Annotated in this window: 65 protein-coding genes and 3 pseudogenes (2 of these 68 running past the window's edge); 34 read left to right on the top strand and 34 right to left on the bottom strand. The window is 72.8% G+C overall.

What is annotated here, in order from left to right; genetic code table 11:
* Positions 1-661: the 3' portion of a LysR family transcriptional regulator gene (locus tag ACH54P_RS08890; protein ID WP_489911858.1), read on the top strand. It extends 203 nt beyond the left edge of the window; only the last 661 of its 864 coding nucleotides appear in the window; the start codon falls outside the window, past its left edge; the stop codon is at positions 659-661.
* Between the two features lie 7 nt (positions 662-668).
* Here ACH54P_RS08890 and ACH54P_RS08885 read toward each other — a convergent pair whose 3' ends face one another.
* Entirely contained in the window at positions 669-833 is a 165-nt protein-coding gene (locus ACH54P_RS08885) for a hypothetical protein (RefSeq protein WP_489911857.1), read from the bottom strand.
* A gap of 151 nt (positions 834-984) precedes the next feature.
* Between ACH54P_RS08885 and ACH54P_RS08880 the strand changes: the two genes are divergently transcribed.
* Positions 985-1,824: an LLM class F420-dependent oxidoreductase gene (locus tag ACH54P_RS08880; protein ID WP_489911856.1), complete on the top strand. Its 840-nt coding sequence runs from the start codon at positions 985-987 to the stop codon at positions 1,822-1,824.
* A 7-nt stretch (positions 1,825-1,831) separates the two neighbouring features.
* On the opposite strand, the gene ACH54P_RS08875 is transcribed toward ACH54P_RS08880, so the two are convergent.
* From ACH54P_RS08875 to ACH54P_RS08865, 3 genes are read right to left on the bottom strand one after another with little or no spacing between them, the layout of a single operon-like run.
* Positions 1,832-2,299 (bottom strand): peroxiredoxin family protein, encoded by a 468-nt coding sequence (locus ACH54P_RS08875; RefSeq protein ID WP_489911855.1) that lies wholly within the window; start codon positions 2,297-2,299, stop codon positions 1,832-1,834.
* 24 nt (positions 2,300-2,323) lie between these two features.
* A complete protein-coding gene (locus ACH54P_RS08870; protein ID WP_489911854.1) occupies positions 2,324-2,863 on the bottom strand; it encodes an RNA polymerase sigma factor in 540 nt (179 codons plus the stop codon).
* 60 nt (positions 2,864-2,923) lie between these two features.
* Positions 2,924-3,829 carry an MBL fold metallo-hydrolase gene (locus ACH54P_RS08865; RefSeq protein WP_489911853.1) on the bottom strand — a complete coding sequence of 302 codons (906 nt, stop codon included), beginning with the start codon at positions 3,827-3,829 and terminating at the stop codon, positions 2,924-2,926.
* An 87-nt stretch (positions 3,830-3,916) separates the two neighbouring features.
* Between ACH54P_RS08865 and ACH54P_RS08860 the strand changes: the two genes are divergently transcribed.
* Positions 3,917-4,786, top strand: a complete 870-nt coding sequence (locus tag ACH54P_RS08860; protein WP_489911852.1) for an AraC family transcriptional regulator — start codon at positions 3,917-3,919, stop codon at positions 4,784-4,786.
* 4 nt (positions 4,787-4,790) lie between these two features.
* Here ACH54P_RS08860 and ACH54P_RS08855 read toward each other — a convergent pair whose 3' ends face one another.
* Entirely contained in the window at positions 4,791-5,753 is a 963-nt protein-coding gene (locus ACH54P_RS08855) for a helix-turn-helix transcriptional regulator (RefSeq protein WP_489911851.1), read from the bottom strand.
* A 62-nt stretch (positions 5,754-5,815) separates the two neighbouring features.
* Here ACH54P_RS08855 and ACH54P_RS08850 point away from each other — a divergent pair, with 62 nt between their 5' ends.
* Positions 5,816-6,253 carry a VOC family protein gene (locus tag ACH54P_RS08850; RefSeq protein WP_489911850.1) on the top strand — a complete coding sequence of 146 codons (438 nt, stop codon included), beginning with the start codon at positions 5,816-5,818 and terminating at the stop codon, positions 6,251-6,253.
* Here the strand turns inward: ACH54P_RS08850 and ACH54P_RS08845 are convergent.
* The 6 genes from ACH54P_RS08845 to ACH54P_RS08820 form a co-directional block, all read right to left on the bottom strand.
* Positions 6,227-7,159, bottom strand: a complete 933-nt coding sequence (locus ACH54P_RS08845; RefSeq protein WP_489911849.1) for a PDR/VanB family oxidoreductase — start codon at positions 7,157-7,159, stop codon at positions 6,227-6,229. The two genes, ACH54P_RS08850 and ACH54P_RS08845, sit on opposite strands and share 27 nt — an antisense overlap.
* Positions 7,156-7,317 (bottom strand): hypothetical protein, encoded by a 162-nt coding sequence (locus ACH54P_RS08840; protein ID WP_489911848.1) that lies wholly within the window; start codon positions 7,315-7,317, stop codon positions 7,156-7,158. The genes ACH54P_RS08845 and ACH54P_RS08840 overlap by 4 nt, the downstream gene beginning before the upstream one ends.
* Complete coding sequence (locus tag ACH54P_RS08835; RefSeq protein ID WP_489911847.1) at positions 7,314-8,345, bottom strand: Rieske 2Fe-2S domain-containing protein; 1,032 nt, start codon at positions 8,343-8,345, stop codon at positions 7,314-7,316. The genes ACH54P_RS08840 and ACH54P_RS08835 overlap by 4 nt, the downstream gene beginning before the upstream one ends.
* Before the next feature lie 76 nt (positions 8,346-8,421).
* Entirely contained in the window at positions 8,422-9,186 is a 765-nt protein-coding gene (locus ACH54P_RS08830; protein WP_489911846.1) for an IclR family transcriptional regulator, read from the bottom strand.
* A gap of 268 nt (positions 9,187-9,454) precedes the next feature.
* Positions 9,455-10,396 (bottom strand): acyl-ACP desaturase, encoded by a 942-nt coding sequence (locus tag ACH54P_RS08825; protein WP_489911845.1) that lies wholly within the window; start codon positions 10,394-10,396, stop codon positions 9,455-9,457.
* A gap of 134 nt (positions 10,397-10,530) precedes the next feature.
* Entirely contained in the window at positions 10,531-10,689 is a 159-nt protein-coding gene (locus tag ACH54P_RS08820; RefSeq protein ID WP_489911844.1) for a hypothetical protein, read from the bottom strand.
* A 173-nt stretch (positions 10,690-10,862) separates the two neighbouring features.
* Between ACH54P_RS08820 and ACH54P_RS08815 the strand changes: the two genes are divergently transcribed.
* Positions 10,863-11,714 (top strand): alpha/beta hydrolase, encoded by an 852-nt coding sequence (locus tag ACH54P_RS08815; protein ID WP_489911843.1) that lies wholly within the window; start codon positions 10,863-10,865, stop codon positions 11,712-11,714.
* Here ACH54P_RS08815 and ACH54P_RS08810 read toward each other — a convergent pair.
* The 3 genes and pseudogenes from ACH54P_RS08810 to ACH54P_RS08800 form a co-directional block, all read right to left on the bottom strand.
* Positions 11,626-11,955, bottom strand: coding sequence for a hypothetical protein (locus ACH54P_RS08810; RefSeq protein ID WP_489917155.1), 330 nt, complete (start codon positions 11,953-11,955; stop codon positions 11,626-11,628). The two genes, ACH54P_RS08815 and ACH54P_RS08810, sit on opposite strands and share 89 nt — an antisense overlap.
* A 123-nt stretch (positions 11,956-12,078) precedes the next feature.
* Positions 12,079-12,138: pseudogene (locus ACH54P_RS08805) on the bottom strand (hypothetical protein); the annotation flags it as partial.
* A 97-nt stretch (positions 12,139-12,235) separates the two neighbouring features.
* A pseudogene (locus tag ACH54P_RS08800) lies at positions 12,236-12,589 on the bottom strand (SDR family NAD(P)-dependent oxidoreductase); the annotation flags it as partial.
* Positions 12,590-12,743: 154 nt separating this feature from the next.
* Here ACH54P_RS08800 and ACH54P_RS08795 point away from each other — a divergent pair.
* The 5 genes and pseudogenes from ACH54P_RS08795 to ACH54P_RS08775 all read left to right on the top strand — a co-directional run.
* Positions 12,744-13,019, top strand: a pseudogene (locus tag ACH54P_RS08795) (mycothiol transferase); the annotation flags it as partial.
* A 43-nt stretch (positions 13,020-13,062) separates the two neighbouring features.
* Entirely contained in the window at positions 13,063-13,329 is a 267-nt protein-coding gene (locus ACH54P_RS08790; RefSeq protein ID WP_489911842.1) for a mycothiol transferase, read from the top strand.
* A 46-nt stretch (positions 13,330-13,375) separates the two neighbouring features.
* Complete coding sequence (locus ACH54P_RS08785) at positions 13,376-14,176, top strand: FkbM family methyltransferase (RefSeq protein WP_489916369.1); 801 nt, start codon at positions 13,376-13,378, stop codon at positions 14,174-14,176.
* 44 nt (positions 14,177-14,220) lie between these two features.
* The gene (sigJ, locus tag ACH54P_RS08780) at positions 14,221-15,165 is read left to right on the top strand and encodes an RNA polymerase sigma factor SigJ (protein ID WP_489911841.1); all 945 of its coding nucleotides are present in this window, start codon (positions 14,221-14,223) and stop codon (positions 15,163-15,165) included.
* A gap of 86 nt (positions 15,166-15,251) precedes the next feature.
* Positions 15,252-16,436: an NAD(P)/FAD-dependent oxidoreductase gene (locus ACH54P_RS08775; protein ID WP_489911840.1), complete on the top strand. Its 1,185-nt coding sequence runs from the start codon at positions 15,252-15,254 to the stop codon at positions 16,434-16,436.
* A 19-nt stretch (positions 16,437-16,455) separates the two neighbouring features.
* Here the strand turns inward: ACH54P_RS08775 and ACH54P_RS08770 are convergent, their stop codons facing one another.
* Entirely contained in the window at positions 16,456-18,477 is a 2,022-nt protein-coding gene (locus ACH54P_RS08770; RefSeq protein WP_489911839.1) for an MGH1-like glycoside hydrolase domain-containing protein, read from the bottom strand.
* A gap of 187 nt (positions 18,478-18,664) precedes the next feature.
* Here ACH54P_RS08770 and ACH54P_RS08765 point away from each other — a divergent pair, with 187 nt between their 5' ends.
* Both ACH54P_RS08765 and ACH54P_RS08760 read left to right on the top strand, forming a co-directional pair.
* Complete coding sequence (locus tag ACH54P_RS08765) at positions 18,665-19,687, top strand: potassium channel family protein (protein ID WP_489911838.1); 1,023 nt, start codon at positions 18,665-18,667, stop codon at positions 19,685-19,687.
* A 91-nt stretch (positions 19,688-19,778) separates the two neighbouring features.
* Positions 19,779-20,138 carry a hypothetical protein gene (locus ACH54P_RS08760; RefSeq protein WP_489911837.1) on the top strand — a complete coding sequence of 120 codons (360 nt, stop codon included), beginning with the start codon at positions 19,779-19,781 and terminating at the stop codon, positions 20,136-20,138.
* Positions 20,139-20,156: 18 nt separating this feature from the next.
* Here the strand turns inward: ACH54P_RS08760 and ACH54P_RS08755 are convergent, their stop codons facing one another.
* The 3 genes from ACH54P_RS08755 to ACH54P_RS08745 are packed head-to-tail and all read right to left on the bottom strand — an operon-like array spanning position 20,157 to position 21,498.
* Positions 20,157-20,543: a VOC family protein gene (locus tag ACH54P_RS08755; RefSeq protein ID WP_489911836.1), complete on the bottom strand. Its 387-nt coding sequence runs from the start codon at positions 20,541-20,543 to the stop codon at positions 20,157-20,159.
* Positions 20,540-20,911, bottom strand: coding sequence for an SgcJ/EcaC family oxidoreductase (locus ACH54P_RS08750; protein WP_489911835.1), 372 nt, complete (start codon positions 20,909-20,911; stop codon positions 20,540-20,542). The genes ACH54P_RS08755 and ACH54P_RS08750 overlap by 4 nt, the downstream gene beginning before the upstream one ends.
* Positions 20,908-21,498 (bottom strand): hypothetical protein, encoded by a 591-nt coding sequence (locus ACH54P_RS08745; protein WP_489911834.1) that lies wholly within the window; start codon positions 21,496-21,498, stop codon positions 20,908-20,910. Before ACH54P_RS08745 ends, ACH54P_RS08750 begins: the two co-directional genes overlap by 4 nt.
* 86 nt (positions 21,499-21,584) lie before the next feature.
* On the opposite strand from ACH54P_RS08745, the gene ACH54P_RS08740 reads away from it, so the two are divergent.
* The 5 genes from ACH54P_RS08740 (at position 21,585) to ACH54P_RS08720 (ending at position 25,220) form a co-directional block, all read left to right on the top strand.
* The gene (locus tag ACH54P_RS08740) at positions 21,585-22,547 is read left to right on the top strand and encodes a LysR family transcriptional regulator (protein ID WP_489911833.1); all 963 of its coding nucleotides are present in this window, start codon (positions 21,585-21,587) and stop codon (positions 22,545-22,547) included.
* A 20-nt stretch (positions 22,548-22,567) separates the two neighbouring features.
* Positions 22,568-22,996, top strand: coding sequence for a pyridoxamine 5'-phosphate oxidase family protein (locus ACH54P_RS08735; protein WP_489911832.1), 429 nt, complete (start codon positions 22,568-22,570; stop codon positions 22,994-22,996).
* Between the two features lie 78 nt (positions 22,997-23,074).
* A complete protein-coding gene (locus ACH54P_RS08730) occupies positions 23,075-23,908 on the top strand; it encodes a hypothetical protein (protein ID WP_489911831.1) in 834 nt (277 codons plus the stop codon).
* Complete coding sequence (locus ACH54P_RS08725; RefSeq protein ID WP_489911830.1) at positions 23,905-24,237, top strand: transcriptional regulator; 333 nt, start codon at positions 23,905-23,907, stop codon at positions 24,235-24,237. Before ACH54P_RS08730 ends, ACH54P_RS08725 begins: the two co-directional genes overlap by 4 nt.
* Before the next feature lie 122 nt (positions 24,238-24,359).
* Complete coding sequence (locus ACH54P_RS08720) at positions 24,360-25,220, top strand: SAM-dependent methyltransferase (RefSeq protein WP_489911829.1); 861 nt, start codon at positions 24,360-24,362, stop codon at positions 25,218-25,220.
* Positions 25,221-25,230: 10 nt separating this feature from the next.
* On the opposite strand, the gene ACH54P_RS08715 is transcribed toward ACH54P_RS08720, so the two are convergent.
* Together ACH54P_RS08715 and ACH54P_RS08710 are read right to left on the bottom strand one after the other, a co-directional pair.
* On the bottom strand, positions 25,231-26,694 hold the full coding sequence (locus ACH54P_RS08715; RefSeq protein WP_489911828.1) for a fluoroquinolone export ABC transporter permease subunit: 1,464 nt from the start codon (positions 26,692-26,694) through the stop codon (positions 25,231-25,233).
* Entirely contained in the window at positions 26,691-27,572 is an 882-nt protein-coding gene (locus ACH54P_RS08710) for an ABC transporter ATP-binding protein (protein WP_489911827.1), read from the bottom strand. Before ACH54P_RS08710 ends, ACH54P_RS08715 begins: the two co-directional genes overlap by 4 nt.
* Positions 27,573-27,722: 150 nt before the next feature.
* Here ACH54P_RS08710 and ACH54P_RS08705 point away from each other — a divergent pair, with 150 nt between their 5' ends.
* The 5 genes from ACH54P_RS08705 to ACH54P_RS08685 all read left to right on the top strand — a co-directional run bounded on the left by ACH54P_RS08705 (position 27,723) and on the right by ACH54P_RS08685 (position 30,559).
* Entirely contained in the window at positions 27,723-28,127 is a 405-nt protein-coding gene (locus ACH54P_RS08705; RefSeq protein ID WP_489911826.1) for a ChaB family protein, read from the top strand.
* 11 nt (positions 28,128-28,138) lie between these two features.
* Complete coding sequence (locus tag ACH54P_RS08700; RefSeq protein ID WP_489911825.1) at positions 28,139-28,336, top strand: KTSC domain-containing protein; 198 nt, start codon at positions 28,139-28,141, stop codon at positions 28,334-28,336.
* Positions 28,337-28,589: 253 nt separating this feature from the next.
* Positions 28,590-28,964, top strand: a complete 375-nt coding sequence (locus ACH54P_RS08695; protein WP_489911824.1) for a hypothetical protein — start codon at positions 28,590-28,592, stop codon at positions 28,962-28,964.
* Entirely contained in the window at positions 28,961-29,725 is a 765-nt protein-coding gene (locus ACH54P_RS08690) for an STAS domain-containing protein (RefSeq protein ID WP_489911823.1), read from the top strand. The genes ACH54P_RS08695 and ACH54P_RS08690 overlap by 4 nt, the downstream gene beginning before the upstream one ends.
* A gap of 423 nt (positions 29,726-30,148) precedes the next feature.
* The gene (locus tag ACH54P_RS08685) at positions 30,149-30,559 is read left to right on the top strand and encodes an STAS domain-containing protein (RefSeq protein WP_489911822.1); all 411 of its coding nucleotides are present in this window, start codon (positions 30,149-30,151) and stop codon (positions 30,557-30,559) included.
* Between the two features lie 257 nt (positions 30,560-30,816).
* Here the strand turns inward: ACH54P_RS08685 and ACH54P_RS08680 are convergent, their stop codons facing one another.
* Positions 30,817-32,469, bottom strand: a complete 1,653-nt coding sequence (locus tag ACH54P_RS08680; RefSeq protein WP_489911821.1) for a glutamate--tRNA ligase — start codon at positions 32,467-32,469, stop codon at positions 30,817-30,819.
* A gap of 156 nt (positions 32,470-32,625) precedes the next feature.
* On the opposite strand from ACH54P_RS08680, the gene ACH54P_RS08675 reads away from it, so the two are divergent.
* The 4 genes from ACH54P_RS08675 to ACH54P_RS08660 all read left to right on the top strand — a co-directional run bounded on the left by ACH54P_RS08675 (position 32,626) and on the right by ACH54P_RS08660 (position 35,877).
* Complete coding sequence (locus ACH54P_RS08675; protein WP_489911820.1) at positions 32,626-33,837, top strand: sensor histidine kinase; 1,212 nt, start codon at positions 32,626-32,628, stop codon at positions 33,835-33,837.
* Complete coding sequence (locus tag ACH54P_RS08670; RefSeq protein ID WP_489911819.1) at positions 33,834-34,499, top strand: response regulator transcription factor; 666 nt, start codon at positions 33,834-33,836, stop codon at positions 34,497-34,499. The genes ACH54P_RS08675 and ACH54P_RS08670 overlap by 4 nt, the downstream gene beginning before the upstream one ends.
* A gap of 101 nt (positions 34,500-34,600) precedes the next feature.
* Positions 34,601-35,221, top strand: a complete 621-nt coding sequence (locus ACH54P_RS08665; protein WP_489911818.1) for a hypothetical protein — start codon at positions 34,601-34,603, stop codon at positions 35,219-35,221.
* Positions 35,222-35,328: 107 nt separating this feature from the next.
* On the top strand, positions 35,329-35,877 hold the full coding sequence (locus ACH54P_RS08660) for a hypothetical protein (RefSeq protein ID WP_489916367.1): 549 nt from the start codon (positions 35,329-35,331) through the stop codon (positions 35,875-35,877).
* 7 nt (positions 35,878-35,884) lie between these two features.
* On the opposite strand, the gene ACH54P_RS08655 is transcribed toward ACH54P_RS08660, so the two are convergent.
* Positions 35,885-36,271, bottom strand: coding sequence for a hypothetical protein (locus ACH54P_RS08655; protein WP_489911817.1), 387 nt, complete (start codon positions 36,269-36,271; stop codon positions 35,885-35,887).
* Between the two features lies 1 nt (position 36,272).
* On the bottom strand, positions 36,273-37,373 hold the full coding sequence (locus ACH54P_RS08650; RefSeq protein ID WP_489911816.1) for a hypothetical protein: 1,101 nt from the start codon (positions 37,371-37,373) through the stop codon (positions 36,273-36,275).
* Between the two features lie 113 nt (positions 37,374-37,486).
* On the opposite strand from ACH54P_RS08650, the gene ACH54P_RS08645 reads away from it, so the two are divergent.
* From ACH54P_RS08645 to ACH54P_RS08625, 5 genes are all read left to right on the top strand, one after another.
* Positions 37,487-37,789, top strand: coding sequence for a DUF1905 domain-containing protein (locus ACH54P_RS08645; protein WP_489916365.1), 303 nt, complete (start codon positions 37,487-37,489; stop codon positions 37,787-37,789).
* Positions 37,790-37,886: 97 nt separating this feature from the next.
* The gene (locus ACH54P_RS08640) at positions 37,887-38,381 is read left to right on the top strand and encodes a YbaB/EbfC family nucleoid-associated protein (RefSeq protein WP_489911815.1); all 495 of its coding nucleotides are present in this window, start codon (positions 37,887-37,889) and stop codon (positions 38,379-38,381) included.
* A 9-nt stretch (positions 38,382-38,390) separates the two neighbouring features.
* The gene (locus tag ACH54P_RS08635) at positions 38,391-38,726 is read left to right on the top strand and encodes a hypothetical protein (protein WP_489911814.1); all 336 of its coding nucleotides are present in this window, start codon (positions 38,391-38,393) and stop codon (positions 38,724-38,726) included.
* On the top strand, positions 38,723-39,850 hold the full coding sequence (locus ACH54P_RS08630; protein ID WP_489911813.1) for a hypothetical protein: 1,128 nt from the start codon (positions 38,723-38,725) through the stop codon (positions 39,848-39,850). Before ACH54P_RS08635 ends, ACH54P_RS08630 begins: the two co-directional genes overlap by 4 nt.
* Positions 39,847-40,479, top strand: a complete 633-nt coding sequence (locus ACH54P_RS08625; RefSeq protein ID WP_489916363.1) for a hypothetical protein — start codon at positions 39,847-39,849, stop codon at positions 40,477-40,479. The genes ACH54P_RS08630 and ACH54P_RS08625 overlap by 4 nt, the downstream gene beginning before the upstream one ends.
* 4 nt (positions 40,480-40,483) lie before the next feature.
* Here the strand turns inward: ACH54P_RS08625 and ACH54P_RS08620 are convergent, their stop codons facing one another.
* From ACH54P_RS08620 to ACH54P_RS08605, 4 genes are all read right to left on the bottom strand, one after another.
* Positions 40,484-41,086 carry a hypothetical protein gene (locus ACH54P_RS08620; RefSeq protein WP_489911812.1) on the bottom strand — a complete coding sequence of 201 codons (603 nt, stop codon included), beginning with the start codon at positions 41,084-41,086 and terminating at the stop codon, positions 40,484-40,486.
* Positions 41,087-41,350: 264 nt separating this feature from the next.
* On the bottom strand, positions 41,351-41,773 hold the full coding sequence (locus ACH54P_RS08615) for an ATP-binding protein (protein WP_489911811.1): 423 nt from the start codon (positions 41,771-41,773) through the stop codon (positions 41,351-41,353).
* Between the two features lie 214 nt (positions 41,774-41,987).
* Complete coding sequence (locus ACH54P_RS08610; RefSeq protein WP_489911810.1) at positions 41,988-42,920, bottom strand: mechanosensitive ion channel family protein; 933 nt, start codon at positions 42,918-42,920, stop codon at positions 41,988-41,990.
* Positions 42,921-43,053: 133 nt separating this feature from the next.
* Complete coding sequence (locus ACH54P_RS08605; protein WP_489911809.1) at positions 43,054-43,290, bottom strand: hypothetical protein; 237 nt, start codon at positions 43,288-43,290, stop codon at positions 43,054-43,056.
* Between the two features lie 839 nt (positions 43,291-44,129).
* Between ACH54P_RS08605 and ACH54P_RS08600 the strand changes: the two genes are divergently transcribed.
* Positions 44,130-45,236, top strand: coding sequence for a S1 family peptidase (locus tag ACH54P_RS08600; protein WP_489911808.1), 1,107 nt, complete (start codon positions 44,130-44,132; stop codon positions 45,234-45,236).
* 20 nt (positions 45,237-45,256) lie between these two features.
* On the opposite strand, the gene ACH54P_RS08595 is transcribed toward ACH54P_RS08600, so the two are convergent.
* On the bottom strand, positions 45,257-45,523 hold the full coding sequence (locus tag ACH54P_RS08595) for a GlsB/YeaQ/YmgE family stress response membrane protein (RefSeq protein WP_489911807.1): 267 nt from the start codon (positions 45,521-45,523) through the stop codon (positions 45,257-45,259).
* 117 nt (positions 45,524-45,640) lie between these two features.
* Between ACH54P_RS08595 and ACH54P_RS08590 the strand changes: the two genes are divergently transcribed.
* Positions 45,641-46,066, top strand: a complete 426-nt coding sequence (locus ACH54P_RS08590; protein WP_489911806.1) for a pyridoxamine 5'-phosphate oxidase family protein — start codon at positions 45,641-45,643, stop codon at positions 46,064-46,066.
* Positions 46,067-46,077: 11 nt separating this feature from the next.
* On the opposite strand, the gene ACH54P_RS08585 is transcribed toward ACH54P_RS08590, so the two are convergent.
* From ACH54P_RS08585 to ACH54P_RS08565, 5 genes are read right to left on the bottom strand one after another with little or no spacing between them, the layout of a single operon-like run.
* On the bottom strand, positions 46,078-46,824 hold the full coding sequence (locus ACH54P_RS08585; protein WP_489911805.1) for an SDR family NAD(P)-dependent oxidoreductase: 747 nt from the start codon (positions 46,822-46,824) through the stop codon (positions 46,078-46,080).
* The gene (kce, locus tag ACH54P_RS08580; RefSeq protein WP_489911804.1) at positions 46,821-47,741 is read right to left on the bottom strand and encodes a 3,5-dioxohexanoate:acetyl-CoA acetone transferase; all 921 of its coding nucleotides are present in this window, start codon (positions 47,739-47,741) and stop codon (positions 46,821-46,823) included. Before kce ends, ACH54P_RS08585 begins: the two co-directional genes overlap by 4 nt.
* A gap of 18 nt (positions 47,742-47,759) precedes the next feature.
* A complete protein-coding gene (locus tag ACH54P_RS08575; RefSeq protein ID WP_489911803.1) occupies positions 47,760-48,545 on the bottom strand; it encodes an HpcH/HpaI aldolase family protein in 786 nt (261 codons plus the stop codon).
* Positions 48,542-49,405: a cupin domain-containing protein gene (locus ACH54P_RS08570; RefSeq protein WP_489911802.1), complete on the bottom strand. Its 864-nt coding sequence runs from the start codon at positions 49,403-49,405 to the stop codon at positions 48,542-48,544. Before ACH54P_RS08570 ends, ACH54P_RS08575 begins: the two co-directional genes overlap by 4 nt.
* A 12-nt stretch (positions 49,406-49,417) precedes the next feature.
* Positions 49,418-50,308 (bottom strand): DUF6282 family protein, encoded by an 891-nt coding sequence (locus ACH54P_RS08565; RefSeq protein WP_489911801.1) that lies wholly within the window; start codon positions 50,306-50,308, stop codon positions 49,418-49,420.
* A 150-nt stretch (positions 50,309-50,458) separates the two neighbouring features.
* Here ACH54P_RS08565 and ACH54P_RS08560 point away from each other — a divergent pair, with 150 nt between their 5' ends.
* Entirely contained in the window at positions 50,459-51,820 is a 1,362-nt protein-coding gene (locus ACH54P_RS08560) for an MFS transporter (protein WP_489911800.1), read from the top strand.
* 172 nt (positions 51,821-51,992) lie between these two features.
* Here ACH54P_RS08560 and ACH54P_RS08555 read toward each other — a convergent pair whose 3' ends face one another.
* A protein-coding gene (locus ACH54P_RS08555; RefSeq protein ID WP_489911799.1) for an IclR family transcriptional regulator crosses the window boundary here: on the bottom strand, positions 51,993-52,650 show its 3' portion. Its footprint extends 134 nt past the window's final position; the window shows 658 of its 792 coding nt (coding positions 135-792); its start codon lies off the right edge, out of view; the stop codon is at positions 51,993-51,995.

Raw genomic sequence — 52,650 nt, 5'->3', positions numbered from 1 at the left:
GCACCGGCTCGTCGCCGACGTCGTGGCGGCGCGGGGCGAGGTGGCGGCCGTGGCGGGGCTGGCGCGGGGGCGGGTTTCCATCGGGACCATCCAGACGCTGACCGTCGTGGACCTGCCGGCGAAGCTCGGGGACTTCCGGGTGCGTTACCCGGGCGTGCGGATCCACGTGCGCGAGAGCACCGTCCCCGACCTGGCGGCGGGGGTCGGCAACGGCGAGCTCGACCTGTCCTTCCTGGCCGGTGAAGAGCCGCCGGCGGACGAGCTCGTCAGCTTCGCGCAGTGGAGCCAGCACCTCGTGGTGCTGAGCCACCCGGGACACCGGCTGGAGCGCCGGCGCCGCGTCCGGCTCGCCGAACTCGACGACGAGCCGTTCGTGGACTTCAGCGGGAGCGGGATGCAGGCGATGATCGCCCGCCGGTTCGCCGAGGCGGGGCTGCGGCAGAACCGGGTGTGCGAGGCGACCCACATGCCGTTGCTGGTCGAACTGGTGGCCGCCGGCCTCGGCGTCTCCATCGTCCCGCAGCCGGTCGCCGAGAAGTCCGGCCTGCCGTTCGCGCGGATCGGGCAGCCGGGCTTCAGCCGGGCGATCCACCTGGTGGGCCGGGGCCCGCGGCCGGCGAACCCGGCCGCCCGGGAGCTCCTGGCGCACCTGCTGGCCTGAACCGGGCCTACCGGACGCGGGCGAAGAGCAGGCACAGCCCGGCGAGCACGAGCGCGGTCGCGAGCGTGGTGAACCCGGCGAATGCCGCGGCCGCGGCGAGCGCGAGGGCGCGGACGCCGAAGTGCCGCAACAGCCGGACCAGCTCCGGCGGCTCGGTGTCCCGGGGGTGCATGGACCGAGTATTCGACGGCCGCGGCCGCGGGTCCAACACAAAGTTTCGCTGGGATTCAGCTCCCGGATCGATCAATGCGTCACCCCGGCCGGCAGCTCCGGCCGGCGGTTGAACGGCACACTGGAGGAACTCCAGGTTTACGATCAAGATCATGCGATTCGCCATCAAGACTTCGCCCCAGGACACCGTCTGGGCCGACATGCTCGCCGTGTGGCAGGCGGCCGACGAGATCGAGCTCTTCGAGTCCGGCTGGACCTTCGACCACTTCTATCCCATTTTCTCCGATTCGACCGGGCCGTGCCTGGAAGGGTGGGTGACGCTCACCGCGCTCGCGCAGGCGACGAAGCGGCTGCGCCTGGGCACCCTGGTCAGCGGGATCCACTACCGCCACCCCGCGCTGCTCGCGAACATGGCCGCGACGCTCGACATCGTCTCCGGCGGACGGCTGGAGATCGGCATCGGCGCCGGCTGGAACGAAGAAGAGTCCGGGGCGTACGGCATGCGGCTCGGCTCGGTCAAGGAGCGCAGCGACCGGTTCGAGGAAGGCTGCGAAGTCCTCGTCGGGCTGCTCACCCAGGAGACCACGACGTTCCAGGGCGAGCACTACCAGCTGACCGACGCCCGCTGCGAACCGAAGGGCGTGCAGCGGCCGCACCCGCCGATCTGCATCGGCGGCAGCGGCGAGAAGCGCACCCTGCGCACCGCCGCGAAGTACGCCCAGCACTGGAACTTCGTCGGCGGCACGCCCGAGGAGTTCGCCCACAAGCGGGACGTGCTGCACCGCCACTGCGCGGACATCGGGCGCGACCCGGGCGAGATCACGTTGTCCTCGCACGTCCGCCTCGGCCCGGACGGCGACTACGCCAAGGTCGCCGCCGAAGCGGCGGCCCTCGGCGAAGCCGGTCTCGACCTGGCCATCATCTACCTGCCGCCGCCGCACACCCCGGCCGTGCTCGAACCGCTGGCGAAGGCGCTCGAGCCGTTGCGCTGACCGCGGTTCACGCCGGGGTGCGCAGGGACGCGACGGCCGCGGCGATGCCCTTCTTGTCGTAGCTGCCGGTGGGCAGGGTGGCGCCGTGGGCGTGGCGGACGACGCCCTGGGCGTCGACGAGGATGCTGCCGGACTGCTGCATCGAGCCGAAGACCTTCCGGCTCAGGCCGATCAGCTCGTGGGGCGTGTCGCGGCGGCCGGTGAGCACCGGGAACGGGATCCGGTGCTTCGCCCGCCACGCGGCCGCCTTCGCGCGGTCCTCGGGGACGGCGATGAAGACCCGGACGTTGTCGGCCGCCAGGGCGTCACCGTTCTCGACGAGGTCCCGGACGTGCCTGGTGCACACCGGGCACGTCGTCGACCGCATGAAGTAGAGCAGCACCGCGTGCTCACCCCGGTGGTCGGCGAGGCGGACGGTCCGCCCTTCGGTGTCTTCCAGCACCAGGTGCGGGGCGGGGGATCCGGCTTCGAGCATGGTTTTCCTTCCAGGTCGGGAAATTCAAGCGCTGTGCAGCCGGAGCCGGACCGCTGTCCGGGCCCGGTGGAGGTGGGACTTCATCGCCGCGGTGCTGAGGCCGAGCGCGTCGGCGACGGCCCGTCCCGGCTGGCCCAGGACGTCACGCATGATGAGCACGCGGCGCTGGACGTCCGGCAACGTCCGGATCGCTTCGGCGACGCGCTCGGCTTCGAGCCGCTTGAGGACTTCGTCCTCGGCCGACGCCGACGCCGACGCCGAAGCCGCGAGGCCGGGGTCCGCGTCGCCGGCCGCGTCCAGGAGACGCCGGGCGCGGCGCAGGCACTCGTGCCGCACGATCCGGAACATCCAGGACGCCAGCGCCGCCGTGGCGCGCAACGACCCGATCTTGCGGTAGAGGACGATCAGCGCCTCCTGCGCCGCGTCCTCGGCGTCCTGCGGGGACGCGCAGAGGTGGTCGGCGAAGCGCCGCACGTGCGGGTGAGCTCCGTGCACCACCGCGGTGATCGACTCGAGGTCACCCCCTTGCGCGGCTTCGACGAGCTGCTCGCTGACCCAACCCATGCCGTTTCTCCCTCTCGACGTGACCGACACCCATAAGAGGGGACGGCACCCGGAAAGGATTCAACCCTCCGCGCCCCAGCGGCGGATCGCGAACCGGCTGCCGTCCCGGCGGACCTCGGCCGCGCCCGGACCGCCGAAGTGGGCGGGGACGACGAGCTCTCCGGTGTCCGCGGCGCGTTCGAGGACACTGCGCCGGGTGGCGGCGGCCCGCCGCGGGTCCTCGCAGAAGCAGCTGCTGTGCTCCGGCGCCAGGATCTGCACCGGGCTGTGCAGCAGGTCCCCGACGAACACCGCGCGCCCGGAACCGGACGCCAGGCGCAGGACCGACGACCCGGGGGTGTGGCCGGGCGCGGGTTCGAGCGTCAGGTGGCGGTCGATGCGGTGGCTGCCTTCCCACAGCACCGCCCGGCCGAGCACCGGCGCGATGCTGTCGGCGTAGACGAGCAGGCTGCCTTCCCGGCGCAGCTGCTCGTGGCCGGTCCGCGGGGCGGGGCGGCGGTGGGCGTTGCGGGGGTCGAAGTACACCTGGTCGGCGCGGGGGATCAGGTAGGTGGCGTTCGGGAAGGCAGGCACCCAGTCGCCGTCGCGCAGCTCGGTGTTCCAGCCGACGTGGTCGTAGTGGATGTGCGTGTTGACGACGACGTCGACGTCCTCGGGGCGGACGCCGGCCGCGGCCAGCCGGTCGAGGAACGGTGTCGCGAGGTGGTCGAACAGGGGGATCTGCGGGCGGTGCCGGTCGTTGCCGACGCCCGTGTCGACGAGGACCACCCGGCCTTCGCTGCGGAGCACCCAGGTCTGCACCGCCCCGCGGTAGCCGCCGGTCTCCGGGTTCCAGTGGTCGGGCGCGAGCCAGCCGGCGTTGTCCGCCCAGAGCTCCGGCGCGCTGTCCGGGACGATGGACCGCGCCGGGCCGATCTCCCCCCGCCACTCGACGACCTTGACGACCTCGACTTCACCGATGTGCATGGCTCCACGCTAAGGCGCCTCGATGAGCGTTTCCATGCTCCACAAGCTCGCAGCGATGCGTGATCGTCTCAGGGTTACGATGGTCGCGTGGACCTCCTCAGCGACGCGATCGCCGCCGTGCGGGTCGGGCAGCCCACGTCGAACCGCCTCCGGACCGGTGCCGAGTGGTGCTACCGGTTCGCGCCGTACGACGGTGCGGGCTTCCACGTGCTGCTCCGCGGCAGCGGCTGGCTGATCCCCGACGGCGCGGCGCCGGTGCCGCTCGGGCCCGGGGACGCGGTCCTGGTCCCGCACGGCGGCGCGCACACGCTGTCCTCGACGCCGGACGCGACCGGCGCCGTCCCGTTCGAGACGGCGGTGGCCGAGCCGGGCGGCCGGACGGAGTTCCTGTGCGGCAAGTACCGGCTGGCCCACGCGCGGCGGCACCCCGTGCTCGCGAGCCTGCCGGAGGTCGTCCACCTGCCCGCCGAAGTCGGCCGCCACCCCGAGCTGCGCGCGGCCATCGACCTGCTCGGCGGCGAGGTGACCGAGCCGCGGCCGGGCTCGGCCACGGTCCTCACCGGTCTGCTCGACCTGCTGCTGGTCTACCTGATCCGCGCCTGGCTGGACGGCGAACCGGGCCCGGGCTGGCCCCAGGCCCTGCGCGACCCCGAGATCGCCGCCGCGCTCGAAGCCCTGCACGCGAGCCCCGAAGCGCCGTGGCGGATCGAAGACCTGGCCGCCCGGGTGGGCCTGTCCCGCGCGACCCTGGCCCGCCGGTTCACGGCGCTGACGGGGCAGCCACCGATGGCGTACCTGACCTGGTGGCGGCTGACGACGGCGGCGCGGCTGCTCCAGGACACGGACCTGCCCCTGCCGTCGATCGCGGCGAAGGTCGGGTACGCCTCGCCGTTCGCGTTCTCGCACGCCTTCAAGCGCCAGTTCGGCGTCGCGCCGGGCGGTTTCCGGGCCCGGTGACGGCTCACCCGGCGGCCGTCAGCAGCAGGTCCGCCAGCGCCCGGACGCCTTCGCGCAGCTCGTCCGGCTCTTCGACGACGAACGGGGCGCCGAGGGCGGCGAGCACGCCCGGGACCCAGTCCAGCCGCTCGGCGCGGATCCGCACCCGGACCCAGCCCGCCTCCCCGTCGACCGGCTCGAAGGCGGCGATCCCCTGGGGGAGCCGGGCACGGACGGCATCGGTTTCGCCGTGCACCCGCACGGACACCCGGTGGCGCCACGGCGTGCGGGCGAGGCCCGCGAGCACCTCGGCCGCGGGGTCGAAGCCGTCCGGCACCTCGAACGTGCCGTCGCGCGGTGTCGCGCGCACGATGCGGTCCAGCCGGAACGTGCGCAGCTCGCCGCGGCCGGCGTCCGCGCAGGTCACGTACCACCGGCCCGAGTGGGCGACGACGCCGTAGGGGTGCACGACGCGGTCGCTGCGCCGTCCGTCGCGGCCGCTGTAGCTCAGCTCGACCGGCCGGCGGTCCCGCGCCGCGACGGCCAGCCGCAGCAGCACCTCGGTCTCGGGGCTGGTCACCGGCCGGGTCGGTGCGGTGAACTCGGCGGTCTCCAGCAGCGCGTCGAGCCGTGCGCCCAGCGGCTTCGGCAGCACCCGGCGCAGCTTGGCCACGGCGGTCTCGGCCGCCGTCGCCGACGTCGTCACGAGCCCGGCGCGGCGGCCGGCCACGAGCCCGAGCAGGACGGCCAGCGCCTCCTCGTCGGTGAGCATCAGCGGCGGCATCCGGAAGCCGGGGGCCAGCCGGTACCCGCCGTGGCGGCCGCGCACCGCGACGACGGGCACGTCGAGGTCGACCAGGTGCCCGACGTAACGCCGGACCGTGCGCTCCTGGACGCCGAGCCGGCCGGCCAGTTCGGCGGTGGTGCGGGTGCCCCCGCCCTGCAGGATCTCGAGCAGGGCGAGCACCCGGGCGGCGGGACGTGTCATGGTTCTAGATTTTCGCAGATACCGGTCCGATCCTGTCCGGTATTGCTCCTAACGTCGGTCCCATGCCGATCACTTCGCTCCGCGTCATCACCGACGACGTCCCGCGCCTCATCCGGTTCTACGAGCACCTCACCGGCCTGACGGCCGTCTGGGCCACCCCGGACTTCGCCGAACTCACCACCCCCGCGGGCACCCTCGCCGTCGGCAGCACGCGCACGCTCGGGCTGTTCGGGCCGGGAACGGCCCGCCCGGCCGACAACCACAGCCTCATCGTCGAATTCCTCGTCGACGACGTGGACGCCGAATACCGGCGCCTGCAGCAGGGCCGCGAGGAGGTGCCGGTCGAGTTCGTGAGCGAGCCCACCCTGATGCCGTGGGGCAACCGCTCGCTCCTCCTGCGCGACCCCGACGGCACCCTGGTCAACCTCTTCACCCCGGTCGCCGAGCCGGCGCTCGCCAGGTGGTCCCGATCGTCAGAGGTCGAGCACCAGGCGGGGTGAGCACGAGCGGGAGACGCAGAGCATCATCACGTCACCCGCCCGCTGCTCGGCTTCGGTCAGCACCGAGTCGCGGTGGTCCGGGGTCCCGCCGAGCACGCCGGTTTCGCAGGTGCCGCAGGTGCCTTCCCGGCACGAGGACAGCACGGTGACCCCGGACTCCTCGACCACGTCGAGGATCGACCGGTCCGCGGGCACCGGCAGGACGCGGCCCGACCCGGCGAGCTCGACCTCGAACGCCGTGTGCGGGCCGTCGTCGGCCTTCGGCGTGAACCGCTCGACGTGCAGGGCGTCGCCGGGCCAGGCGGCGCAGTGCTGTTCCACCGCGGCGAGCAGCGGTTCCGGGCCACAGCAGTACACCGCCGTGTCCGGCCGCGGCTCGGCCAGCAGGCCGGGCAGGTCGAGCAGCCCGTGTTCGTCCTGCGGCCGGATCGTCACGCGGTCGCCGTGCCGGCGCAGGTCTTCGGTGAACGCCATCGACGAGCGCGTCCGGCCGCCGTACACCAGCTGCCACTCGCGGCCGGTCCCGGCGACCCGCTCGAGCATCGGCAGGATCGGCGTGATGCCGATGCCGCCGGCGAGGAACAGGTAGCGCTTGGCGTCCACGAGCGCGAAGTGGTTGCGGGGCTCGCCGACCCGGACCCGTTCTCCCGCCACGAGTTCGTCGTGGACGTGGGCCGAGCCGCCGCGGCCGGCGGGCTCCCGCAGCACCGCGACCTGGTACACCGAGGTGTCCTCCGGCCTGCCGCACAGCGAGTACTGCCGGACGAGGCCGTCGGAAAGCTCCAGGTCGAGGTGCGCGCCCGGTTCCCAGGCCGGCAGCGGCCGCCCGTCCGGCGCCCGGAGCGTCAGCCGGACGACGCCGTCGGCGATCTTTTCCTTGTGGTCCAGGACCAGTTCGAGGGTCATGAGTGTCCTTCGGGGTGGGCGAGGAGCCATTCCCACAGCTGCACGGGGTCTTCGAACTCGCGCTCGGCGCCGCAGTGGCAGACCGCGCGCAGCCGGTCGGTGCCGAGGACCCAGTGGATGCGGTAGACGCGGTCGCCGGTGAGCATCGGGCGGGTCACGGGGTCGCCAGCCGCTGCAGCAGCCGCCGGGCGGCCAGGCCGCCGGTGTCGATGTTGATCGACAGCTCCTGGTAGCCGTCCGGTTCGGTGGCGATCACCCGCTCCAGGACGTCGAGCGCTTCGACGTCCTGCAGCACCACCGTGCGGTTGTTCTCGGCGAGGAAGGCCGACACGCCTTCGTCGTCGAGGGCGAAGTCCCGCGCCACCGCCCAGAAGTCGTGCGTCGAGTGCTCGGTCTCGGGCGTGATCGCGTAGACGACCTCGACGTGGAAGGCGTCCGGGTCGCTGCCGTCCGGGTTCGGCACGGACCCGACCGGCGCGATGCGGCTGTGCAGCTTGTACAGGCACGGCGGCGTGTACTCGATGTCCTGCCAGCGCGTGATCCGGCCCTCCAGGCCGGTCGACTTGGCGTAGAACGGCGGGCACGCGGCGTCGGCCATGTGCCGCGAGACGTAGACGATCCCGGCTTCGTCGTCGACCTCGGTCGTGATCGGGGTTTCGGCGACCTCCGGCGTGCCGATGTAGCCGCCGTGGAGGTAGGTCTCGTGGGACAGGTCCAGGAGGTTGTCGACCAGCAGCGAGTACCGCGCCTTCAGCGGCTCCATCCCGGCGACCGTGGTGTAGCCGGGCGAGTCGAGGTAGGGCGCCCGCGGGATCCGGGCCGCGTCGGCCTTCTCCGGGTCGCCGATGAACACCCAGACGAAGGAATCCTGCTCCACCAGCGGGTAGTGCCGCAGCCGCGCGGTCCGCGGCACCCGGGTCTGCCCGGGCACGGCGACGCACTTGCCGTCGACGCCGTAGGTGAAGCCGTGGTAGCCGCACACGACCTGGTCGTCGACGAGCCGCGACGGCGCCTGCGACAACGGGAACCGCCGGTGCACGCACCGGTCGGCCATCGCGGTGACGCTCCCGTCGCGGGTCCGCCAGAACAGGATCGGCTCGCCGCAGACCGTCCGGCTGAACAGCTCCGCGCCGATCTCGGAGCCGTAGGCGGCGACGTACCACTGGTCGCGGGGGATGGCGCTCATCGGGTTCGTCCTCTCGTGGTGGGCCGTGTCCGGGCTCACAGACTGCGCGAACGCGCCGACGCCACGAAGAGCGATTTCATAAGATGGAAAGTGCGCGGGAGATCGCGCGGGCGCTGGTCATCACCAGCGGAGCGAGCACGTGCGGGGACGCGCTGCCGTACCGGACGACGAGGGACACCGCGGCGACCACCTGGCCGCGCGCGTCGTGGATCGGCGCGCCGACCGAGAGGCTGTCGAGGGTCACCTGGCGCTCGCTGGTGGAGAACCCGTGGGTGCGCACGTCGGCCAGCATGTGCCGCAGCCGGTCCGGGTCGGTGACGGTTTCGCTGGTGTACCTCTCGATCGGCGCGCCGAGGACGTCCTCCTGCACCTCGGCGGGCGCGTGGGCCAGCAGGACGAGCCCGACGCCGGTCGCGGTCAGCGCGAACCGCCCGCCGACCCGCGTGAGCACCGGCACGGCGCCCGTCCCGGCGATCCGCTCGATGTAGACCACTTCGGTGCCCTCGCGGACGGCGAGCTGGACGTTCTCCCGCGTGATCTGCGAGAGGTCCTCCAGGAACGGCAGGGCGCGCTCGCGCAACCCGAGGCCGCGCGGCGCCAGCACGCCCAGCTCCCAGAGCCGCAGCCCGACCCGGTAGACGCCGGTCTCGTCCCGCTCGAGCGCACCCCACTCGCAGAACTCGCGCAGCACCCGGAACGCGGTGGCGGCCGGCAACCCGGCCCGGCGCGCGACCTCGCTCAGCCGCAGCGCCGGCCGGTCCGGCGAGAAGGCGCCGAGCACCCGCAGGGCGCGCCCGAGCACGGGACCGGTGGCGCCGGGAACACGACCTCGGTGCGGCACGGCGACCTCCGCGGGGTGGGCTCAGTCGATCAGGCGTCCACTATGCCCCGAGCCGGGCGCGCGACCTCGCCCGGCCGCGGCGCCGGCCGTCCGGCGAGAAGGCGCCGAGCATCCGCAGGGCGCGCCGAGTACGGGCCGGTGGCGGCGGGCGCGACCTGCATCAGCCGCGGCGACGGCCGTCCGGCGAGAAGGCGCGGGCACCCGCAGGGCGCGCCCGAGCACCGGCCCGCGGCGCCGGTACCCGACCTCCGCGGGCCGACTCAGGTGATCAGGCGTCCACGATGCCCCGCGCCGCGCGGCGGGCGGCGGCCGCGTCGCGGCGTTCTTCGAAGCGGGACGCCTGGGTCTCGAGTCCCTTGAGGAACGTGGCCAGTTCCTCGCGGGCGGCCTCGCCGACCGGGCCGAGGCCGGTCAGGTCGAAGACCTTCCAGTACCGCAGCAGCGGCTGGACGACGTCGTCGTGGTGGATGCGCAGGTCGTAGATGCCGGCCTTGGCCATCAGCGCCGCCTTGCGCTGGAAGCTCGGGATCACCGCGCCCGGCATCGCGAAGTTCACCACCTCGTCGGTGATCGCCCGCATCATCGCGTCGGGCGAGATCTCCAGGGCCGCCTTGACGAGGTTGCGGTAGAAGACCATGTGGAGGTTCTCGTCCGTGGACACCCGGGCCAGCAGCCGCTCGGCCAGCGGGTCCTGGGTGTAGCGGCCGGTGTTGCGGTGCGAGAGCCGGGTCGCCAGCTCCTGGAACGAGACGTACGCGCAGACCTGGAGCAGCGGCTTGTCGCCGGTGTCGTAGCCCGCCTGCATCGTCTCCATCCGCATGCGTTCGAGCTCGACGGGGTCGACGGCGCGGGTGACCAGCAGGTAGTCGCGGATGCAGATGCCGTGCCTGCCCTCTTCGGCCGTCCACCGGTGCACCCAGGTGCCCCACGCGCCGTCGCGGCCGAACGCGCGCTCGATCTCGCGGTGGTAGCTGGGCAGGTTGTCCTCGGTGAGCAGGTTGACTTCCAGGGCCGTGCGCGCGATCGGCGTCACCCGGGACTGCTCCGGGTCCCACGCCTCGCCGCCCAGCTCCGCGAAGTCCCGCCCCTGGCTCCAGGGGACGTACTCGTGGGGCATCCACTCCTGGGCGACGGAGAGGTGCCGGTTGAGGTTCTCTTCGACCGTCCCCTCCAGCTCGTACAACAGGCGCGTGCTTTCGGGAACCGGCATGGGCCATCCTTCCGTAACCTACGCGACCGTAACTTACGGTGCCGTAGGAATGGTAAACGGACACGGGGCCCGGCTGGTTCCCGGAAGCGGTACCGGCCTGGCCCACTGTGACGGGCGTGACACGGAGGGCCGCCTCAGCTGGGCGGCTCCACCTCGCCCGCGTCCTCCTCGACGTCCTGCGTGACGGGCTTCTCCCGCTCGGCCTCGGGCACCTCCACGTCGAGGTCGACGTCCGGAGTGCCGGGCGGCCGGGGTGCGTCGGGGGTGATCGGTTCCTGCTCGGCGTGGGTCATAGCGGCCGGATACCCGCCCGGCGGCCCGGTCAAGCACGGTCGAGCACACGCGAAAAGCGCGCCGGCAGCCCGGCGCGAACTGCGGGCGGATACCCGTTCGAGGCGCGTCCACACCTGTTTCGGGCCGCCGTCCCGGGGTATTTCCGTCACAGCCGGGGAAGCGGGAGGTCGCCATGAAGGTCTTTTGTGGACGGTTGGTGGGCGGGTTGCGGTTCGCCGCCGGGGAGCGGCTGCTCGGCACGCCCGCGCCCGATCCCCACGGCAACGGCCTCGGCGTCCTGCTCGTGCCCGGCTTCGGGTGCGGGGACCGGACGCTCGCGCTCGCCGGCACGTGGCTCCGCCGCCGGGGTTACCGGCCGGCCGGCGCCCGGATCGGGCTGAACCTGGGGTGCACCACCGAACTGGTGGACCGGCTCGAACGCCGGGCGGAGGAGCACGCGGAGGCCACCGGCGGCCGGGTCGTCCTGCTGGGACAGAGCCGCGGGGGCTGGCTGAGCCGCCTGCTCGCGGTGCGCCGGCCCGACCTGGTCCGGGCGCTGGTGGCGGCCAGCAGCCCAGTGCTCGACCCGCTCGGCGCGCACCCGGCGGTCGTGCGGAAGGCCCGGATGCTGACCAGGCTGTCCGCCGCGGGGATCCCCGGCCTCCTCGACGACGACTGCTTCACCGGCGACTGCTACCGGCAGCACACCGGGGCGCTCGCGAGGCCCCTGCCCGAGGGCGTGCCCGCGCTCGCCGTGTACTCCCGCCTGGACCGGGTGGCCCCGTGGCAGCTGTGCCTTGACCCGTCGGCCGAATGCGTCGAGGTCGAAAGCAGCCACACCGGGATGGCGCTGCAGCCGGCGTTCTACTCGGTGCTGGAGCCGCGCCTGGCGGTCTGGGCGAAGGGTGATCCGGCCCGCAGGCCGCGGCGGGTGCGGGCCGGGAGCACCGGGCGGTTCACGGGTGGCTCGCCCGGCGGTGCCGCCGCGACACCGCCGCGGTCAGCAGATCGCCCGGCCGGGGCAGGGTTCCGAACAGCCTCGTGAACGCGCTGCGCCGGACCACCGTGCCGGGGTGGCTGCCGTGGACCTGACCCGCTTCGTCCACAGTGGAGTCCACGTTGTCGGTGCCGTTGTCCGGCAAGGTGTTGCGGAACGATCGTGAGCCGATCCGCCGCAGGGACAACAGCGCGTCGGTCAACGCCGGCGACGTCCGCTGGCCGAGGAAGAACCCGACGGCGGCGCCGCCGACGGGGATTTCGCGCCGCGGGTGCGTCGAGGCGAACACGATGGCGTCGGCGACGGTTTCGGGGGCGTAGACCGGGGGCGGGGGTTTCGGCAGCGCCCCGAGCTTGCTGCGGGCGTGCTCGAAGAACGGCGTGTCGATGGCGCCGGGCAGGATGGTGGTGACGGCGATCGGCGCTCCCTCCTGCGCGAGCTCGATGCGCAGGCAGTCGTAGAACCCGCGCAGGGCGAACTTGCTGGCGGTGTAGGGCGCGTGCAGGGGAACCCGCCCGCACCCCCTCGACCGACGCCACCCCGATGACCGAGCCGCCGCCCGCGCGGCGCAACGCCGGCAGCACCGCGCGCACGCCGTGGACGTGGCCGAGGAAGTTCACCCGCAGGACGCGGTCGAACTCTTCGTCGGTGATGTCCTCGACGCGCCCGAACACGGACACGCCGGCGAGGTTGACCCAGGTGTCGATCCGCCCGAAGCGCTCTTCCGCCGCGCTGACCAGCGCACGCACCGCTTCGGGGTCGGTGATGTCGGTGGGCACGGCCGCGGCCGTCCCGCCGGTCGCCGTGATTTCTCCGACGAGCGTGTCGAGGGCGCGCGCGTTGCGTCCGGCGCACACGACACGCGCTCCTCGTTGCGCGAACGCGATCGCGGCGGCGCGCCCGATCCCGCTCGACGCTCCCATGAGCACGACCACCTGGTCGGCCACCGGCCTCGGCATGGCGCCTCCTCGTGTCGGCGGGCCCGGCCCGCGGAACAGCTGTCGGACGCCGTGGTACCCGCGCCGGCCCGGATCACACGCCGCGTAAACCCTTCGGCGGCGCCTCGCGGATCTGGCGATGAGGGCGACCACCCGACGAGCCGACGTGTTCACCGCCGACGGCACGCCCTCCGACGACGATCCGCGGGAAGCGCGGCAGCGGCTGGGCGACGAGCGCACCACGCCGGCGGAATCCCTGCGGTGCCAACGCCTCACCCTGGAGCTGAAGTGCGCGGGGCTGGCCGCGGACGCCATGGCGCGGCGGGCCGTCGAGCCGTCGACGCTCTCGCTGCTGGGCCTGGTCCGGCACCTGGCCGACGTAGAGCGGGCGACGTTCCGGGTGCTGGTGGCGGGCCAGGACGCACCGCGGCTGTTCGGCTCCGAAACCGACCGCGACGGTGACTTCGACGGCGCGGTGCCCGATCCCCGCGTGGTCGAGCCAGGCGTGGGACGCCTGGCGGGCGGGGGTCGACTTCGCCACGCGGTTCGTGGCGGACGCGCCCGGTCTCGACGTCACCGCCGACGATCCGGCGAACGAGCACGGCAGCGGGGGAGGACCGATGTCGCTGCGCGAGGTGCTCGTCGGCATGATCGAGGAGCACGCCCGCCACCTCGGGCACGCCGACCTCCTGCGCGAGCGGATCGACGGCCGGTTGGGCCAGTGAGCCCTTTCCCGCGGGCGTGGATGCTGATAGTCCTCTGTGCGTGACCATGGACGTGATCGACCTGCACAGCGTCAACGCGTGGGAGGTGGCCTTCCTGCGCGAGGAGGTGGGCGCCTATTTCGCGCACGGCGTCGAGCTCGCCCCCGGCGCGACGGTCCTCGACGTCGGGGCCAACGTCGGCGTCTTCTCCGCGGCCGTCTACGAACGGCTGGACGGCGACGTCCGGATCTACGCCTTCGAGCCGCTGCCGCCGCTGCACGAAACCCTGGACCGCAACGGCCGCGAGTTCTTCGGCGGACGGCTGACCGCGTTGCCCTTCGGGCTGGCGGCCGCCGAAGCCGAACTCGACTTCAGCTACTTCCCGGCCGCGACGATCTTCTCGTCGTCGTTCCGGGACGAGGGCAACGTCGAGGCCGAGCGGCAGCGCGTCACCGCCAGCGTCGTCGAGATGATCCGCCGGGGCGGCCTGGGCCCGGTGCTGCGCCGGGTGCCTGCTCCCGTCCTGCGGGGGGTCGTCGGGCGCAAGCTGCGGGTGATGCGGGAACTGGAGACCCACCGGGTCCGCGTCCGGCCGCTGTCGCCGGTGCTCGACGAGCGGGGCATCGAGCGGATCGACCTGCTCAAGGTGGACGTCGAAGGCGCCGAGCTCGAAGTGCTGCGGGGCATCGAAGACCGGCACTGGCCGCTGGTCCGGCAGGCCGTCGTCGAGGTCGAAGGGTGGCGGCGCCACCGCGACACGGTCCGCGAGGTGTTCGCGGCGCGCGGCTTCGACGTCGACGCGGTGCAGGATCCCGTCCAGGAAGCGGCCGACATCGGCATGGTGTTCGCGGTCCGCGGGCGGATCTGACCATGCGGGCCACGGTCCCCGGCACGGATGGTTGACTGGGCGCCATGCTGGTCGGGGCGCACGACGTCGAGGTGTTCGAAGGGGCCAGGGCGCGGTTGGAAGCGATCGCGTACCGCCTGCTGGGGTCGGCGAACGACGCCGAGGACGCCGTGCAGGACACGTTCCTGCGCTGGCAGTCCGCCGACCGGGAGCTCATCGAGACGCCCGAGGCGTGGCTGACGAAGGTGCTCACCAACCTCTGCCTCAACCGGCTCACCTCGGCGCGGGCCCGGCGGGAGACCTACGTGGGCCAGTGGCTCCCCGAGCCCGTCTTCGCCGGGGACCGGATGCTCGGTCCGTCCGACACGGTCGAGCAGCGCGAATCGGTCTCGATCGCGATGCTCACGCTGATGGAGCGGCTCTCGGCCAGGGAACGGGTCGTGTACGTGCTGCGCGAGGCGTTCGGCTACTCGCACGGCGAGATCGCCGAGGTGCTCGACCTCACCGAGGCCCACTGCCAGCAGGTGTACCGGCGGGCCAAGCAGCACCTGGCCGCCGACCGGCGCCGGGTCGAGGTCGACGCGGCCGCGGCCCGCAGGATCGTCGAGGAGTTCCTCGCCGCGGCCCTCAGCGGCCGGACCGACGCACTGGTGAAGCTGCTGACCGACGACGCGGTCAGCGCGGGTGACGGTGGCGGCGTGGTCTTCTCGGTGCCGCGGCCGGTCACCGGTGCCGTGCGGGTGGCCAGGTTCCTGCGCGGGCTGTTCCGGCCCAGCGAGGCCAAGTGGGAGATGATCGGCGGCCGCCCCGAGCTGTTCGCCGCGGTCGCCAACGGCGCACCCGCGCTGGTGATGGCGGTCGGGGAGCGGGTTGTCGGCGTCTTCTCGCTGGACGTGACCGCCGACGGCATCGCCGCCGTCCACGCCCAGGCGAACCCCGGCAAGCTCGAACGCGCGACGCGCGTGTGGGCCACCGCCGAACGGGGGGAGCCGCTTCCTGGCGACTGGTGACCTGGATCACAGCTCATGACTGTCAGGTTTCGTGCCGCTGCCCGGTTCAGGGAGCGACATCAGCCCGACAGGAATGAGGGAAACCCATGAAGCACCGGATCGTCGTTCTCGGGGCCGGGTACGCGGGAGCCAACGCCGCCGGGCGGCTGGCCAGGCGGCTGCACCCCGCCGACACCGAGATCACGCTCGTCAACGCCGATCCCGAGTTCGTCGAGCGGGTCCGCATGCACCAGCTCGCGACCGGCCAGGACCTGAAGCCCCGCCCGCTGACCGGCGTCTTCGCGGGTACGGGCGTACAAGTGCGGATCGCGCGGGTCACCGCCGTCGACGCCGAACGCCGGGCCGTCGACGTCGTCGACGCCGACGGCCCGGCCGAGATCGCCTACGACACGCTCGTCTACGCCCTCGGCAGCACGGCCGCGGACTGCGGCGTTCCCGGCGTCGCCGAGCACGCCCACCACCTCGCCGGCAAGCAGTCCGCGCTGCGGCTGCGCGCGCGGCTGGCCGGCCTCGCCCCGGGCAGTGCCGTGCTCGTCGTCGGTGGTGGCCTCACCGGCATCGAAGCCGCCGGCGAAATCGCCGAAGCCCGGCCCGACCTCGAGGTCTCCCTCGCCGCCCGCGCCGGCCTCGGCGACTGGCTGAGCGAGAAGGCCCGGGCCCACCTGCGCAGGACGTTCGACCGGCTCGGCATCACCGTGCACGAGCACACCGACGTCGCGGCCGTCGAGCAGGCCGGCGTGGTCACCGCCGACGGGCGCGCGATCCCGGCCCAGGTCACCGTCTGGACGGCCGGCTTCGCCGTCCACCCCATCGCCGCGGCCACGACCCTGCAGGTCTCCGCGACGGGGCAGATCGTCGTCGACGAGACGATGCGATCGGTTTCGCACCCGGACGTCTACGCCGTCGGCGACGCCGCGTTCGCCCCGGGCGCGAGCGGCGCACCCCTGCGGATGTCCTGCGCTTCGGGGGTTCCCGCGGCCCACCAGGCGGCCGACGCCATCGCCGCCCGCCTGACCGGACGCCCGCTCCCCCCGAACAGGATCGGCTACACCGGCCAGTGCATCAGCCTCGGCCGCCGCGACGCCGTCGTGCAGTGGGTGACCCCGGACGACCGGCCCAAGCCGTCGGCGGTCACCGGCCGGACGGCCGCCCGCCTCAAGGAGATGATCTGCCGGACGGCGGCGTGGAGCATCTCCCACCCGACCTCGATGGCCCCGGTGCGCCGCCGCCACACGGTCGCGGCCGGAGAACGCGTGACGGTCACCGGGTGACGCCGGAAGGAGCTTCGGGTCAGCCGCGGACTTCGAGCCAGTCGAGGTTGATCGACCCGGTGTCGCCCTCGTCGTACGACAGGGTCACCACCGGGTCCCGGCCGGTGAGCGGGACGTCGGTGAAGGTCGTCGTGCCCCAGGCGTCCCAGCTGTCCGAGACCTTGGGGAAGCCCACCTGCCGCACCGGTTGCCCGTCCACCGACAGCGTCATCGTGCGGGTGTCGTTGTTGGCGTTGGCGTACCGGACGGTGATCGCGGCGCGTTCCGGTGCCGTCGTGGTGCGGTGCACGGTGAACGCCGACGACGCACCCTGCGCCCAGAGGCCGTCGAGGAACGCCCGGCCCGAGTAGCCCGGGTGGTTCACGTTCGTCTTCACGCCGCCGGTGTTGCGGGCGTCCTCGGCTTCGAGGTGACCGGGCGCGGGGCACCCGGCCACGGTGCCGGCCGTGTCGGCGCAGCGGTCCTGCGCGTCGGGCACGCCGTCGCCGTCCCGGTCGCCGGCGGTCGCTCCGGTGAGGGTGATGTCGATGGTGTGGTCGCCGCTGAGCGTGGCCGGGAGTTCGGTGCGGGCGGCCTTGCCGTCGAGGGTGAACGAGCGGATCCGGGTGCCCGCGCCGTGCAGCGCGATCGTCAGGTTCGCGGTGCGGTAGCGCAGGTTCCGCAGCGTGACGTCACCCCAGCCCGCCGGGAGGTCGGGCGTGAACGACAGCCCGCGGTCGGTGAAGGTCAGCCCGAACAGCCCGGTGTGGACCATGTCGAGGAACGCCGTCGCCGACCAGGTCTGGTCCGGTTCGGAACCCCAGTGGAACTTCACGGTGTCGCCCAGCCGCTGCCAGCCGCCGTCCACGACGCCGGTGGTGCCGTTGTAGATCTCCCAGTACCCGCTGTTGCTGCCGGCCAGCTTGGCCAGGCGGGCCGTCTCCGAGGCGAACCTGCTCTGGTCGCCTTGCCCGGCCAGTGCCTTGGCCCACAGCCCCTGGACGAGCGGCCAGACGATCGCGTTGTGCCGCCCCGGTTGCGCGTCGCTGTAGCGCGCCCAGTTCGGGTAGGTGTCCGGTATGCCCCACGGCATTTCCCGCGTGTGGCCGAGGATCGACCGCGCCTGCGCGGGGTTCGCGATGCCGAAGATCAGGGCGAACGCGAGCCCGGTGCCCTCCTGGTAGGCGCCGCGGGTCCCGTCGGCGAGCAGCTGGTAGTCGTACAGGCCGGTGCCCGGGTTCCAGAAGTGCTCGTTGATCGCCGTCCGGAGCGCGGCGGCCTTGGCCCGGTACCCGGCGATCTCCGCGCCCGGGCGGCGCAGCTTCTCGGCCATGTTCGCGGCGTTGACGTAGGCGGCGTAGTAGACCTCGTTGGTGCTGAGGTACATCCCGCTCGCGACGCCCGGCCACGGCATGCTCCCGGTGCTCACCGACTCGGTGGCGTCGGCGGGCGGCGCGGGGTAGCCGGCGATCCCGTCGTTGAAGAACGACGCGCCGGTGAACAGCCCGTAGGCGGGGTTGAACCCGGCCGTGGTGGCGTGTTCCCGGATCGTCAGGGTGCCCGACGCGGTGCGGTAGGCGTTCCCGAGGAACTCGCTGTCCCCGGTGACGAGGTAGTGGTGCCACGCGGCGGTCACCCAGACGACCTGGTCCCACTGCTGGTCGTCCTGCTGCACCCGCAGGTTGCCGGCGGCGTCCTTGTCGACCACCGCCCACAGCGTGTTCTCCGCCAGGGCCGGGTCGAGCAGGCTGGTCGCGTTCCAGCTGTTGACCGACGCGTCGCGCGTCCACGGCTGGTCGTACCCGCCGCCCGCCCGGACGAGACCGACCGCCGGGTCCAGCAGGCCGCTCTTGTCGTAGCGGGCGTCGTAGCCGATCGTGTTGGTCCGCAGCAGGTTCGCCAGCGCGGCCTCGTAGGCGGTGCCGAACAGGGCCTGGCTGCCGGGGTTCGCGAACTCGAGCGACGGCGGCGGCGCCGCGCTCGCGGACGCCGGACCGGAACCGGCCACGGCACCGCACGCGAGCGTCACGGCGAGGAGCGTCGAACGGACCCGGTTCCTCATGCGCATACCCCTTTCGGCACCCCGGCGGACCGGCGCCATTGCACCACGGAACGCCGGATTTTCCCCGGGAGCACGGGAATCCTGTCCGTTTCTGTCCGCCGTCACGGTCCGGTAAAGATCGTTGTGCCCGGTCGCACGGTGTGATCGGGTGTCGGGACCTCGCGGCCGCACTCGGTGAGGAGGGTCGGTGCCGTTCTTCTTCTCCCGCCTGTTCGCGCGCTGGCTGCCGAACCGGGGCTGGCTCCTGCCGGCCGCGGTCGTCGTGGTCGTGTTCGCGACGAGCTGGCCCCTGATGGCGCTGGCCGAACCGGCGGGCAGCGAACTGGTCCGGCCCGGCACCTACTGGTGGTACTTCGTCGTCACGGCCGCCACGGTCGGGTACGGCGACTACGCCCCCGAGACCGCCGCCGGGCACGTCGTCGGCGCCTACGTCATCGTCGGCGGGATCGCCACCCTCACGACGGTGTTCACGAAGCTCGCTTCGGCGCTGGAACAGGCGAAGGGACGGCGGATGCAGGGAACGGACGCGGTGCGGGCCACCGGGCACACGGTGCTGGTCGGGTACGCGGCGGGGCGGACCGAGCGGATCGTGGCCCAGCTGCTGGCCGACGGGGTGACCGGGCTGGTGCTGTGCGCCGAGGTGCCGGTGCACCCGATGCCGGCCCAGCCGGTGGAGTTCGTCCGGGGTGACCCCACGGCGGCCGACGTGCTCGCCCGGGCCGCCGTCGCGCGGGCCACCACCGTCCTGGTCGACATGGACGACGACAACGCGGCGCTGGCCGTCGCGGTCACGGTGGACCACGCCAACCCCGCGGCGCACGTGGTGGTCACCCTGCGGGACCTCGAGCGCGCCGAGCTGGTCCGCTACGTCGACCCGCGGATCCGGTGCGTGCAGTGGCACTCGCCCCGGATGGTGACCGAGGAGCTGACGTCGCCGGGCATCGCCGAGGTCTACGCGGAGCTGATGACCGCCGGCGGCGCCGACACGTTCTCGGTGACGCTGCCGGAGTCGCTCGGGCGGCTGCCGGCCGAGCGGTGCCGGGTCGCGCTCGGGCGGGCGTTCGGCGCGACCGTGCTGGCCGTGCGGACCGGGGCCGGCCTGGTGGTGAACCCGGCCTGGGACGCGGAGCTCGCGGCCGGGGCGGTGCTGTACTACGTCGGCCCGAGACGGCTCACCGGCGCCGAGGTGGAGACGGCGCTGCGCGCGTGAGCGGGGCGGTGACGCCGGTCACCGAGGTGGCCGGGCCCGGCCGGGCGTTGCATACTGCGAGCATGGCACGGAGAAACCCGGGGGTCGCGCGGTGAGTCCGCGCGAGGGACCGTCCCGCCCGAAGTTCGGCCGGATCGACCCGTTCTGCCTGATGGCGGTGCTGCCGGTGCTGTTCGTCGCCGGGATCATCGGGTCATTGGTCAACGTGCCGCTGGGGCTCGGCTGCGCCGTCTTCGCCGGCTTGATCGTCCTGTTCGACTCGTGGGCCAACCGGCCCGCCAAAGCCCCGCCGCCACCGCCCGAACCCCCGGTGCCGCCGCGTGACCGCCCGGCCCGGCCGCCGCGCCCGCCCGCGGGCCGTGCGCCCGCTCGCGCGCCGCGGCCGCCGGTCGCCCGGACTCCCGCCCGCGCGCCGGTCCGGCGTCCCGGCCCGCCGCCCGCCGGACGGTGACGACCTGATCGCCGCCGGTCACGGCTGATCGTCGCGCGTCTCCGGTGGCAGGAAACCGTGCTCCGACAGGTCGAACCAGTTGCCCTCCGGATCGATCGCGCGGTATTCGGCGAACGGACGGTCGCCGCCGCGCAGCACGGGCCGGGGGAGGCCCGCCTCCGCGAGGCGGTCCGCCAGCGGGGCCACGGCCGGGACCTCGAAGCCGAAGTGGTTGAAGCCGGTGGCGACGTCCCCCGCGAGCTGCTGCTGGATCAGCGCGAGGTTGAGGTACCCGTCGGTCACGAAGTGGCTGCCGTCGGGGTCGGTGTGGAACAGCTCCATGCCGAACTGCGTGCGGTAGAACTCGGCCATGCGCTTCGCGTCCCGCACGACGAAGGCGAGGTGGCGCAGCCGGGGGCGGGTCATGCGGCGGGTCCTTTCGGGAGCATGTTGTGGAAGGCGGCGATCTCGGGTGCTCCGCCGTGGCGGACCACGGCCTGGGCGTGCGTCACGACCCCGGCGGGCCGGATCTCCGACGTCACGTGCACGAGTGAGAGCTCCGGCGTCAGCCGGCGGATCAACTCGACCGAGGCGGTCAACGTCGTCCCGCGGTAGGCCGTCGCGAAGAGCCGGGCGTGACCGGCTTCGACGGCTGCACGGCCGGAAAGGGCTTCGCCGCGGACGTTCACGAAGTCGACGTCGTCGGCGAACACCGAGGCGAACCGCGCGGCGTCGCCGTCGGCCCAGCCCGCCGCCATGGTGCGCCACAAGGCGCGAATCCCGTTGTCGGTCACGCTTCCCCCATTTCCGCGCGCAGCGACAACGGCGCGCAGTCGCCGTCCCAGGCGGCCAGGGAGTAGTAGAAACCGCCGTGCCGCCGTTCGAGGTAGCAGACGACGTTCAACGGCCAGCCGGTGCGGCGGAACACGTATTCGTCCATCGGCGTCGGGCGTTCGCTCAGCGGGCGGTCGCGTTCGCATGCCGGGCCGAGCCGGTGCCAGTCCGGGTGGAGGTGCAGCGAACCGAGCACGTCGAGGCCGCGCGCCTCGGCGTCGCGCGCCACGCGGAGCAGGTCGGCGGGCTCGAACCACCAGGCGCGGACCGGGTTTTCGTACGCGGACCCGAACCGCGGGACGATCTCGCCGGCGAATTCCGCCCGGGCGCCGGGATCGGTCGTGCGCGCGTTCCGGCCGAAGGCGAGGTCCGAGACGACGAGCGCGTCGTCGGCGGAAGTGCCGAGCAGCACGGCGAAACAGGGTCTCGGCTCCTCGGGGGTGATGAACGCGTATTCGGCGGCCGCCGCGCCGAGAAAGCGGCGCAGCACGTCTCCGGAGAACAGCACGGCGGGTGCGCTCATCCGGACGGATTCCAGGACTGTCACGCGGAGGAACGTAACCGCGCGCCGGGCGAAGCGGCCACGGTCGTCACGGGAACAGCCCTATTGCATCGGGCGATAACGTTCCGATCATGCGTCTTGAACTCCGGCACCTGGAACTCGTGGTCGAGGTGGCGGACGCCGGGAGCCTGCGGCGGGCGGCCGCGCGGCTGCACCTGAGCCAGCCCGCCGTGACCACGCAGCTCAAGCGGATCGAGCGGTTCCTGGGCGGCTCGCTGTTCGTCCGCTCGGCCGACGGCGTGCTGCCCACGCACGCGGGGGCCGAGCTCGTGCGCGACGCGCGGAACCTGTTGCGCCAGTTCGAAGTCCTGCAACGCACCGCCCGCGTGAACGCCCGGAGCGAGGCGGGTGCGCCGGTGAAGGTCGGGGGAATTCCGGCGCAGCAGTTCAGCCTCCTGGTCAACGCGCTCACCGCGATGGTGCCGCGTCGCGAGGTGACCAGCCGCACGATCCGCGAAACGGGCACCCTCACCGCGATGCTGCACTCCGGCGAGCTCGATGTCGCGGTGCTGCGCGAGTTCCCGGGGTTCCCGCTGAACCTGCCCGAGGGAGTGGAGCACCGGCTGCTGCTGCGAGAGCCGTTCTTCGCCGGGGTTTCGGCGCGGCACCGGCTGGCCGGGAGGGGCGAAATCGACCTCGGCGAACTGGCCGACGAGAAGTGGGTGATGCCCGATCCCGACGACAGCGGGATGAACCAGTACTTCGCCCGCGTGTGCGCGTCGGCGGGTTTCGGCCAGCGCATCACGCACTTCACGACGGAGGCGCACGTGGCGTTCGCGCTCGTCGCGGAGAACCGGGCGATCTGCCCGCTCTACCCGATCGGCACCGCGCGCGACGGCTTGGCGACCCTCTCGCTGACCGGCACGCCGCTGCACCGCGAACTCGTCCTCGCGTGGCGCACCGATTCCGCGCTCGCCCCGCTGGTGGACGAGGTGTGCGAAGAGATCCGGCAGGGGTACCTCGCCCTCGTCGAGGGTGCGGCGGGCTACCGGCGGTGGTGGTACGGCGGCGGCTCGGCGTTCGCGCTGCCCTGACGGGCTTTTACCCTGGCCCGGTGGAACTGCGTGACCTCGTCGAATACGTCCGGACCCAGCGGGCGGGTGTCGTGTCGACGCTCGGCCCCGGCGGTGCACCCCAGGCCGCGTACCTGACGCTCGCCGTCACCGACCGCGGGGAGCTCGTCTTCGACGCCAAGCCCGACTCGCGCAAGGTCGCGAACCTCCGTCGCGACGGCCGGATCGCGGTCGTCGCCGGCGGCCCGGACGGCACGACCCTGCAGGCGGAGGGCATCGCCGACTTCCCGGCCGACGAGGACCTCGACCGCTGCACCGCCGCCTACCTCGCGGCGTTCCCGGAGTTCGCCGCCTCGTTCGACGCGGCCGCGGTCGTCGTCCTGCGGATCAGGCTGACGTGGGCGCGGTACGGCTGCTTCCGGGGCCCGGTGCCGGAACTACGCGAAGTGCGGCTGTCCCCACCGGCGTGACACGGCCGTGGTGCGTGCGGTAGGTTGGCTCGCAGATCAAGTTTGCCAGACAAACCATTCCCGGATCGAGAAGGTGCGATGGCCGACCTCCCCGCAGCGCGGTTGCTCGACGAGATGGACCGGCTCAAGCGCCGGACCCGCGCGGACCGGCACGCCTACGTGCCGCCCCTGGTGCTGTTCGGCGTGCTGGTGCTGCTGGCGCCCCTGGCGGCGGCCGGCGGGCCGCCGCGGTTCCACGTCCTCGGGGTCTGGTTCGGGACACCCCCGGAGCTCTACTGGCTGGCCGCGGTCGTCGGCGGGTTCCTCGCCACCGCCTGCTGGTACCTCTTCCACGGCGCCCGGCACGGGGTGCGGACGCCGATCCGCGGCTACCTGGCCATCGGGTTCGTCGGCGTCGTCGCGATCTCGTTCGGCCTGCCGGTCGCGAGCTCCTACGCCTACCGGATCGCGCGCTCGCCGTTCGCCGTGCCGTCCGCCACGGTGCCGGGCGTGCTCGCGGCCGTCGCCCTGCTCGGCGGTGCGCTGGCACTGCGGCCCCGGCTCGGCGGTCGCGCCGCCCGTGCCGCCGCCACCGCGACGGCGGTGCTCGCCGGGCTGGTCGCCTTGGCCGCGCTCGGCTTCGGGCTCATGTCGCTGTGGTCGTACGCGCCGTTGATGACCATCGCCCTCGGCCTGATCGGGCTGGCCTGGCTCGAACGCAGTGAGGTCCTCGGCGTGATCAGCGGCGTCTTCGGCGCGGCCGCGCTGCTCGCCAACCTGTACAACATGCAGAACGTGTTCTTCCACCTCGGGTGGTTCGCGCGCTACGAAGGCGAACCGACGCGGGCGTTCTCCAACACGCTGGTGCCGGGACTGGTGCTGCTCGCCGGTGCCGCGATCGGCTGGTGGCACGAGCGCCGGGCCCGCGCGTGAGCGGCCACCCCGCGGCGGGCCTGGACGAGACGGTCCACCAGCGTCACCGGCTCGGCATCCTGACGATCGCGGCCGAGGCGGGCAAAGTCGACTTCGGGTACCTGCGCCGGACATTGGACATGACGGCCGGGAACCTGTCCCGCCACGTGACGATCCTCGACGAGGCCGGCCTGATCGAGGTCGAGAAGGGGTACGAGGGGAAGCGGCCTCGTACCTGGGTTTCGATCAGTCCGGCCGGCCGCAAGGCACTGGCGGCCGAACTCGCTGCGTTGCGGGCTTTGGTGAGTGCTGTCGAGAGTGCGGTGCCGGTCCGGCCCCGGACCACTTAAGGGTTTCGCCCGGACTACACGGTCTGCTTCCGCCGCCGCTGACGGGCACGGGTGTTATGATCACCCGTGGTGTGCCGGGAAGCCTGGTCGGCGTGGTTCAGCCGTCGACGTCGGGAGCAGCCGTGCCGCAAGGAGCCGATCGGACCGCGTGGGGGCCGATGATCATCGTCGCCGCGGACCAGCACGAGAACCCTCCGCTGATCGCCGACGACGTCGCCCGCCGGATCCTCCCGTTCAGCGGGCGCGCGGTCGTCGCGTCGGCCGCCTGGCGGCCGCTGCGGAAGGCGCTCGTCTCGGCGACGGAAAAGAAGATGCCCGGCCTGTGGGCGAGCATGCTGTGCCGCAAGCGGTTCATCGACGACAAGCTCCTCGCGGCCGTCGAAGCGGGCCTGGACGCCGTGGTCGTCCTGGGCGCGGGTTTCGACACGCGCGCTCACCGCCTCCCCGCGCTCCGGGGGATTCCGGTCTACGAGGTGGACCTCCCCGCGAACGTCGCCCGCAAGGAAGCCGCGCTGCGCAAGGCGTTCGGACGCGTTCCGGTCGAGCTGGTGCCGGTCGACTTCGAGACCCAGGACCTCGCCGAAGAGCTCGCCCGGCACGGCTACGACCCCGCGCGGCGGACGTTCTTCGTCTGGGAAGGGGTCACCCAGTACCTCACCGAGGCCGGGGTGCGCCGGACGCTCGACGTCCTGTCCGCCGCCCCGGCGGGCAGCGGCCTGGCGTTCACCTACGTCCGGCAGGACTTCCTGGACGGCACGGCGATCTACGGTGCCCGGGCCGCGTACGACGAGTTCGTGGTGAAGCGCCGGCTGTGGCGGTTCGGGATGGAACCGGAGACGGTCGCCGCGTTCCTCGCCGAGTACGGCTGGCACGAGGTCGAGCAGTGCGGCCCGGCCGAGTTCACCGACCGCTACCTCCGCCCGAGCGGCCGCGCGCTGCCGGTGTCGGAGGTCGAACGGTCGGTCCACGCCGTACGGCGTTGAGCGCAGCCGGTCACCGCCCGCTGAGCCGGTGCACCGTCCGCCGCAGCAGCAGGATCCCTGCCACGGCCGTGAGGGCCGCCCCGGCCAGGGTGCCGGGGACGGCAGGCCGCCAGAGGACGTCGACGGCCCAGTACGGCGGCAGCACCCGCAGCGGCCAGGTCGCCGGGGCGGGCAGCCACCACATCGCCGGGGCGATCGCGGTCGGGACCACGCCGAGGAGCTTGAGCAGCGCGAGCCCTTCGACCTTGTTCCGGGCGAACGCCGCGGCCGCCAGCACGATCAGCGGCGCCTGCGCCGCAGCGAGCACGAGTGCCGGGACCAGCGGCGCGCTCAGGGACGCGAGCCCGGACAACGGCACGGACACCACCAGCAGCACCAGCGCCGCGACCCCGGCCGAGAGGACCCGGTACGCGAGGTAGCGCGGCAAGGTCACCGGACTGACCCGGAGCACGAGCACCTTGCCGTCGTCGACGTCGTCGAGGACGAGCAGGGCGCCGGCCATGCCGATCATCAGCGGCACGTGCAGCACCACCAGCGACGCCAGCACCACCGGCTGGTACGGCGCGAGGTCGACGCCGAACCGGGTGCGCAGGGACCCGGTCAGCCACGGGTAGCCGGCCCGGAGCGCGACGGCCAGCAGGACCGGGCCGAGGAGCACGATGAGCGGCAACGCGCTGCGCACGGTGGTCCGGGCGTCGATCCGGACCAGGGCCGCGAGCGGGTTCCGCGGCCGTCGCAGCGTTCTCGCGTGCTCGCGGGGCCGGCGGACCCGGCCGGGCGAGGTGAACTCGCGGCCGAAGCTCCACCGGGCCGCGGCCACCGCGGCGGCGATCGCCACGACCAGGTAGCCGAGCACCGCGGCGAGCGAAGCCGGTGTCATCGCCGCCGTCCCCAGCCCGGCCCGCAGCAGCTCCGCCGCGCCCGTCGTCGGGATGAGGAGGAACAGGGGGTGACCGGCGAAGCCGGCGAGCCGGGCGAGGGGAGCGGCGATCAACGGGACGAGCGGCCACGGCGCGACCGTGAGGAACCCGGTGATCGTGCGGCGGCGGACCACGAGGGCGAAGTCCAGCACGAGGAACAGCACCGCCGTCAGCGCGACGGCGAGCAGCACGAGCGCCGGGTTTCCCCGTCCCCGGCCCGCCGCCAGCGCGATCGGGACGGCGGAACCCACGGACAACAGCGTCAGCGTCCCGACCTTCACGCCGAGGTACTCGCCGAACCGCAGTGGGCTGACCGTCAGCGCCGCGAGCGCTCCTTGGCCGCGTTCGAACAGGACCAGCGCGGCGATGAAGAACGCGCCGAACGTGGCCGTGTCCACGATGAGCACGAACGGCCCGGCGACCCGGGCGGCGTCCGCGGGCAGCGCCAGCAGCACAGCGGTCCAGAAGGCGGTCATCACCGCCGCGACCACCGTGATCCGGTAGCGCCACTCGATCCGCAGCTCCAGCCACGCCGCGGCGGCCGTCCGGTTCACAGCCGGGCGCCGGTGACGGCGGCGAAGACCTCGTCCAGCGACGCCTCGCGGGTGTGGATGGTCTCGACGGTTCCCGTGCGCAGCAGCTCCGCGAACGCCTCGTCCCGCCCGAGGTCCGCCAGCGGGAACTCCTTGCGCCGCACGCCGTCCTCGCCGCGGTACTCGACGACGGCGGCCGGCGTGCCGTGGGCCAGGCGGAACCCGCGCGGGGAGTCGATCGCCGCGATGCGGCCGGCGACCACGAACGCGACCCGGTCGCACAGCTGCTCGGCGGTGGCCATGTCGTGCGTCGTCAGGAACACCGTCCGCCCCTGGGCGGCCTGGTCCCGGACGAGGCGGCGCACCGCGGCGGCGTGCACCGGATCCTGTCCGGACGTCGGTTCGTCGAGGAACAGCACCCGCGGCCGGTTCACCAGTGCCCGCGCCAGGTTCAGCCGCATCTGCATCCCCTTGGAGAACTCCGCGACCGGCCGGTCGGCGGCCCCGGCGAGGTCCACCAGTTCGAGCAGCCGTCCCGGTTCGTCCACCGGTCCGGAGAACAACCCGGCGAACGCGGTCAGGTTCTCCCGCGCCGTCAGCCTCGAAAAGTGCGCGGGCAGCTCGAACCCGACGCCGACGTGCTCGTAGTAGTCCGGCCCCCACCGCTCGACCGCGCGGCCCAGGACGTCGGCGCGGCCGCGGTGGCCGCGCAGCAGCCGGGTCAGGATCCGTTGCGTGGTCGACTTTCCCGCCCCGTTCGGCCCGAGGAACCCGAAGACCTCACCGGGCGCCACCGAGAACGAGATCCCGCCGACCGCGTCCGCCGTCGTGCCCCGGTACCGCAGGCGCAGGTCTTCCACCAGGATGGCCGGTCCGCGGCCCCTCGTGTCCCCGGCCATGCGGGCTCCCGTCCACGGCGAACCGCCCGCCCCGACCGGGGTGGGCGTGCCGACCAGACTTCCCGGCGCTCCAACGCGTAAAGATGCCGCAAGCACCACTGCCGAGGCAAGCCGGTTTCGGCTCCGGAGCGGCGGGGTAGCCGAGGCGACATGCCCGGACGCGAAGACTTGCCCAGCACGCTGCTGCGGTCGCCGCGCAAGGCCCAGGACACGTGGGTGGCGGCGCACGACTCGGCGCTGCGGACCTACGGCCCCGGCCGGCGGGCCCAGCAGACCGCCTTCGCGGCGTTGAAGCACACCTTCGAGAAGGTCGGCGACCACTGGGAGCCGAAGCCCGAGCGCGGCCCGTCGGACGAGCAGGCCGCGGGCGGCGCGGGGCAGCCGGGCCGGCCGACCCACGGCGGGGTCGCCGCGACGGCGAGCCGTCAGCACCTGTACGAGCGGGCCAAGCAGCTCGGCATCCCCGGCCGGTCCCGCATGTCCAAGGAAGAACTGGTCGCCGCGCTGGAGAAGGAAAACCGGCGACGCACCGACCGGGCCCGGCGCTCCGGGTGAAGCGGCGGCCGGTGGAGTCGGCGAGCATCGCCTCGATCGGCTACGACGCCGCGGTGGGCACCCTCGAAGTGGAGTTCCGGAATGGCGGCGTCTACCACTACTACGCCGTGCCGCGCGAAGTCCACCGCGCGTTCCTGGCCGCCGGCAGCCACGGCCGCTACTTCCGGACGGCGATCCGCGACCGCTACCCGTACCGGCAGGTGGACTGACGCGCGCGCGGCGGTGCTCGTCGCGCAGCACCTCGACCGGGCCGGACGAGACACCTCACCGCGATCCTGGTCACCTCGGCGGCGCGGATCGGCCTCCTGGACACCGGTGACCTGCCGCGGCGGACCTGTTGCCCGTCACCTGCGGCTCTCGCGCGCTCGCGGTCGTTCCGACCGGCAAGGGGTTTAGCCCGCGTGGCGGGGGCTACTCGTCTCAATGGACGGCCTCGGCTACCGTGAAGCCGAGGGTGAGGAGGTGGACACCGTGCCGCCCTTCCGGCGTGATCTCGTGGTCGCACTGCGGGCCGTGGTGTCCAGCTTGCCGCCGGACTTCCCGGGCACCATGCACCTCGGTGCGGGGACGCACAGCGCGCCGGCCCGGATCCTCGACCGCGCGAGCCCACCCCCCGGCGACCACGACGGCGAGTTCGCCCTGACGAAGGCGCTGCGCGCGCTCGACGAGAAGGTGGCGCTCGCGCGGAAGCTTTCCACGCAGACCGGCGGAAAGCCGGCCGGACCGGCCGAGCGGTTCGCCGCCTCCGCCAGGGAGGCCACCGACGCGGCGGAGACGCTGCGGCGGTTCCTGTTCCACGCGACCGGCGAGGCCGCAGGGGAACCGGCGACGGGATGAACCTGCCCTCGGCCCACCTCGCCATCGCCCGCCGGGAGCCGGTGACCGTCGTGACGGTCACCGGCGATCTGAACTTCGCTTCGTACCCTTCTCTGCGCGACGGCCTGCTGAAGATCGCGACGGATTCGCCGGACGGTCTGGTGGCCGACATCAGCGAGCTGACGATCGACGACTCGTCCCTGGTGAGCGTCTTTTCCTTGGTCGCCATGCGGATCGGCGACTGGCCGGGCATCCCGTTCACGATCTCGGCCGCCGGGCCCGGTCACCGGGTGCTGCTCAACCAGCACGTCGTCGATCGCTACGTCCCGGTCCGCGCCGACCTGGTGTCGGCGACGGAGGCGCTGGAGCAGCCGATGCGCCGGCGGACCGACCGCACCTTCGCCCGCACCGAAAACACTTCGGCGGGCGTCCGCGACTTCGTCACCGCCAAGCTGACCGAGTGGCAGGTGCCCGAACTTGCCGAAGACGCCCGCTTCGTCGCCACCGAACTGATCGAGAACGTGCTGAGGCACACCACTTCGGAGCCGCGGCTGCGGCTCGACCTGTGCCGGGGCGTGTGCACGGTCGCCGTGGCCGACCAGGACACGCGGCCGGCCATGCTGCTCGAACGGCTTTCCCCGTTCGAGCCCGGCCTCGGGTTGAAGCTGGTCGCGCAGATCGCGCGCGTGTGGGGCTGCAGCCGGTCGTGGGCGGGCGGCAAGGTCGTCTGGGCCGTTCTCGTCCCGCGTCCCGGCACCCCCGGTGACCGTTCCGCCGAGTAGCGTGTCGGTCCGCCGCCGGATGGGCCAGCTGCAGCGCAACGCCGACGCACCCGGGGTCGAAGCGGTCCGGCGGCGGAGGTCGACGGGCTCACCGAGGAGCAGCCGGAGCGGTACTTCGAGCCCCGCCCAGTTCTGCCGCGACCGGGGAAAGCCCCGGCCGGCCGAAGGTGACGCCGGCGCGGGACCGGCGGGTCGCCACGCCGGTCCGGGAGAGGCTGCTGTCCGGCTGAGCCCACCGGGCTCGGTGCACTCCGCAAGGTGCTCGTCCGGGTGAGCCCGGGCTGTGGACGCCCCCGCGGGGTAGTAACGTCGGTGGTGCCGCGGTTGAGAACGACAGCCGCCGCTACGAAGCCCACCCGCGGCCGTGTCCGGGTGGCCGGGGGCCGGTCCGGCCCCGCTTCGCCGACTAGGAGGCTCCGCCCGATGGGCGACACCGTCACGCGCCCCGGCGCCAGGTCCGAGCTGGGCACGCCCGCCCGGCTCGCGATCACCGTGACCGCCGAGCGCACTGTCGTGGCCGTCACCGGCGACATCGACGCGGCCTTCACCGCCCGCCTGGCGGCGCGGCTCGACGAAGAGCTCGGCCTCACCCCGCGCGCGCTGGTCGCCGACCTCGGCCGGGTCGGGTTCTGCTCGGTCGGCGGGCTGCGGGTGCTGGTGGAGGCGGTCTCCGCGGCGCGCGCCCGTGAAATCCCGGTCGCCGTCGTCGCCGGCGGCCGAGCCGTCCTGCGCCCGGTCCGGGCTCTGGGGCTGGACCACGTCCTGCCCCTGTACGGCACCTTGGCCGACGCTGAGGAGTGGCTGAACCTGGCCCGGCGGCTGGCGGAACGCTGAGTCGCTGGTTGGTCGGCGCGCCGGTTCGGTTGCACCTGGCCCGGCGGCCGGCGGGCCGCTGAGTCGCTGGTTGGTCGGCGCGCCGGTTCGGTTGCACCTGGCCCGGCGGCTGGCGGAACGCTGAGTCGCTGGTTGGTCGGCGCGCCGGTTCGGTTGCACCTGGCCCGGCGGCCGGCGGAACGCTGAGGCGCTCGTCGGTCAGGCGCCGGTCCGTCAGCTGCCGAACCTCGCCCGGCGGCTGACGGACCGCCGAGCCGCTACTTCGTCAGCGCGCCGATCCGGCCGAGCACTTCCTCCCGGCCGAGGGCCTGGCTGATCGCGTGGAGGTCGGGGCTGCGCGTCGACCCGGTGAGGGCGATCCGGATGATCTGCGACGCTTCGCGGATCGAGCCGGGGTAGGCCTCCGGGGTCTTCTTGAACTCCTTGGCGTTGCGGGCGAAACCGTGCTTGGCCGCGACCTCGCGGATCTGCTCGAACCACTCCTGGCCGTCGTCGAGCTGGCGGTAGTGGTCGGCGAAGTCGCGGGCCACGGCCTGGACGACGGCGGGGTCGACCCCGAGCGCGGCGATGCGTTCGTCGCCGGGGCCCGTGACGGACGCGTGGAGCTGGGGGAAGAAGAAGCCGTAGACCTGGCGGAACTCGCTCCACTTCTTCAGGTCCTTGCGCGGGTTCTCGGCGCCGTCGCGTTCGACGGCGAGCGCGCGCAGCGCGAGGTCGGGCTCGGCGTCGAGGACCGTGACCAGTTCGGGGTCGAACCGCTCGGCCCAGGTCCGGACGGCGGCCAGGATCCGGGCGCCGGCGAGGGTGGCGATGTGGTCGGCGGCGATGTCGTCGAGCTTCACCAGGTCGACCAGCGGGCCGGCGACCCCGCACTCCTCGAGGCGGATCGGCTCGGTGAGGGCCTGCTCGAGCGGCAGCTCGGCGAGCCGGCCGTTGGCGAGCCCGCGCAGGTAGTACAGGACGGCCTCGGCGGGGTAGCCGGCTTCGATGTAGAAGTCGACCGAAGCCTCCGGGTCCTTCCGCTTGGACAGCTTGCGCTTGCTGCCGCCGTCCTGCTTCATCAGCGGCGCGATGTGCGCGTAGGTGACCGAGGCGAAGCCCAGCGCGTCGAACAGCTGCTGGTGCACCGGCACCGACGAGATCCATTCGTCGCCACGGACGACCAGGTTGATCCGCATCAGGTGGTCGTCGACCGCGTGGGCGAAGTGGTAGGTCGGCAGCCGCGGGCTCTGGTCGGAGCTCTTGAGGATGACGACGTCGTTGCGGTTCGCCTCGGCCTCCAGCGGGCCGCGGATGGCGTCGGTGAAGCGGGCGCGGGCGCCGGTGTCGTCCGGGGCGCGGAACCGCACGACGTACGGGTCGCCGGCGTCGAGCTTGGCCTGGACGTCGGCCGGGTCGGCGTCGCGCCAGATGGCCCAGCTGCCGTAGTAGCCGGTGGGCAGCTTGGTGGCCTGCTGCCGCTGGGTGATCGCGGCCAGCTCCTCCTTGGTGGCGAAGTCGAGGTACGCCTTGCCCTGGCGGAGGAGGTCGCGGACGTAGGTGAGGTAGATCCGCTCGCGCGCGGACTGCTGGTAGGGGCCGTAGTCGCCGCCGCGGCCGAGGTCTTCGTCGGCCGCGAGGCCGAAGTAGCGGAAGCCGCGCTCGAACTGCTCGAGGGCGCCTTCGACCTCGCGGGACTGGTCGGTGTCCTCGACGCGGACGAGGTAGCGGCCGCCGGAGCGGCGGGAGAGGTCCTGGTCGATGGTGGCGACGTAGATGCCGCCGATGTGCACGAACCCGGTCGGGGACGGGCCGAAGCGGGTGACCAGGGCACCCTCGGGGAGCTCCCGGGCGGGGTACTGCCGCTCCCAGTGCTCGGGTTCCGGCAGGTCGGCAGGGAAGAGGGCGTCGATGACCGCTCGGTCCAGCATGGGTTGTTCTCCCCGCGTCGTGGTGCACTTGCCCGCCGTCAGGCGCTGGCGAAGATGGGCGTTTTCGCCGACGAAGAGCCTAGCCGGGCGGCCCGGGCGCCCGGCGCGGCAGGTCGTCAACCCGCTCCGGCGGGCGGTCGCCGTAGGGTGGGGGCGGTGCGGTGGGGCGAAGGGTGGCGGATCGTTCGTCACGTCCTCTACGCCGGTGTCCGGCCCGAAGTCGCGGCGCGGTCGGCCGGTCTGGCGCGGTTGCGCGCCGCCGCCACCGTGGGCATCGGGCTGTGGGCCGGCTTCGTCGCGCTGCTGACGACCTCGCGGGAGGCGGAGGGCACGCCGCTCGCCTTCGCGCTCGCCGCGGCGACGGTGCTGACCGCGGTCGTCGCCGTCCGCTCGCCGCTGTGGGCGTGGCGGCTGCTCGTCGTGCTGATCGTGGTCACCCCCGCCGTGTACCCGGGCCTGTCCAGGCTGTGGGGCTGGCCGTGGTCACCGGGTCTGGCGCTGACGGCGGCGCTGGTCTGGTTCCTGGTGGCGACCGGCCACGCGCAGGGCGTCCTCGTCGTGGTCGGCGTGGTCTCGGCCGGGGCGATGGGCGTCCGGGTGGGGGACTGGCGCGACCTCGCGCTGCTGGTCGCCCTGATGACCGCACTGCTGGTCGGCGGCAACGCGGTGCGGCAGCGCCGGGTCGCCGAGCGGGAAAGCGCCGAGCAGCAGCGCAGGCGCGCGGCCGAAGAGACGAGGGCGGCGGTCCTGGAGGAACGCGCGCGCATCGCGCGCGAGCTGCACGACGTCGTCGCCCACCACATGTCCGTGCTCGCCCTGCGCGCCGACTCCGCGCGCTACCGCTTTCCCGGCCTGCCGGACGACCTGCGGACCGAGTTCGCCGAGCTGACCGGGACCGCCCGGGAGGGCATGGCCGAGATGCGCCGGCTGCTCGGCGTGCTGCGGACCGACGGCACCGGCGGCGAGGTCGTCCCGCAGCCGGACGCCGGCCGGGTGGCCGAGCTGGCGGAGCGCGTGCGCGCCCTCGGCACCGCCTGCACGCTGCGGGTGGACGGCGAGTTCGCCGCGGTGCCCGCCGGGGTCGCGCTGTCCGCCTACCGGATCGTGCAGGAAGCGCTGAGCAACGCGGTGCGGCACGCGCCCGGGGCGGCGATCGACGTCGAACTGCGGGTCGGCGCCGGTGCCGTGCACGCGGCCGTGCGCAACGCCCCGGGCGGTCCCGGGCGGCCCGGACCGCCCGGCCACGGCCTGCTGGGCATGCGGGAGCGTGCCGCCGTGCTCGGTGGCACGCTGGTGGCCGGGCCGACGGCCGACGGCGGGTTCGCCGTCACCGCCGACCTGCCGCTGGACCACGAGGAGACCGCGTGATTTCCGTGCTCATCGCCGACGACCAGACCATGGTCCGGCAGAGTTTCCGCGCCGTGCTCGACGCCCAGGACGACATCCGGGTGGCCGGCGAGGCCGCGAACGGTGCCGAGGCGGTCGCGCGGTGCGCGGAGCTCGCACCGGACGTCGTGCTGATGGACGTCCGGATGCCCGAGCTGGACGGCTTGGCGGCCGCCCGCCGCATCCTCGCCGCGGGCGGGGACGTCCGCGTGCTCATGCTGACGACGTTCGACATCGACGAGTACGTCTACGGGGCGCTGCGCGCGGGCGCCAGCGGGTTCCTCCTCAAGGACGCGCCGCTGGACGACCTGGTCGTCGCGGTCCGGGTGGTCGCCGCGGGCAACGCCCTGTTCGCCCCGTCGGTGACGCGCCGGCTCATCGGCGAGTTCGCCGTCCGCGGCCGGGCCGCCGAGGCGGGTTCCCGGGGACGCGCGGGGATCGCGGACCTCACCGAGCGGGAGACCGAGGTGCTCCGCCTGGTCGCGAAAGGCCTGTCCAACACGGAGATCGCCGAGGTGCTGGTGATCGCCGAGCAGACCGCGAAGACCCACGTCAGCCGGGTGTTCGGCAAGCTCGGCGCGCGGGACCGGGCGCAGGCGGTGGTGGCCGCCTACGAGGCGGGTCTCGTGGTGCCCGGCCGGTGATACCGGGGTAGCACGCCGGGCCGCGGCCGCTACCGGGGTCGCACCGGAAGACGGCACCGGGGCACGACGACCGGCACCGCCGCGTCGATCATCGTGGCGGCATGGGGATCCGCTCTCGAACCGTCGTCCTGGTGGCGACGCCCGTCTTCGCGCTCGTCGCGGTGGCCTGGTGGGCGCTCGGCCGCCCGCTCGGCGTCGACTCCGCGGTCTACCGCGCCGGCGGGATGGCCGTGCTGCGCGGAGAACCGCTGTACGCGCACCTGTCGGCGTTGCCCGGCTGGGCGCCGGAACTGCCGTTCACGTACCCGCCGTTCGCGGCCCTGGCCGTGGCGGCCACCGTGTTCGTCGTCCGGTGGCGGCACCGGGCGGGCGACGACCGCGGCGCGCTGCTGGTCACCGCCGGGTGCGCGCTGGTGGTCAGCCCGATTTCCTGGACGCACCACTGGGTGTGGGTCGTGCCCGCGCTCGGCTACCTGCTCGCGGGGCGCCACCGGTGGTCCGCGCTGCCGGTCGCGGTCGTGTTCACCGGCTGGACAGTGGCGGTGGTGCCGGGCGGCCAGGGCCGGGAACGGGACTGGACCGCCGGGCAAGCGGTCGTCGGCAACGCCTACCTGCTGGTCGCCGTCGTCGCGGGCGCGCTGCTCGTGACGGCGGCGATCCGCGACCGCACGGCCTCCGCCGGACGGGTGAAAATGGACTGGACCAATCGTGGTTCTTCGTGAGATGCGCCGTCCGGCCGTGCTAGTTTCCGGGCATGCGCCCAGGATCGACGCACCGCCGGGCCGTGGCCGCCGTCGTCAAAGCGGTCGCGGCGCTCGCCTCCGTCCTGATGATCTCCTTGTCCGCCCCGGCGGCCGCCTCGGCTTCGGGCTGCGAGTGCGACACCCCCTCGATCGACCGGCTGCAGCAGTGGCTCGCCAGCGGCGAGGGCACCACCGTCCCGGCGACCGGCAGCCTGCTCGTGCCCGAGCGGCACGGCTACGCGGCGAAGGTGACGTTCCTCAACGCCGAGTGGCACGTGGCCGTCGTGTGGCTCGGCAACCGGTTCGAGGCGCAGGCCGATCTCTCCCGCTCGGCCGGCTTCTGGCTGACCTACAGCGCGACCGACGACGTCTACGTCCAGCTGCGCCCGGCCTCCCACTGGAGCGGCGGCGACAAGTGGCTGACGCGGGTGCCGTCGACGGGCGGGAAGCTCGTGAAGCGGTTCTTCGGCTTCGCGCCGGGCCGGTGGACGACGTTGCCCGAGCTGGGCACGCCGTCGTACTCGTTCGCATCCGCGTTGGCCGAGGCGCGTGGTCTGGTGTTCGTGGGGAAGACGCCGAACGAGCTGGTCTTCCGGGGACTGCGTGTCGACGGTTACCGGCCGCCTTGTCTCTGAATCCCTTTCACCGCAACGAGTCCAGGAACTCCGCGCCGAAGTCGTGGTCGTCGTCATCGTCGTCGTCATCGCCGTCTTCGGGTTTCGGAGCCGGTTCCGTGAGGTCGAGCGCCGCGAGTGCGGCGATCTCCGCCCGCGTCGAGGCTTCGGCCCCGTCGATGGCCGCCTGCCGGTCGGCTTCGGGGAGGGCGTGCCACGCGTCGATCCCCGCGTGGGCCGACTCGAGGGTCTTCTCGCTCAGGTACGACCGGTAGAGCAGGTCCTCCGGCTTCGCCCGGCCGGCCAGGACGTCGCGGGCGAAGTCGGCCAGGTCGCCGTCGCCGCGGGCCAGCAGGACCAGCTGGTTGTGCCGGGCGAGCCGGCCCTGCGCGGTGCGCCAAGGTGAGATTTCCACGTCACGTCCCCGGGTGCTTGTAGGGCTCGCCGGGCCAGGCCTGGGCGGCGATTTCGCCGTTGCCCGCCACCAGCTCGGACACCGACGCGACCGTGTGCGCCAGCGCGGTGAGCGTGTCGATGGCGCCGCGCAGCGGGCTGGCCTCGGCCAGGATGCCGGCGATCGCCTGGCGCACGGATTCGCCGTCGCTGAGCCCGACGATGCCGAGCAGCGCCAGCTCCAAAGCCTTGCCGAGCTTCAGCACCTTGCCGAGCGCCGCGTCCAGCAGGGACTCGAGGGCCATGTCGAGGACCTGCATGGCGTCGTAGGCCGCGCGGGCGAAGTTCTTGATCTTCCAGCCGGCGTCCGTGCAGAACTTGGCGTGGGCGGCGCAGGCGTACGAATAGTCGGTGAGCCAGGCGCGCGCGGCTTCCCCGGCGTGCCCGGTCCAGCGTTCCTGGATCCCGAGACGGCCCCGGTCGATGTTCTGCTTGATCTTGCCGAAGGCCAGCCCGGTGTCCTCGAACACCATGCCCTGGCTCAGCAGCAGGTCCCAGTCGCCGGTCACCAGCTTCTCGACGACCGTCAGCAGGTCGGTCCCGATGATCTTCGTCAGCAGCCCGCGCACCGGCCCGGAGATCGCGGCCCCGCCCGCGATCTTGTCCGCGAGGTTCTGGAGCTGGATGTTCCAGCCGTCGAACGCGTCCGCGGGCAGGTTGTGCGACCCGGGGTACACCTCGCCGGTCCGGGGGTTGAGCGACGCGTTGTCGAAGTCGGTGAAGGTGGCGGCGGTTTCGGGGGAGACGACGTCGTCGGCGGCGATCCGCTCGGAGTGCGCGTCCGGATAGGACGAGTCGGCCTTCGCGGCGGCCTCGCGGTCGGTGGTGCGGTATAGCTTGGCCACGGCGACGAGCGCGGTCTCGTAGGCGTCGGCGAGTGATTCGGCCTTGCGGTCGTTGGCGAGGCAGAGCGCCTGCCACTGGTCGAGCGGCTTGGCGAGGAGGTTGATCAGCAGCCCCTCGCCCCACTCGCCCGGGCCGTCCATCGCGGCGGCGTAGAGCCTGGCCGCCGAACCCGCCCGGCCGGCGAGCGCGCCGAGCTTCTGGATCGCGTCCGGGTCCACCTGGAAATCCGTGTTGATGGTCGTTCCTCCGGGTCGGGCGTTCGGGTGTCGCCGGTCCACGCCCGTGCGGCCGGACCGGTTTAGTGTCGGTGCCCCGTGTGACACTGATCGCCGTGATCGTCGTCTTCGAAGCCGGGCTGTGGGAATGGGACGCCCGGCGCACCGACACGTGGACCTTCGTGACCCTGCCCGCCGACGTCTCGGAGGATATCCGCGAGCTCGCCGCCGGGCCACCGCGCGGCTTCGGCTCGGTGCGCGTCCGGGTGACGGTCGGCGCGACCACGTGGAAGACGTCGATCTTCCCGGACGGCTCGCGCGGTGGCTACGTGCTGCCGGTCAAGCGGGCCGTGCGCGACGCCGAAGGCCTCGACCTGGGGGACACCTTGACCGTGACGGTGGAGCTGGTCGACTTCTGACCACCCGCTCCGGCGCGATCCGCGGAAAACGGATCGGCGCGCGGACGGATCTGTCATGATTCGGGCACAGGCCCCCGTATCGCGCAAGGGAGACACGATGTCCGCCCAGATGGACGAGCTGATCGCCCAGTTCGAGCACTTCCGGAGCAAGGTGCGGCAGGCCGAGGCCCGCTTCGCCGGCGTCGGCGACATGCAGGAGCGGATCGCGCAGCTGTCGACCACCGTCACGTCGCCGGACGGGACCGTCACGGTGGTCGCGGGCGCCGGCGGCACCGTCACCGACCTGCGGCTCACCGCGGGCGCCACGCGCGTCGAACCGGGACGGCTGGCCGCGACGATCCTGGACACCATCCGCCGGGCCGTGGCCGGTGCCGCGCAGCAGCAGGCCGGGATCGTGGACGCCACCTTCGGCGACGCGTTCGGCGTCGACGTCTCGGCGCAGGTCCGCGAAGCCCAGACCGAAGCGTTCGGAACCCCGGCGCCCGAACCCGCGTCGGAACCGCAGCCGCGGCAGCCGTCGCGGCCCGCCCGCCGCCCCGCGGCCGAGGACGACGACGACTTCGGCCAGGGCCCCATCCTCCGCCGATCCTAGGGAACCGCGATGCCAGACGGAATTCAGACGAACATCGGCGCGATCTCCGCCTACGCCCGGCAGCTGCCCTTCTACGAGCAGGAAGCGGACAAGTTCGCGGCCAAGATCGACGCCGCCGACGTGACCGACGAAGCGTGGGGGCTGGTCGGCCTCTTCGCCAAGCAGGGCTACACCGAGCGCCTGGCCGAGCTGCGCTCCCTGCTGACCGACCTCAAGGACGGCGTGGACGGGTTCACCACCAAGCTGACCACGGCGGCGCAGATGTACCAGGGCATGGAGGACGCCGGGAAGGTCACCTTCGGCCGGTACGAGGCGGAAATCGACGCGGTGGGGAAGGGCGAATGACCGAGCCGAAGAAGAGCATCGCCGACGCGCTCGACGTCGGAGCGTACGACGAGAGCACCGGCGCGAACCTCGACCGCGCGGCCGGCTACGTGCCGGTGGCCGGCACGGTCTACAAGTCCGGCAAGAAGATCGCCGAGCACGCCCAGCAGGCGGCCCAGGCGGACGGCCCGGGTGAGCTGGCGTCGGCGGGGGCCGCGCTGGTCGGCGACGGGGCGGCGTTCGTCGGCGCCGCCGCCGGGGACATGGTCACCTTCGCCATGGACCCGATCGGGTGGCTCGTCAGCCACGGGCTCAACATGCTGCTCGAGCTGGTCCAGCCGCTGCAGGACGCGTTGCACCAGGTCACCGGCGACGGCCCGGCCATCGGGCACGCCTCCGAAAACTTCGTCACGATCGCGCAGGGCTTCGTCGCGCTCGCCGACGACTTCGAGCGCACCGGCGACACCGCGCTGGCCGAGTGGGTGGACGAGGCCGGCAACGCGGCGAAGGAAGCGCTCGGCGACTTCTCCTCGGGCATCCGCGGCGTCGGCTCGGCCGCCGGTTCGGTGGCCGAGGTGCTGCAGATGTGGTCGATGGTCATGGTGGTCATCGAGGAGGTGATCAAGGGGATCATCACCGAGCTGGTCTCCTGGCTGATCACCCTGTGGCTGCCGGCCCTGGCCGCGTCCGTGATCAGCTTCGGCAGCTCGGTCGCCGCCGCGATGACCGCGTCGATCGCCAAGGCGGCCGCCGTGCTCAAGAAGGTGACGGGGTACCTGGGCAAGTTCGGCAAGCTGCTCGACACGTTCATCGAGTACCTGGCGAAGTACTCGACGAAGCTGGTGGAGTTCACGACCAAGCTGCGCGTCGGCGTGATGCCCGGCCAGACGAAGTTCGGCTTCGGCGCGGCGGCGCAGGGCTGGCAGCCGAGCAACCGGATGCTCACGACGATGTTCGGCACCACCGCCGGCGCCGGGCCGCTGCTCGCCGGAGCGGGTGTCAAGGCGGGCATCGGCGCGGCGAAGGGTGCCTTCGCCGAAGGCAAGGAAGCCGTCACGCCCGAGGGGGACGAACCGTGGTTCGACAAGAGCGAGATCGGCGGGGACCGGAGCCCGGAGGAGACGCGCAAGGACCTGGACATCTGAGCGGGTTCACCGGGCGCGTCGAGCGCTGGTCGCAGGAGGCCCAGGTCCGCCCCGGGTTCCGGGAGAGCGTCGAGGCGTCGATGCGCGACCGCTGGCACGAGCCGGTCATCGTGCTGCGCCTCGGCGACCCGGACGTGGGTTTCGCCGTCCCGGGCCGTCGCCTGGACGGCACCGTGAAGGGGAAGCGGCTCGTCCGGCGGTTCTTCTGGAACATCCTGCGCGGCATCGGCACGGCCGTGTTCTCCGTCTTCGCCCTGGCGAACGGCGGCGCACCGGGACGGCCGTTCCAGCGGGAGATCCGGGTCTCGGGCCCGGCGAACGCGATGGCGCTCGACCTGGCCGACCGGCTCGGATCGGTGAAGGGCCCGTGGCTGGCGTGCTCACCGTCGTGCCTCGCGGTGGTCGACACCGGAGCGACCTTCACCGACCCGGCCGACGCGCCCCCGCCGCGGATCGTCTGGGAGGCGCGCAAGCCGCAGGCCCCGGAGCTCAGCTTCCGCAAGAGCACCCTGACCTGGCCGGACGGCTCGAGCTTCCGCTTCCCCCTGCACGGCCGCGCCGAGGAGCAGCACCTGCGGAAGTACGTCGAGTTCCCGGACGTCGTCCACTGGACCGGAAAGCCGCAGTAGGGCGCTAGAGCAGCCCCCGGCCCGTGCGGAAGAACGCCGTCACCTCGCCGTCCAGTTCGCGCAAGGGCCGGGCCGCGCCGAAGGGGGCGTTCCAGAACTCGCCCTGGCGCGGCTCGAACGGCCCCACGTACGCGTACGGCTCACCCAGGTGACTGTCGCCCGGGGAGACGCCGTAGTTCACCTCCTCCAGGGTGATCGCGACGTCGAAGTGCTCCGGCCACAGCACCGGTGTCACCTCCGGGGCGAACTCGCGCAGCGCCCGCTCACCCTCGGCGAAGGCCGCCAGCAGGGCCTTCAGCGCGTCCGCGTCGAAGGTGATCGTCTCGGACGGCCGGACACCGGGGCCGCCGGAGTAGACGCCCGCGGGTTCCCCCGCCTCGAGCCCCGCCTCCGCCGCCACCTCGGTGTACCGGCGCCCGGCCAGCGTCACCCGCGTCCGGCCCGCGACGAGTTCGCCCCCTTCCACGCGCAGCGCCGGCCCGGCGACCGTCGCGAAGCCGCCGTCGGTCACGCGGAGGTCGATGCGCCCGGTCGCCCGGTGCTGCGGGCCGGCCAGCAGCAGCTCCGCGACGCCGTGCAGGGACCGTCTCGTGGGTTCCCAGTCCATCCGGACTCCTCGTGTCACGCCCGGGAGGGTTCCGGGCACTGAACCCCAGTGTTCCCGAACCCTGATCGCCCCGGCGGCGGCACCGTCCATTCCGGACGGCCGCCGGATCCTGTTCGACACGGCCAAGAAGCGCGGCCTGCGGTGCGCTCGACGCCGTGGGGGAAGACCGGTTCGCCGAGCGATCGCCCGGCTCGGGGGACCGCCGCCGGAGCCGCGGCTGATCCGTCCACATCGGACTGAGCTGGGGCTCGGGAACCGCATCGGTTACGAATCGATGATTGCCGATTCTTCGCACTCCAGGCGCGCCCAGACGACCTTGCCGTCGTCGTGGTGGCTCACGCCCCAGACGAGGGAGAGCTGGTCGACGAGCAGGAGTCCCCGGCCACCGCTGCGGCCGGGGACCCGCAGGCGCGGTTCGCCGGTCCCGACGTCGGCGACGGCCACGGTCACCTCGCACGGGTCGTGGGCCCGGTGGATCCGCAGCTGGTACGGCCCGCCGGCGTGCACGTAGGCGTTCTCCAGCAGCTCCCCGACGACGATCAGCGCATCGACCCGGTGTGCCTCGGTGAGCGACGCCAGCCGGGCCTCGGCCCACCGGCGCGCGGCGGCCAGACCCGAGGGGTCGGTTCCGGCCACGTTCAGCACCTGCCAGCCCGGTTCGCTGGTCGTGCCCCAGTTCACTGCCACCGTGCGACTCCTCCTTCCTCGCAGAGCTACCCCGGATCGCGCCGGTTACTCCTCCGCGCGGCCGATTTCGGTGGGCGCGTCATGGGGTGGCCGCCGGTCAACGGCCGGGCCGGGCGGTGCCGGGATGCTCCGCGCGGCCGATTTCGGTGGGCGCGCGGCGCGGCCCCGCCGTCCCCGCTCGGACGTCGGGGCCGCGTCATGGGGTGGCCGCCGGTCAACGGCCGGGCCGGGTGGTGCCGGGATCCTCGGGCGGCTGCGGGGAGCTGAACTGGCCGCCGGCGGGCAGGTAGGCCGTGCCGGCGTCGGGCGTGCCGGGCTGGGCCGGGGGCTCGCCGGCCGGGGTCGAGGCGCGGGCGAAGTCCCGGCGCGTGGCGTCGTCCGGCCGGCCTTCGGCACCGCGGCGGGCGTGCGCCGGGGTCCCGCCGGTGTCCTCGGCGTGGTGGCGCATGGCGGGGATTTCGTGCTCGGCGCGGTCCAGCCAGCGCTCCCACCGCGACCGCATCGGCGTGACCAGGCCACCGCCGACCCCGACGACGGCGATGCCGCCGACGGTCGCCAGGACGGCGATCAGCACCGGCGTGGTGACCGTGGTCGCGATGCCGACCTGGTTCAGCGCGGCGATGATGCCCAGCGCCCAGACGAACACCGAGGCGATGGTGGCGACGACGCGCCCGGAGGAGACGCCGCCCAGCGTCGAGCCGATGAGGTTCTTCACCGCGGCGGCGATGGCGCCGGCCACGACGATGATGACGATCGCGACGATCGCCCGCGGCAGCCACGCCACGATGGCGGTCAGCAGGTCCGAGACGGGGTTGGGGCCCCAGACCCCGAAGGCGATCTGCAGCGCGATCAGCAGGATCGCGTAGTAGACGATCTTCGCGACGACGTCCGAGGCGTCCATCGACGACCGTTCGAGGGCGGTCTTCAGGCCGCCGCGCTCGACGAGCCGGTCGAACCCGACCCGTTCGAGGACCTTGTCGACCAGCTTCCCGAGCGCTTTCGCAACGATCCAGCCGATCACCAGGATGATCAGGAAGGCCAGCAGTTTCGGCACGAACGTCGCGACCGCGCGCCAGGCGTCGGAGATGCCGCCCTGCACGTCGACCGCGGCCAGGCGGAGGGGCCCGGCTGCAGAGGGGGTGTCCATGGCTCGGTGTTCCTTTCCCGGGGACGTCGAACGGGGGGTGATGACCGCATTCCCGTCGATACGCGCAGTAAACGGGCACCTCACCCGCCCGGAGGATCTTGCGTCCCGATCGGTGCAGGTCAGCGCCGTGTGATCAGTTGAGCCCGCTGCGCCAGAGGAAGGCGTCACGCAAAGCGGTGATGAGGGCTTCGTCGTCGCCTTCGCTGGGCCGGTCGCCCATGGGCAGCCAGACCTCTTCGTGCGGGAAGCCGGCGCTGACGCGGGTGAGAGTGACACCGGAGTAGGAAAACGTCTCGTGGCCGCCGTCGACATCGGGAACGGAGACGCGCCGGGACTCCGCCCGGACGAGCACCTGCCGCTGGTCGTTCATGTCGCGTATCTTCCCGGAACCGAGGGTTCGTGCCGCTGTCCAGGATAGACAACCGACGCGGGGAGCGCTTTCAGGCGAACAGTGGATTCTCGTTCACCTCAGTTCAAAACCCACTGTGGCACAACATCTCCGCTGATACCCGGGGCGGGCACGGCGCGCTCCGAGGGGGGAGGGAGAGCGCGCCATGTCCGTACTTGAAACGGTACGCCTCCGGCGGGGCGGCGGCGGGGAGACCACTCGTACGCCGGAGCAGCGCACAGTGACCGGCGGGCTCGCTTTCCGTGGCTGCCCACGGAAAGCCGCCGCCGGGGGTGGGGGAACCGGCCCGCGCCGTTCCGGTGCGGACGCCGCGGCCGGGGAACCTCGAGCCGTCCCGGAGTTCGGTGACCGAGCGCGTTTCCCGCCACGCCTGCCGTGGCAGCACCCCGCTCCGGCGGCTGTCGTGCGCGCCGCGATTCTCGCGCGGCGGACGGCGAAAACCCGCCCGTCGCCCCAGTTTGCTCGTCGAATGCCGGGCTTTCCGCCGATCTCCTGCCTGAAAGGCTGTGTGGCACACGGTTTTCCCTTCGATAAGGGCCGTCGAGCGCTGTTTCGTCTGCCGACCAGGTGCTCTTCTGGTGGGTGGCGGTGCTTCGCTGTCCGGTTACTGTGCGCGAACTCCTCCGTAGGCGAATTGCCCGGTACCTATCTTTTGTCCTGTCCGACGAAAGTCGGTACCGCCGGTTCCCGCCGCGGATCACCCTCGAGCGGACCGGCCCCTTCGTGGCCGGCTACCCCCACCGTGGCCGGCGTGGCCACCCCTCGCGCCGGCCTTCCCCCCGCGAAAGTGAGTTACCGGCATGCGCAGAACGTCCCCGGGACACCACCTGCTCGCCCGCTCCGCCACCGCACTGGTGGCCGCCGTCGCGGCCATCGGCTTCTTCGCCCCCGCCGGCGCCACCGCGACCACCATCGACGGCTACTCGGCCACCGTCCAGGCCGAGGCGGTCGCTTCCCTCGCCGCGGAGGCCGGGATCAGCGAATCCGCCGCCGTCGCCCTGCTGCGCACGCAGCCGGCGAGCGCCGAAACCCTGCACCAGGTCACCGCCTCCCTCGGCGCCCGCGCCGCCGGCGGTTACCTCGACGCCGCCGCCCAGCCGGTGGTGAACGTGCTCGACCAGGCCGCCGCGGATCAGGCCCGGCGCGGCGGGGCGCAGGCCCGGCTGGTCAAGCACTCGAGCGCCGCACTGGCGAGCGCGCAGGACGCCCTGCAGGCGCTGCCCGTGGTCGCGCACACCTCGGTCGGTCTCGACCCGAAGACCAACCAGGTCGTGCTGACCGTGGCGGACGCGGCCAAGGGCACCGAAGCCCTGCTGAGGGCCGCCGAATCGCTCGGCGACCGGGTCCGGGTCGAGCGGGTCGCCGGCGAGATGCACACCGCGATCTACAACGGCGAAGCCATCACCGGCGGCGGCACCCGCTGCTCGGTCGGCTTCAACACCAACCGCGGCGGCCAGAACTACATCGTCGACGCCGGCCACTGCACCCGGGCGGTGTCGCAGTGGAACGTCGGTCCGTCGCAGGGCTCGAGCTTCCCGAACAACGACTACGGGCTGATCCGCAACACCACCGGCAGCGCGCCCGGCGCGGTCACCCTGTGGAACGGTTCCACCCAGCGGATCAGCTCGGCCGGCACCGCGACCGTCGGGCAGCGGATCAGCAAGAGCGGCAGCACCTCCCACCTCACGTCGGGCTCGGTGCAGCGGCTCAACGTCACGGTGAACTACGCCGAGGGCTCGGTCTACCAGCTGATCCAGACGAACGCGCTGGTCAACCCCGGTGACTCGGGCGGCTGCCTGTTCGCCGGCAGCGTCGGCCTCGGCATCACCTCCGGCAAGGGCAGCGGGACCTCCTACTTCCAGCCGGTCGGCGAGGCGCTGAGCGCGTACGGCGTCACCTTGAACTGACGATCCTTCGGCGGCCGTCGTCAGTCGCGGCGGCGGCCGCCGAAGAGCAACCGGTAGCCGACGAGGATGATCAGGGCGCCCAGGATCGCCAGGCCCCAGGTGCGCAGGTCGAAGAACGTGCCGAGCTGCGTGTGGAAGAGGGTCTTGCCGACCCAGCCGCCGACGAACGCGCCGGCGACGCCGAGCAGCATCGTGATGATGCAGCCGCCGGGGTCCTTGCCCGGCATGAGGGCCTTCGCGATCACCCCGGCGATGAGGCCGAGCACGATCCAGCTGAGAATGCCCACCGCATGTCCTCTCGTCTGCGTCTTCCGAGGGCCCAGGATGGCACACGTCCACTGTGGAACGCCGTGCGACGTGCGGAGGTGCCGGTTTTGTCGGACCCCCCGGGTAGCTTCGGACGCATGGTGCTGTCCAAGGAAGAACGCGAAGAGTTCCTGGCGCAACCCCACGTCGGTGCGCTGTCGGTCGTCGAGCGGCCCGATCGTGCCCCGCTGACCGTCCCCATCTGGTACCAGTACACGCCGGGCGGTGAGCTGTGGGTGCGCACCCCGCCCGGGACGCGGAAGGCGCGGGCGATCGAGGTGGCCGGCCGGTTCAGCCTGCTGGTGCAGCGCACCGAGCCGACGGTCCGCTACGTCTCGGTGGAGGGGCCGGTGACCCGGACCGCCCCGGACGACGACGAGCGCGCGCGGGAGATGGCGGCGCGCTACCTGGCCCCGGACAAGGTCGACGGTTTCCTGGCGTTCGAACGGGACCGGATCGGCGAGCACGTCGTCGTGTTCCTGCGACCGGAGAACTGGCTGTCGGCCGACCTCGGCCCGGGCTGAGCGGCGGCGGCTCAGGCGGTGAACCCGCCGTCGACCGGGAGGACCACCCCGCTGAGGTGACTCGCCCGGTCGCTCAGCAGGAACGCCGCCGTCGCGCCGACCTCCGGGCCCGTGCCCGCCTTCCGCAGCGGCGTGGCGGCGATCCGCGCCTCCACGCCGCCCGGGATCGTGCGGCGGAGTTCGTCGAGCATCGGCGTCTCCGTCGGGCCCGGGGCGAGCACGTTGACGCGGATGCCGAGCGGCCCGAAGTCGTGCGCGGCGGTCCGGGTCAGGCCGATCACGGCGTGCTTCGTCGCCTGGTACGCGCCCATGCCGGAGCTGCCGCGCAGGCCGCCGATGCTGCTCACGTTGACGATCGAGCCGGAGCCCCGCGGTTCCATCACGCGCACCTCTTCGCGCAGGCACAGCCACGTGCCCTTGACGTTCACGGCCATGATCCGGTCGAAGTCCGCTTCGGGCACCGCGTCGAGGCGCCCGCCCTGGCCCATCGCCGCGTTGTTGAACGCGCCGTCGAGCCGGCCGAACCGCTCGACCGTCGCGTCGACGAAGGCGGTCACGCTCTCCGCGGAGGAAACGTCGCCGGTCGTGTAGGCGACGTCGTGGCCGGAGAGCTCCGAGGCGAGTTTCGCCAGCGGCTCTTCGGTGCGGGCCACGAGCATCACCGACGCACCGTCGGCAGCGAACACCCGGGCCGCGTCGGCGCCGATGCCCGAGCCGGCCCCGACGACCAGGACCACTTTTCCCGTCAGCAGGCTCATGCCTCTCCTCCTCGCAGCGCCAGCATCGCCCGGGCGTCGGCCGGGGTGGCGATGGGCTTGCCCAGTTCCTCGACGACCGCCCGGATCTTGCGCACCTGCTGGGCGTTGCTCTCGGCGAGCCGGCCCTTGCCCAGCCACAGGCTGTCTTCCAGGCCCACGCGCACGTGGCCGCCGAGCCACGCGCTGTGCGTGCCGAAGCTCAGCTGGTCGCGGCCGGCGGCGAAGGCCGAGAAGAAGTAGTCGGCACCGAAGAGCTTGTCGGCGATCCGCACCATGTGCTCCAGGTTCGCGTGGTCGGCGCCGATCCCGCCGAGGACGCCGAACACGCCCTGGATCAGCAGCGGCGGTTTCGCCAGGCCGAGGTCGGCGAAGTGGGCCAGCGAGTACAGGTGCCCGATGTCGTAGCACTCGTACTCGAACCGCGTCCCGGACTCGCCGAGCGTCCGCAGCGTGTGCTCGATCTGGTCGAAGGTGTTCACGAACGGGCGGGCGTAGGTGTTGAGCACATAGGGTTTCTCCCAGTCGTGCTGCCACCGCGTCACCTTGCCGGCGATGCCCGAGCAGACGAAGTTCATCGACCCCATGTTCATCGACGCGAGCTCCGGCCGCAGCCGGTACGCGGCCGCGAGCCGCTCGTCCATCGTCATCGACGAGGCGCCGCCGGTGGTGATGTTGACGACGGCGTCGGTCTGCGCGCTGATCCGCCCGACGATCTTCTCGAACACCTCCGGCTCGGCGGTCGGCCGCCCGTCCGGCTCCCGGGCGTGCAGGTGCACGACGGCCGACCCGGCCTCGATGGCTTCCAAAGCCGAGTCGGCCACTGCGTCGGCGGACAGCGGCAGGTACGGGCTCTGCGACGGGACGTGCACCGACCCCGTGATCGCGGTGGTGATGATGACCTTTTCGGCCGTGCGCATCAGTTCTCCTCTTCGTGCTCAGCCCGTCGGCGCGTCGGCCGTGGCTTTGCGGAACGCCTTGACCAGGTCCCGCGCGGCCTCGGCCAGCATCGTCGTGTCGTTGCTGAGCAGGACGAAGTCGCAGCCGTCGCGGACTGCCTGGGTTGCGCGGCCGGGTGCGCCGCCGAAGGCCAGGCCGCAGCGCTTGCCGGCGTCGTGCGCCGCCGAGATCGCCGAGGCGATCAGGTCGAGCACGTCGGGCGAGGTGGGGGTCGACCCCATCGACATCGCCAGGTCGGCCGCGCCGACGAACACCGCGTCCACTGTGTCCAGTGCCAGCATCCCCGGGGCGGCCTTGATCGCCTCGACGCTTTCCAGCTGCGGGATGCAGAGGACGTCGTCGTTGCCGGCCGCCAGGTACTCGGCGTTCGGGCGCAGCCCCCACGCCCCGGCCCGGCTGGTGCCGCCGGCACCGCGGGCGCCGTCGGGCGGGAACCGGCACGCCCGCCCGACGGCGGCCGCCTCCTCGACCGTGTCGACGTGCGGGACGAGGATGCCCATGGCGCCTGCGTCGAGGATCTTCTGGATCGTCGACGGCGTCTTGTCCGGCACCCGCACGAGCGGCACCACGCCCAGCGCGGCGGCGGAGTTGACGAGCCGGTACGCGGTCTGCAGGTCCAGTGGCGCGTGTTCGAGGTCGACGACGACGAAGTCGAACCCGGCGAACGCCATGATCTCGACCGGCTCGCCCGAGGCGATCTTCAGCCAGGTGCCCACGGGAGTGGCGGCGCGGCCGAACAGCCCGCCCCCGGTGCGCCCGTTCACGGCATCGGGTAGTCGTCGGCGTTCAGGACCCAGCCCGGTTTCTCCGAGAAGTCCCGCCGGGGCGGGCTGAAGACGTCGATCAGCTGGTTCACGCCGGGATCGCTCGCCGCGGAGGTGTGCACGGCCGGCGGCGGGATGATCGCGACGGACGGGCTGCCGAGCCGCACGTGCTCGTCTTCGCGCCAGGTGGTGCTGTCGGTCAGCCACGGCGTGCGGATGTGGTGGACGTATTCCCCTTGCACGGCCAGGGAAAGCTGCTCGAAGTCGTCGTGGTGGTGCGGCGAGAGCTTGCGCGGGTCGCGGGGGCCGTCCTGCGGTGGCAGGAAGTTCACCATGAACGAGCGCGTGCGGAAGATCCGCCCGAACCGCTTCGGGTCGTCCGGCACCCGCGACAGCGGGTAGAACCGGACGCGCGGGCCGGCGGGTTCCGGCCAGCGCTCCAGCAGCGTGACGCGCGGGTGGTCCTCGGTGTAGGCGCCGGCGTTGACCGCCCGGTCCCGCCAGGCCGGTTCCGTCGCCTCGACCAGCCGGACCAGCGGGCCGTCGCCGTGCACGCCGATCCGCGAAGCTCCCGGCGGGACCACGACGAGCCCGGGTTCCGTGATCCGGGTGGCGCCGTCGTCGGTCAGGACGGTGAAGGCGGGGGAGCCGCCGGTGACGATGACGGCGAGTTCTCCTTCCAGGGTCCCGTTGTCGAGGTCGTCGCCGTCCCGCGCCTGCGTGTGGACGAGGATGACGTTCTGCGCCCGGACGACGGAAGCCGTGCGCAGGTCGAAGTACTGCGGTGCCGCGATCGGGTCGCCGGTGCCGGGCCGGGCCGCCGTCGCCAGCGACGAGCGGGGATCGTCCTTTTCGTACACGGGAAGGTCCTTTCAGGCGTCGAGGTTCAGCAGGTAGCCGGGGTTGTCGCGGACCATGCGCCGCAGGTCCTTCTCCGGCAGGCCGAGGTCGAGCAGCGCCTCGCCGACCCGAAGCCAGGCGTCGACCGGCTTGGGGTTGGCCCGCTGGCCGAAGTCCGAGGCCAGCACCGTGTGCTCGGGGCCGAGCGTTTCGATCCAGGTCAGCAGCTGCTTCGGGTCCCACTTCTGGGTGCCCTCGGGGTCGTACATGCCGACCTCGTGCTCGACGAACGCGCCGAGTTCGACGAGTTCCCGGCAGAGCGCCGGATCCGCGCCGATCACGAAGTCGGGGTGGCTGACGGCCATCCGCGTGATGCCGCGTTCCTTCGCGGCCTGGAACAGCGTGCGGATGTACTCCGGGTACATGTGCCCGCCGTTGACGACGGCTTCCTGGTCCTTGATCTCGTCGAGGATCTCGCCCGCCTCGGGCTTGAGGTTGCCGTTCCCGTCGACGACGTCGATGCGCTCGAGGGTCAGCGGCACGGTGGTGGTCGGGAAGGCGCCGTCTTCGGGGTGGCACTCGATGTGCCGGCCGGAGGAGATGGTGGGGAACCAGACGACCTTGCCGCCCATGCGCAGGCACATCCGGACGGCGTGCACGTTGAGCCCGCCGACGGTGCTGTTCAGCGCGATCCCGCCGAAGGCCTCCGCGGCGACGCCGGCGAAGCGGCCCTTCATCGCGAGGATGTCCATCTGGGTGTTGTGGTGGTGGGACTTGGCGACCATGGCCCGCATCCCGATCCGGGCGCCGTCTTCCGCGGCCTCGACGTGGTCGAAGCGCCGGGGGAACGGGCTGGGGCCGGAGTGGACGTGCATGTCGACCAGGCCGTCCAGGACCGAGGCGATGGCGGGGCGCGGGCTCATGGGTCGCCTTTCGTTCGCATTATGAAGTCACAGTTCACTATAAGACCGCCTGTCAACCCTGTGACCGCTCTTGTGCATCGCGGGACGCATGTTTAGGGTGACGTGCGTTCACTTGGTGAACATTCAGTTCGGAACTCCCGGAGGACGACGATGTCCACACCGCCCCGCTCCGCAGAGACGGCCGCTCGTCCCGGTACCCCGCACGGTCCGGACATCGCCAAGGTCCGCGCCGCGGTCCGCGGCGGGACGCTCGCCTACTTCGTCGACCAGTTCGACATCTACCTGCCGATCGTCGTGCTGGCGCCGGCGACGGCGTACTTCCAGGCGGCGAACCTGAGCGCGAGCACGACGGCGCTGCTGGCGTCGCTGGTGTTCGCGTCGACGCTGATCGGCCGCCCGCTCGGCGCGGTGATCTTCGGCCACTTCGCCGACACGGTCGGGCGCAAGCGCACGACGCTGGTCGCGGTGGGCGGGTTCGGCACGATCACGCTGCTGACCGCGTGCCTGCCCGGGCACGAGACGATCGGGATGTGGTCGGTCGGCCTGCTGATCGCGCTGCGGTTCGTGGACGGGATCTTCCTCGGCGGCGAGTACACGACCGCCGTGCCGCTGGCGATGGAGTGGAGCCCGAAGCACAAGCGCGGTCTCTACGCGTCGATCATCACGTCGACGTCACCGGCCGCGTACGCCATGATCGCCGCGATCACGCTGCTGATGCTGCAGCTGCTGCCGTCCGCCGGCCTGCACAGCGCCTACGTGCAGTGGGGCTGGCGGGTGCCGTTCCTCGTCGGCGCCGTGCTGGCGGCCGTGCTGTTCCGGTACTACCAGAAGCAGGTGCACGAGCCGCCGGCCGAGCTCACCGGCGAGAAGCACAAGCTCCCGCTGGTGCGGCTGGTGGTGAAGTACCCGCGGGCGCTGGCGCAGGTGTTCGTGCTGATGACCGGCACGTGGCTGGCGACCAACATGGAGGCCGCGGTGACGCCCGCGCAGCTGAAGGCGCACCTCCAGCTGTCGAGCAAGGAGGTCACGATGACGATGCTCGTGATCAACGCGGCGGCCGCGCTGTCCTACCCGCTCTTCGGCCTGCTGTCCCAGCGCATCGGGCGCCGGCGCTTCTACATCGGCTACGGCCTGGCGGTCCTGGTGATCGGCGCCGGCTCGTACACGCTCCTGATGACGTCGGACGGCGGTTTCGGCGCGGCGCTCGGCTTCGGCGTGCTGATCGGGGTCTTCACGGTCGGCACGTTCGGCCCGATCGCGGCGTACCTGACCGAGCGGTTCCCGGCGAGCATCCGCTCGACCGGTTACGGCGTGGGGTACAGCTTGGCGCTCATCGCCCCGGCGTTCTACCAGTTCTATTTGCAGCGGTTCGACGGAGTCATGCCGGCCCACCTGGCCCCGGGAGTGCTGATCGTCCTGGCCGGAGCCCTGATCAGCCTCGGCGGCTTCCTCGGCCCGGAGACGAAGGACGTCGACATGGCCGACGACAGCACGATTCCCGCACTGTCCTGAGTGGACGAGAGGGCGGCTGGACCGCTCGCTCGTGAGGGCGTGTCGACCACGACGCGCCCGGCGGCCACCTGGTCCTCGGCAGCATGACCCTCGGCGACCCGGCCGTCGCAGCGCGGATCGCCCCCCCCGTGCGGGGGATGCTCCTCGGCAGCGCTAGCCCGCGTCGCGGCGGCTAGACCGCCCGCTGGACGTCGTCGGGGCGGTAGTGGCCGCCCAGTTCGTGGGTCAGCTCGCGGGCCGTGTCGACCACGACGCGCAGCTCGGGTGTGTCGGCGGCCATCGAGAGCGTGTTGTCCGGGCCGACGATCGCCAGGGTGGCGCAGATGCCGTACTCGTCGAAGACCGGCGCCGCCACCGCGACGATGCCGGGGGTGCTCATCGCCGAGCAGTGGCCGACCTCGCGGACCCGCTCGACGTCGGCGCGCAGCTCGTCCCGCGCCGCGCCCGACAGGTTCGCGATCAGCCGCTCCATCGACAGCTGGTCGGCGTGGTAGGCGAGGAACACCTTGCTCTGCGCGGTGTCCAGCGGCAGGTGGCTGCCGACCCGCACCGACACCACGACGATCGTCGAGACGTTCTCCTCGACCCGGGACACCACCGGGCCGGTGAGGCCCCAGAGGCTGAGCACCACGCTGGTCTGCGTCGCGCGCGACAGCGCCTGCATGTGCCGCGGCGCCAGGTTGACGACGCGGCGGTGGCCGATGGCGAACGCGCCGAGCTGCAGCAGCAGGCCGCCGGGCACGTAACCGCCGTCGGGGCTGCGCTCCAGCAGCCCGGCCGCGACGAGGGACGTGCAGTACCGGTACGCAGTGGTGCGGTTGAGGCTGAGC

Source organism: Amycolatopsis sp. N2S4-7, assembly GCF_058119595.1.
This window is presented reverse-complemented; position numbering and strand designations above follow the sequence as displayed.

Bases quoted from the DNA above. Each gene is read 5' to 3' on its own strand.
- ACH54P_RS08885 (WP_489911857.1), bottom strand. From the start codon at position 833: ATGCACCCCCGGGACACCGAGCCGCCGGAGCTGGTCCGGCTGTTGCGG.
- ACH54P_RS08880 (WP_489911856.1), top strand. From the start codon at position 985: ATGCGATTCGCCATCAAGACTTCGCCCCAGGACACCGTCTGGGCCGAC.
- ACH54P_RS08875 (WP_489911855.1), bottom strand. From the start codon at position 2,299: ATGCTCGAAGCCGGATCCCCCGCCCCGCACCTGGTGCTGGAAGACACC.
- ACH54P_RS08870 (WP_489911854.1), bottom strand. From the start codon at position 2,863: ATGGGTTGGGTCAGCGAGCAGCTCGTCGAAGCCGCGCAAGGGGGTGAC.
- ACH54P_RS08865 (WP_489911853.1), bottom strand. From the start codon at position 3,829: ATGCACATCGGTGAAGTCGAGGTCGTCAAGGTCGTCGAGTGGCGGGGG.
- ACH54P_RS08855 (WP_489911851.1), bottom strand. From the start codon at position 5,753: ATGACACGTCCCGCCGCCCGGGTGCTCGCCCTGCTCGAGATCCTGCAG.
- ACH54P_RS08850 (WP_489911850.1), top strand. From the start codon at position 5,816: ATGCCGATCACTTCGCTCCGCGTCATCACCGACGACGTCCCGCGCCTC.
- ACH54P_RS08845 (WP_489911849.1), bottom strand. From the start codon at position 7,159: ATGACCCTCGAACTGGTCCTGGACCACAAGGAAAAGATCGCCGACGGC.
- ACH54P_RS08835 (WP_489911847.1), bottom strand. From the start codon at position 8,345: ATGAGCGCCATCCCCCGCGACCAGTGGTACGTCGCCGCCTACGGCTCC.
- ACH54P_RS08825 (WP_489911845.1), bottom strand. From the start codon at position 10,396: ATGCCGGTTCCCGAAAGCACGCGCCTGTTGTACGAGCTGGAGGGGACG.
- ACH54P_RS08820 (WP_489911844.1), bottom strand. From the start codon at position 10,689: ATGACCCACGCCGAGCAGGAACCGATCACCCCCGACGCACCCCGGCCG.
- ACH54P_RS08815 (WP_489911843.1), top strand. From the start codon at position 10,863: ATGAAGGTCTTTTGTGGACGGTTGGTGGGCGGGTTGCGGTTCGCCGCC.
- ACH54P_RS08785 (WP_489916369.1), top strand. From the start codon at position 13,376: ATGGACGTGATCGACCTGCACAGCGTCAACGCGTGGGAGGTGGCCTTC.
- sigJ (WP_489911841.1), top strand. From the start codon at position 14,221: ATGCTGGTCGGGGCGCACGACGTCGAGGTGTTCGAAGGGGCCAGGGCG.
- ACH54P_RS08775 (WP_489911840.1), top strand. From the start codon at position 15,252: ATGAAGCACCGGATCGTCGTTCTCGGGGCCGGGTACGCGGGAGCCAAC.
- ACH54P_RS08770 (WP_489911839.1), bottom strand. From the start codon at position 18,477: ATGAGGAACCGGGTCCGTTCGACGCTCCTCGCCGTGACGCTCGCGTGC.
- ACH54P_RS08755 (WP_489911836.1), bottom strand. From the start codon at position 20,543: ATGACCCGCCCCCGGCTGCGCCACCTCGCCTTCGTCGTGCGGGACGCG.
- ACH54P_RS08740 (WP_489911833.1), top strand. From the start codon at position 21,585: ATGCGTCTTGAACTCCGGCACCTGGAACTCGTGGTCGAGGTGGCGGAC.
- ACH54P_RS08730 (WP_489911831.1), top strand. From the start codon at position 23,075: ATGGCCGACCTCCCCGCAGCGCGGTTGCTCGACGAGATGGACCGGCTC.
- ACH54P_RS08710 (WP_489911827.1), bottom strand. From the start codon at position 27,572: ATGGCCGGGGACACGAGGGGCCGCGGACCGGCCATCCTGGTGGAAGAC.
- ACH54P_RS08705 (WP_489911826.1), top strand. From the start codon at position 27,723: ATGCCCGGACGCGAAGACTTGCCCAGCACGCTGCTGCGGTCGCCGCGC.
- ACH54P_RS08690 (WP_489911823.1), top strand. From the start codon at position 28,961: ATGAACCTGCCCTCGGCCCACCTCGCCATCGCCCGCCGGGAGCCGGTG.
- ACH54P_RS08685 (WP_489911822.1), top strand. From the start codon at position 30,149: ATGGGCGACACCGTCACGCGCCCCGGCGCCAGGTCCGAGCTGGGCACG.
- ACH54P_RS08680 (WP_489911821.1), bottom strand. From the start codon at position 32,469: ATGCTGGACCGAGCGGTCATCGACGCCCTCTTCCCTGCCGACCTGCCG.
- ACH54P_RS08665 (WP_489911818.1), top strand. From the start codon at position 34,601: ATGGGGATCCGCTCTCGAACCGTCGTCCTGGTGGCGACGCCCGTCTTC.
- ACH54P_RS08660 (WP_489916367.1), top strand. From the start codon at position 35,329: ATGATCTCCTTGTCCGCCCCGGCGGCCGCCTCGGCTTCGGGCTGCGAG.
- ACH54P_RS08640 (WP_489911815.1), top strand. From the start codon at position 37,887: ATGTCCGCCCAGATGGACGAGCTGATCGCCCAGTTCGAGCACTTCCGG.
- ACH54P_RS08635 (WP_489911814.1), top strand. From the start codon at position 38,391: ATGCCAGACGGAATTCAGACGAACATCGGCGCGATCTCCGCCTACGCC.
- ACH54P_RS08630 (WP_489911813.1), top strand. From the start codon at position 38,723: ATGACCGAGCCGAAGAAGAGCATCGCCGACGCGCTCGACGTCGGAGCG.
- ACH54P_RS08620 (WP_489911812.1), bottom strand. From the start codon at position 41,086: ATGGACTGGGAACCCACGAGACGGTCCCTGCACGGCGTCGCGGAGCTG.
- ACH54P_RS08610 (WP_489911810.1), bottom strand. From the start codon at position 42,920: ATGGACACCCCCTCTGCAGCCGGGCCCCTCCGCCTGGCCGCGGTCGAC.
- ACH54P_RS08605 (WP_489911809.1), bottom strand. From the start codon at position 43,290: ATGAACGACCAGCGGCAGGTGCTCGTCCGGGCGGAGTCCCGGCGCGTC.
- ACH54P_RS08600 (WP_489911808.1), top strand. From the start codon at position 44,130: ATGCGCAGAACGTCCCCGGGACACCACCTGCTCGCCCGCTCCGCCACC.
- ACH54P_RS08590 (WP_489911806.1), top strand. From the start codon at position 45,641: ATGGTGCTGTCCAAGGAAGAACGCGAAGAGTTCCTGGCGCAACCCCAC.
- ACH54P_RS08585 (WP_489911805.1), bottom strand. From the start codon at position 46,824: ATGAGCCTGCTGACGGGAAAAGTGGTCCTGGTCGTCGGGGCCGGCTCG.
- kce (WP_489911804.1), bottom strand. From the start codon at position 47,741: ATGCGCACGGCCGAAAAGGTCATCATCACCACCGCGATCACGGGGTCG.
- ACH54P_RS08565 (WP_489911801.1), bottom strand. From the start codon at position 50,308: ATGAGCCCGCGCCCCGCCATCGCCTCGGTCCTGGACGGCCTGGTCGAC.
- ACH54P_RS08560 (WP_489911800.1), top strand. From the start codon at position 50,459: ATGTCCACACCGCCCCGCTCCGCAGAGACGGCCGCTCGTCCCGGTACC.